The organism is Glutamicibacter sp. TV12E (assembly GCF_052441935.1).
Taxonomy (GTDB): domain Bacteria; phylum Actinomycetota; class Actinomycetes; order Actinomycetales; family Micrococcaceae; genus Glutamicibacter.
In genome coordinates, this window is sequence record NZ_JBQVVF010000001.1 from 1,829,973 (window position 1) to 1,887,643 (window position 57,671).

Consider the following 57,671-nt stretch of genomic DNA (forward strand, 5'->3'; position numbering starts at 1 on the left):
GAACGTCCCTGTGACCTTCGCGCTGTCCCTGCATGCACCGGATGACGAGCTGCGCGACGAGCTGATCCCGGTGAACTCGCGCTGGAAGGTCGACGAAGCGCTGGACGCCGCGTACGACTACTACGTTAAAACCGGTCGCCGAGTGTCCATCGAATACGCGCTGATCAAGGACATGAACGATCACGAGTGGCGTGCAGAAATGCTGGCCAAGAAGCTGAACGCCCGCGGCCGCGGCTGGGTACACGTGAACCCGATTCCGTTGAACCCGGTGCCGGGTTCCATCTGGACCCGCAGCGAGCCGGACATCACCTCGAAGTTCGTTCGCCGCCTCGATGAGCTCGGCGTGCCAACTACGTTGCGTGATACCCGTGGCAAGGAAATCGACGGCGCCTGCGGCCAGCTGGCAGCTGACGGCGACAAGTAGCATTCATCGCGGAGACCAGTTTTCTGGTCTCCGCTGTGCTTTGCCCGGGTAATCCGGAGTGGGGGGACGGGCCGCGCGGGGTAAGGTTTTCCCATGGCCGTTTCAGACCCGTTATTCCTTGATAAGACCAACCCAGAGCTGTGGAACTCGATTGGAAAGTTCTCCATCGAAGTGGCTAAGTCCTACCGCGCCGCTGGTATCAGCGACCGCACCGCAGAGCTGGTGAATCTGCGTGTTTCGCAGATCAATGGCTGCGCCTATTGCCTGGACCTTCATGCCCGCAAGGCATTGGCTGCTGGTGAGAGCCTGCAGCGCATCAACCTCTTGCGCACTTGGGATGAATGCGGCGGCCTGTTCAGCGAAGAGGAATGCGCGGCGCTGGCCATTGCCGAGGCCGCCACTTATCTGCCGAAGCCCGAAGAGCGCATTGCCGCGGTGGCCTCGGCCCGCCTGGTCCTGACCGACGAGCAGGTGGCAGCGATCCAGTGGATTGCTGTCGCCATGAACGCGTTCAACAGGATTTCAATTCTCTCGCGCCACCCGGTGAAGGAACGCGAGCTGTCCTGAGGCCGTGACCGGCGCTTCGGGATTCCACTGGCGTGCGGCTGCCAGTGCGGAGGCAGGCAATCCATTCGCCTTCAACCTTCGGGCACAGTCCGCAGCTGAGGGGCCCCGGCTCGGCCATTGGGACGGCTGCGCGCTCTTGTCGTGTCCTACAGTTTTTCCTGCGCATCGGTGCCACGAGCTGCTGCGGTATAGCGGCGCTCGAATTCTGCCGCGCTGACCAGTTCGCGCTCCACGCGAAAGGAAGACTCCGGGATGCCGAGGATCGCCGCGATGAGCGTGCGGGTGTAGCCGGCGACCTTGCGGGACTTTCTGGTGCAGGTGACCTGGTCCAATTCGGGGACCCAGATGTTCCACCAGCCGCCCTCTTTGCCAACGACGGCATGGAATACTTTTTGCTCGTTCAACGGTTCTCCTGCTTTCAGCCGATTGCTGCCCGGGCAGCATGGATTCTCTTGTTACAGTCTCCCCGGTCGCCTGGCGATTACCAAGCATGCCACGGGGGAACCTGTTCTGGGCTCCCCGGGCGATCCACAAGGCCAAGACCCCAGTTTTCCCGGCCATCGCCGAAATCATCGTTGGCCTGATGCTCCCGTTCGCGCCGAAGGCCAAGACCGTCTCGCGCGCGGTGCGCCACCAGCCGTTGACATCGCGGCTTGGCTGCGGAGGCAGCCGGGTAGCATGGGATGCTGGGACGCGGGATGGCGTGATCGAGTCGAATCGCGTCTCGCCCGGCAGTGCGGACCCGCCGCGCCAGTAACCAGTGAGGACAAATAGTGCAGGTATCCCAGCGCGCCAAGGTTGCACCATTTGAAGTGATGCAGATCGTTGAGCAGGTCGCGAAGATGCGCCAGGCCGGACACGATGTGATCTCCCTGTGCGTTGGCGAGCCAGGTGGCGGGGCACCTGCCGCGGTCAACGAGCTGGCAGCGCAATTGCACAGCAAGCATGCGGACTTCGGCTACACCTCCACGGCTGGGCTTGCCGAAATTCGCGAGGCCCTCGCCGGGCACTATCAACGCCGGTACGGCGTGCAGATCCCGGCGAAGAACTTCGTGATGACCACCGGATCCTCCGGCGCCTTCCAGCTCTCTTTCCTCGCCGCCTTCGACGCCGGCGACGTGGTGGCCTTGGCCCGCCCGGGCTATCCGGCTTATGCCAATATCATTGGCGCTTTGGGCCTGACGGTGGCAGATCTGCCGACCACCGCCGAACAACGCTTCCAGCCCACCATCAAGGATCTGGAACAAGCCAAGAAGGATCATGGCCGTCTCGACGGGCTGGTGGTGGCCTCACCGAATAATCCCACCGGCACGATGTTCAGCGCCGAGGAGCTGCGGGAGCTGGCCTTGTGGTGCGAGGCCAATGGCATCCGGCTGATCAGCGACGAGATCTATCACGGCATCGAATTCGACCCGCAGCGTCAGGGGCACACCTCATGGGAGTATTCGCGGACTTCCATCGTGGTGTCTTCCTTCTCCAAGTACTGGGGCATGACCGGCTGGCGCTTGGGCTGGATGATCGTTCCCGATGACCTGCTGGGGGCCGTGGACGCGCTGGCTTCCAACCTGGCCCTCTGCGCCCCCGCCCCGGCCCAGCGTGCCGCGGTCGCTGCCTTCAGCCAGCAGAGCCTGGAAGAAGCGAATGCGCGCGTTGACGAGTTCGCGCGCACCCGGGAACTGGTGCGCGGCAGCTTGGAGAAGTTGGGCATCGAGCAAGCAGCGCCTGCGGACGGCGCGTTCTACCTTTATGGCCGGTTAACCCCTGAAGTGCTGGATCATTTTGGGTCGGCCAGCGACTTCTGCCAAGAGGTTTTGAGGAATGCGCATGTTGCGCTGACGCCGGGCGGGGACTTTGACCCCTTCGAAGGCCACCTGTTCATCCGGCTGTCATTTGCCGCGGGATATGAGCGCGTGGCCGAAGCATTAGAGCGGGTGGACGCCTTTCTGCGCCGGAGCGTGCCCCTGGGCTAGATGTCCACAGTTCGTTTCCCAAAGCGCCGCAGGGAGAACCCGGCGTTGGACAGTAGTGGCGAGGACGGTGGAAAACCGGCCTCGCCACTACTGCGTCAAGGAGTTCTGATGTCCGAGTTGCCCAGGCCTGTGATTCATGAATGCCTGCCCTGCTACTTATATCGGGCGGCCTCAGATGCCGCCTGCGATGGAAGCCTGCGGATGCTCAGTTTTTATCGTGATGAATGCGCCCCGCGAGCTAGCGCGTTGGAGAAGAAAATGCGGCTACTCGGCGGTTATTGCGACTGCGAAGTCCTGCTGAATGTGGTGCGGCCGGCCACCACAGAAGCGATGCGCCTGATCGATGCGGGAGAGGATTTGGTCTGCAAAGGAGTACGCCGCGGCACAATTCAACCTTGCGAAAATTGGTTGATGCGCCACGGCGTACAGTGGGGTGGCGGCCGATTTGGCCGCCGAAGTGCCTAGGAACTAGTCTTCGATCTTCTTATTTGGCTTGCGGGCCTTGAGCAATTCAACGCCGATCGGAATGACCGAGAGGAGAACGATCAGAATGAAGATGATGTCGATGTTCTCTTCGATCCAGGTGAACTGTCCCAGCCAGTAGCCAAGCAGCGTGACGCCGATGCCCCAGAGGGCTGCACCGATCAGGTTGAAAATGACGAAGGTCCTGTGGTCCATCTTGGCCACGCCAGCGATGACCGGGACAAAAGTGCGGACGACGGGAACAAAACGCGCCAGGATCACTGCGCGGCCGCCGAACTTCTCGAAGAATTCGTGGGCGCGTTCAACATTCTTTTGGGAGAAGAAGCGCGACTCCGGCTTGTTGAAGACGGCCGGGCCGGACTTCCTGCCGATGATGTAGCCAGTTTGGTCACCGGCGAAAGCGCAGATGAAGATCGCCAGGGCAAAGAGCCACAGGGGTACGTGAATGGTGCCGGTGGCGATGAGCATGCCTACGGTGAAGAGCATCGAGTCGCCGGGCAGGAAGAATCCCACGAGCAATCCGGTTTCGGCGAAGACTATGACGCAAACCAGCAGGACAACCCATGGTCCGAGTTCTGGGTTGTTCAGGAAGACTGCCGGGTTCAGCCAGTCTGGCAGGAAGGCCGCTCCCACGGTCGGCGACGCATAGTCCGTCACGAAGGAAAGAAAAGAAGATTGATCTAGCACAGGAAAAATCCTACGGGAAGTCACTGTGAGTTTCCCATAGGGCTATCCAGAAGCTCCGATGCCGGATTGCCCAGCCACAAGGGAGAAAATCTCTAATTTGTTCGTTGGCCCAGATGGATCATGGGATTCCGCCAAATTGCCACGAGGAGCCATCGGGCATCTTGGCGCGGCACGTTGCCAAGCTCACAGAAGGTCGAGTGGCAATAAATTCCATGGTTGAATCAGGGCAACTATTTTCTGCCCATGACATCCGTCATGGGCAATGCATGACATTCTGCTCTTCTGCCCACCTGGCAAACGGGGAAGACTATCAAATATGGAAACGCTAATTAAATCCGATGCGGTTTCTCTCCGGGGCTTGAAAAAGACTTTCTCGACGCCGCGCAACAAGGTAGAAGCCGTCAAGGGCATTGACCTGAAGATCCAGGCCGGGCAGATCGTGGCCTTCCTGGGGCCGAATGGAGCCGGCAAGACAACTACTGTGGACATGATCCTGGGGCTGACCCAACCCACCGGGGGATCAGTGGAAATTCTTGGCCTGGATCCGCGCCAAGCGATCTTGGCTGGCCGGGTCTCGGCCGTTTTGCAGACCGGTGGGCTCCTGCGCGACATGACCGTCAAGGAGACGGTGTCCGTCATCGCCCACATGCATGAAAAGGCAGATCGCATTGGCCAGGTCATGGAACGCACCGGGCTGGACAAGATTGCCAAGCGGCGGGTGGGCAAATGCTCCGGTGGGGAGCAGCAACGCATCAAATTCGCCCTGGCTCTGCTGCCCGACCCGGATGTCTTGATCCTCGATGAGCCAACGGCGGGCATGGATGTGATGGCCCGCAGGGACTTCTGGGCCACGATGCGCGCCGAAGCCACCGATGGACGCACCATCATCTTCGCCACGCACTATCTGGAAGAAGCCCAGAACTTCGCCGAACGCACCATATTAATGAGCCAAGGGCGCATCGTCGCCGATGGTGCGACCGAAGAGCTGCGCAAGCTCATCTCCGGCCGCACGGTCAGCGCTTCCTTCCCCTCGCCGGAACATGCCGACCGGGCCGCGGCCTTTGGCGACTCGGTGCAGGTGGCCGAGCGCAACGGGTTGCGCGTTGCCTTCCACAGCGCGGATTCTGACCGTTTCGCAGCCGCGCTGCTCACCGAATACCAGGGCTACGACCTGGAAATATCCTCGCCGAGCCTGGAAGACGCCTTCATCCAGCTAACCAAGGACGCATCATGATGAGCACCTATATCCGCGTGGAATTCGCGCGGCACCTGCGCGACGGGTACAACCTGATCTTCGCCTTGTTGCTGCCCGCGGCAATGTACATCCTGTTCGGAAACATCCCCAGCTACACCGAATTCGAGCTGGGCGCCGGAAATGTGAAGTTCTACCTGATGATTTCCATGGCCGCCTACGGTGCGGCGGTGAGCACGGTGGCCATCGCCGGCACCGTGGCCACCGAAACCATGCAGGGATGGGGCCGGCAGATCGCCTTGACCAGAATGCCGCCGGCAATGTTCGTCGGCAGCAAGATGATCGTTGCCGCGACGGTCGCCGGCGCTTCGGCGGCCCTGGTATTCGCCCTGGGCGCCGCGACCGGAGCCGAAGTCCAAGAAGGCTGGATCTGGGGCGCGAGCTACCTGATCATCCTGCTCGGTGCCATGGTCTTTGCCTGCTACGGCATCGGGGTGGGCATGGTGTTCAAATCCGAATCAGCTTTGGGCCTGGCCTCGGGCTTGATGGTGTTCTTCGCGTTCTTCGGCAACGTCTTCATGCCCCTGGAAGGGGGCATGCTCGACGCGGCCCGCTTCACCCCGATGTACGGCTACGTAGCCCTGGCCCGCTACCCGTTGCTCAAGGACATGCCTGCGGGAGTGGACATGGCACCGGATGCATTATGGATCCCGACCGCTAACCTAGTGGCATGGGCACTCATTTTCGTTCTTTTCGCGGTTCTCGCCACCAGGAAGGCCAAGGCTCGCCAATGAGCCAGGCACTGCCCGGCGCGGGGGCAGCAGATGATCTGCCTTGCGGCTTCGACGATGACCAGAAATTCTGGGATCGCCGGGGCTGGCTGATTGCCGGCGTCTGGGTGATTTTCCTGGTCTTCCCGGTTCTGGACCTGCTTCTGGACGACTATGCGCTGCCCATCCGGATCATCGGCCTGGCACTGATCGCCCTGTTTGCCGCCGTCTACCTGCAGTCCTATGCGGCGTTCTCCTGGACGATCGGGCAGGGTGGAACCAGCGCTCGCCGGGCGCAGGCGAACTTCCTGGTCCTCTGCGCGATCGTCGCCCTGGGCATCCCGGTCATCGGGGTGACCGCCATGGGCCTCTTCCCCTTCATCACTTCCTTCGCGATCTTCCTGCTGAACAGGAAATGGGCCATCGCTTCCTATGCCGCGGTGCTGGTGCTCAGCTTTGCGCTGCCGATCATCTTCGGTCAGTTCATGGACGCGATCTTCCTGATCGGCCTGAACCTCGTGCTGATGGTGGTGTACGCCATTACCGTGGCCGCCATCCAGCGCTCGGCCACGGCGGAAAAGATCCGTAGCGACTACCTTCTGGTGGCCGAGCAGGAACGGGTGGCCAGGGACGTGCATGATGGCATCGGCCATTCGCTGACCGCTTTGAACTTGAAGGCGCAGCTGGCCCTGCGCCTGATGGACCAGGAGCAGTATGCCCAGGCCCGCGGCGAACTCGTGCAGCTCAGTGCCTTGGCCGTGGACGCGCTGGATTCGGTGCGCACCACGGTACAGGGGCTCAGCCGCCAGGATCTTGCCGCGGAACTGTCTGAGCTGCGGCAGGCCTGCAGCGACAACAACCTGGAATTCAGCGTGGCAGGAACCGCCGAGGAGGTGCCGGGAGCGCTGCGTTCGCATGTGGCATGGATCTTGCGCGAAGCAGTCACGAACGTGCTGCGCCACGCCCATGCCAGCACCATCGTGCTGCATTTGGAACCAGGAAAAGTCAGTGTCGACGACGACGGCGATGGCCTGCAGGCCAGCACGCCAGGCCATGGCATCCGGGGAATGCAAGAGCGCGCCAGGCAGTTTGGCGCCATTTGCACAGTAGGGGCATCGCGGCTGGGCGGAACCAGCGTGCAGGTCGCTTTTGGCACGAAAGGGAACGAAGCATGATCCGGATACTCATCGCCGATGACCAGCACCTTGTCCGAGGTGCGCTGGCTGCCTTGCTGAACCTCGAAGAAGATATCCAGGTCGTCGCGCAATGCGCCGACGGTGACGAAGTCGGCGCTGCCCTTGATGCGCACCCGGCGGATATCGCCTTGCTGGATGTGCAGATGCCGAGGCAAGATGGGCTGCGCACCGCGGCAGAACTCAAGGCCAGCCACGCGGGGGTGAAGGTATTGATCCTGACCACCTTTGACCGTCCCGGCTACTTCCGCCAGGCCTTCGAAGCCGGTGCCCACGGTTTTCTGGTCAAGGACTCGCCGCCGGAAGAGCTGGTTGCCGCCATCCGCAGGGTTTATTGCGGGGACAAGGTCGTGGATCCGCAACGTGCCATGCTCAGCGTGGGGGCCCGCAGCAACCCGCTGACCGGGCGAGAACGAGAGATCCTGTCGCTGGCGGCCTCGGGTTCACCGGTTTCGCACATTGCCTCCGCGGTACATCTGTCGGTCGGAACCGTGCGCAACCACCTGTCCAACGCGATCGGCAAAACCAGCACAGTCAATCGCATCGAGGCGGCGCGCTACGCCCGTGAGATGGGCTGGATCTAGCGGGTCGCGAAGTGCGCAATCAGGCCGATGACCCAGATGGAAGAGGCCAGCAGCACGCAGCCGAACTCCACCACGATGCCCAGGCCCATGGCCTTCAGCGCCGCCCACGAGGAGTTGAACGCACCGGAGATTTCCCGGCGTCGCACGCTTTCCCCGGCGAAGAGCCCGATTGCAAAACCGATAAACAGTCCAAGTACCGGGATGATGAACGCTCCTGCGATGGCCCCGACGACTGCAAAGAGGATGGATCCCTTGGGGACCTGATGTTCCTTGAGCTTTTTTCCTGTGAGCACCGCCGAAGCGGACCAGCCCAGCACCGCGATGGCCATGCCCAAGCCGGCGGCCCACCACGAGGCCGGCGAGCCGAGCAGCCAGCCCCAGGCCAGCAGGGTACCGATGGTCAGCAGGGAGCCGGGCAGGACCGGGAAGATCGTGCCCAGCGCCGAAATGACGAGCAATATTCCAGCAAGAATTGTGTAAATAATCTGTGTATCCACCCACCTAGTGTGGCACGGGAACGAATGCGTGGCCTTCAGCAAGTGCCCTCGGTTTTCCTGCGCGGCGAGCAGGCTGCGCAACTGCAGTCTGGGGGAGTGAGGCATACGGTGATACCAAAGCTGATCATCATGCAAGCTCATCCCGGAATGCTGCCCTGTAGCCATCAGCGCATCGAGCATGGTCGCATGGCAGATGGGCCAAGCTAAAGCGTTCTGTGGATGCCAGTACGCCCCTCATATCTTTGGGTTGGTCAATAGACTGCGTTGGCGTACTGCCACGATAGGCTCCCTTGACCCCGGGACATGACGAATCGAGCCTAGAACCTTGCCCAGCGTATTTATCGACCGAATAATTCCATTGGGTTTTTAACTTTTTCTCTAGATCTCCTAGTCGTTGGGCCTTGATTTCGGAGGCTCACGCATTTGGGGCAATTCCGTAACAAAAAAAGAAAATTCACCCAGGCTCTTCCAAGGTGAAATTGTTAGCGCTAACATTGTGATCACCGACACAGGCATCCCGCATTCGGAATCAATCACTCGACAGTCGGCGGGGACCCACGAGAAGGACATCTCAATGAAGCGAAAGACCTTTTTACGCGCAGGAATTGCTGCGTTTTCTGTTGCCGCAATGGCGGCTTTGAGCGCCTGCTCAGGCTCGGACTCTGGCGGAACCGCCGCATCTGGTGGCGGTTCGGAAACGATCTCCATCGGCTTTTCGCAGGTTGGCGCTGAATCGGGGTGGCGGGCGGCGAACACCAAGGACATCCAGGACACCCTCACCGAGGCCAACGGCTTCAAGCTCAGCTTCTCCGATGCCCAGCAGAAGCAGGAAAACCAGATTCAGGCGCTTCGCTCGTACATTGCCCAGGGCGTAGATGTCCTGGCCTTCTCACCCGTAGTGGAGACCGGTTGGGATGCAGTGCTTCAGGAAGCGAAAAATGCCAACATTCCAGTAGTCCTCACCGACCGTGCGGTCAACACCGCGGATGACTCGCTTTACGCCTCATTCATCGGTTCTGACTTCGTAGAAGAAGGCAAGCGCGCCGGCGATTGGGTAGCGGAAAACTTCAAGGATGAGGAACTCAACGTAGTAGAGCTGCAGGGCACGACAGGATCTGCCCCCGCCATCGACCGCAAGGAAGGGTTCGAAAAGGCGATCGCCGGCACTGACATCAAGATCATGGACTCCCAGACCGGCGATTTCACCCGCGCCGGTGGCAAGCAGGTCATGGAAGGGTTCCTGAACTCGCATGACGACATCGACCTCGTCTTCGCGCACAACGACGATATGGGCCTGGGCGCTATCGAGGCCATCGAGGCAGCGGGTAAGAAGCCGGGCGAGGACATCAAGATCGTCACCATTGACGCAGTCAAGGATGGAATGCAGGCCCTGGCCGACGGCAAAATCAACTACATCGTCGAATGCAATCCGCTCCTCGGACAGGACCTTGCCGAGATCGCAAAGAAGGTAGTCGCTGGCGAAACGGTGGAGAAGCGCATCGTCGTTGAAGACGCCGCTTTCACCCAGGACGAGGCTGCCAAGGCCTTGCCAGAGCGCAAGTACTAAGCGCCAAGTGCGCCATGATCCGGCGCATGGCACTCCTGTGCGCCGGATCATCAACTAGCAGCAGATCACGCACCCATAGAGGCATGTTAATGATTGCATCAGAACCTCAACAGCGGCCGAACGCGGCCGATATCCCTGAGCACCAACCAACTTTACCGGTAGTCCAGATGACCGGAATCACCGTGGAGTTCCCCGGCGTCAAAGCCCTGGACAACGTTGATTTCAGGCTCTTTCCTGGCGAAGTCCACGCCCTCATGGGAGAGAACGGCGCGGGAAAATCCACGCTGATCAAGGCGCTGACCGGAGTGAACTCGATTGCTGCTGGCAGCATCACGGTCAGCGGGGCCTCAGCGCGTTTCAACGGCCCGGCCGATGCGCGGGAGCATGGCATCTCCACGGTGTACCAGGAAGTCAACCTGTGCACTAACTTGACCGTCGCGGAAAACATCATGCTTGGCAGCGAACCGCGTCGTTTCGGCGGCCTGGACTGGCACAGCATGCGTCGCCAAGCCACAGTGTTCCTCAAGCGGATGGGGCTCAGCATCGACCCGGCCAGCTCCTTGGGATCCCATTCCTTGGCGGTCCAGCAGCTCGTGGCGATTAGCCGCGCCATGGTAGTCAACGCCAAGGTCCTGATCCTTGATGAGCCCACCTCATCGTTGGATACCGATGAAGTGGAACAGCTGTTCGACGTCATGCGCCAGCTGCGCCAAGATGGCGTGGCAATCCTGTTCGTCTCGCACTTCCTGGACCAGATCTACGCCATTTCGGACCGCATCACGGTTTTGCGCAACGGTGCATTGGTCCAAGAACGACTCACCAGCGAGCTGCCGCAACGGGAACTGGTCTCGCTGATGATCGCCGGCACCCCGGATGCGCAGGTAGGTCAAGCCAACGAGCGCAACTCCAGCGGTTCGCGTGCCGAAAATGCCAAGCCTTTGCTGCAGGCCGTAGGCCTGGGCCGCAAGGGTGCAGTGCAACCGTTCGACCTGGAACTTTATCCCGGCGAAGTCATCGGAATGGCAGGGCTGCTGGGTTCTGGGCGAACTGAACTGGCTCGACTGCTCTATGGCGCAGATAAGGCCGACGAGGGATCGATCAATCTGCAGGGGGCACCGGCAAAATTGCGTACCCCGCGCCAAGCTCTTGGGCACAAGATCGCCTACACTTCCGAGGACCGCAAGGGCGAAGGCGTGGTCGGCGACCTGACCGTGGCCGAGAACATCATCCTGGGACTGCAAGCCGCTCGTGGCTGGACCCGCCCAATGCCAGCGGCCAAGGCATCACAGGTCGTTGAAGCCTATATCAAGGCGCTCGGAATACGACCGGCCAACCCCCAAGCGCTGCTCAAGAACCTATCGGGCGGAAACCAGCAAAAAGTCTTGCTGGCACGATGGCTGGCTACTGCTCCGAAACTGCTGATTTTGGATGAACCCACGCGAGGCATAGATATCGGCGCGAAAACCGAGATTATGAACCTTGTTTCAGAACTGGCCGAGCAAGGCATGGCGGTGGTCTTCATTTCCGCTGAGCTGGAAGAAGTCCTGCGCCTCTCGGATCGCATTGTCGTGATGCGCGACCATGCGAAGGTTGCCGAAATACCCAGCAACCCAGACGTGGACGTGCCACGCCTCATTGAAATCATCGCTTCCGGGGAAGAAGACAAATGATCCGCATATTCAAACACCGGCTGTTCTGGCCGCTGGCCGCGCTGGCGGCACTATTGCTGGCTTGCAGCATCAGGCGCCCTGACATTCTAGGCATCACCGTCCTGGACGGGCATTTGTTCGGCGCCCCGATCGACATCCTGCGCAATAGCGCGCCGCTGCTGCTGGTGGCCCTGGGCATGACGCTGGTCATCGCAACCCGAGGCATCGACTTGTCAGTTGGGGCCACCGTTGCCATTGCCGGAGCCGTGGCCCTGACATTCATCGCCAGTTCGGAGCATCCGGGATCGCCGGGCACGGCGCTGGGCGCCATCGTGGTGGCCCTGGGATTATGCTTCGTGCTGGGATGCTTTAACGGCATGCTGGTGGCAAATTTCGGCATCCAGCCCATCATTGCCACGCTGATCCTGATGACAGCCGGCCGCGGCATCGCCATGCTGATCACCAATGGCCAGATCACTACGGTAGCCAGCGCGCCTTTTGGCACTTTGGCGTCCGGATTCTTGCTGGGGCTTCCGGTGGCCGCCATCATCGCCTACGGGGTCTATATCGTGGTAGCGCTCCTGGTGCGCCGCACCGCCCTGGGCATGCTGCTGGAATCCGTGGGCATCAACCCTGAAGCCAGCCGCCTTGCCGGGGTTAAATCCAAAACACTCGTATTCACCGTCTATGTCCTTTGCGGAATGCTCTCCGGTCTGGCCGGGCTGATCTTCGCTGCGAACACCATGGCCGCCGATGCAAACAACGCTGGCCTGTTCATCGAACTCGATGCGATCCTGGCTGTCGTGATTGGCGGCACGTCATTGGCCGGAGGCAAGTTCAATCTTTCGGGCACATTAATTGGCGTGCTCATCATTACGACACTGAGCCTGACGGTGACGGTGTTGGGGGTATCGCCGCTGGTGACCTCGCTCTTCAAGGCCATTGTCGTCATCGCGGTAACACTGATGATGTCCACGCGGTTGCGCGCCATGCTGGCCGGACTGCGTGAGCGCCGCCGTTTCCAGGAGGTCAACGCATGAGCACCGCAACTGCCACCACCACGCCCCGCGCTTCGCTGCGGCTCTCGCTGGACCGGCGCTACCTCCCGGTGCTGGGCACCATCATTGTTTTCCTCCTGATGCTGCTGGTCGGCGGCCTGCGCTACGAGAATTTCCTCTCGCCGGCGGTGATTTCCAACCTCTTCATCAATAATGCGCACCTCATTGTGCTTGCCACGGGCATGACCTTCGTTATCCTCACCGGAGGCATCGACCTCTCGGTCGGCGCGGTCCTGGCCTTGTCCTCGGTGATCACAGCAACCTTGCTGGAGGCCGGAGTCCCACTGGCCTTCGTGTTGCCGGCAGCCTTGCTGGCCGGCTCGCTCATCGGCCTGGGCATGGGAGTGATGATTCAATACTTCGACGTGCAACCGTTCGTGGCCACCCTGGCTGGGATGTTCCTGGCCCGCGGCCTGTGCTTCATCTTCGCGCCAGAATCGGTGCCAATCCGGCACGAGGGCTTCACCGCGTTGACCAACTGGGGCCTGGCGGCCGGGCGATGGCGGTTGACCGCGGCCGTGCTCATCGCGCTGCTCGTCGTTGCCGGGGCCTGGTGGACGCTGCACCGCACGCGCTTTGGTCGCACCGTGTATGCGGTCGGCGGTGGCGAGCATTCTGCCACCTTGATGGGGCTGCGAGTAGCCCGCACCAAGGTGATGGTTTATGTCATCTCCGGCACTTGCGCCTCGCTGGCCGGTATCCTGTTCGCGATGTTTTCCCGCTCAGGATATGCGCTCACCGGCGTGGGCATGGAACTCGACGCGATTGCGGCAGTGGTCATCGGCGGGACGCTGCTCGTGGGCGGCATGGGGTTTGTCGCGGGCTCAGTCGTGGGCGTCATGGTGCTTGGGCTGATCCAAACGATCATCACGTTCGAAGGAACGCTCAGTTCCTGGTGGACCAAGATCGTCATCGGTGTCTTGCTGCTGATCTTCGTGATCCTGCAGCGAATACTTTCCCTGCGGAGGACCTAGTGCCGTAGCGGAAAAGGTTCAGGGTTCGGCACGACCGTGCCGAACCCTGAACCATATCCAGCCGCCGCTCGGCGGCGAATATCCCTTTGCGAGAACGGTGTCTTTTGCCAGAACCCGTCCTCGTCATCACGACGTTAGCACGTCGAACTACCTCATGGAGGTTCAAGTAAGTGATGCATCCTCGTAAACGATGGGCGGTGCCATTGGCGCTGCTCGTGACACTGTCCATTCCCGCCTCGGCACTGGCCGCGGTTCCACAACTGGCTAGGCCGAGCTTGCCTTTTGCCACCTCAGATGCAGATGAATCAGCTGCTGATTATTCAGCCTACGTCTTCCCGTATTTCACCGGTGAAAGCACCGACGACGGAGAGAAAATCCACCTGGCTGTCTCGCAGGGCGATGATCCCAATAGCTGGTACACCCTCAATAATGGCGAACCCGTCTTGGAATCGACGCTGGGAACCAAGGGCCTGCGCGACCCCTTCTTGATCCGTTCCGAGGACGGCTCCAAGTACTATCTGCTGGCCACGGATTTGAAGATGTACGGCGGTGGCACCTTTGGCGACGCCCAGGAAACCGGAAGCCATTCGCTGATGATCTGGGAGTCGTCGGATCTGATCAACTGGTCGGAGCAGCGCGAAGTCAAGCTGGCTCCGGAGAACTCCGGCAATTTGTGGGCTCCGGAGGCACATTGGGACGAGGCTACCGGCCAGTACATCGTCTACTGGGCCTCAGCGCTCTATCCCGATGATGTTCCCGCCGACCAGCGCGATATCACGGACTCCTATCAGCGCATGATGTACTCGACCACCACTAATTTCGTCGACTTCTCCGAACCCAAGGTGTGGATCGACGAACGCCAAGGCTCGGGGCTCGGGATGATCGACTCCACTGTCGCCGAGGTGGGCGATACCTACTACCGCCTGACTAAGGACGAGGGCGACATGAGCGTGCGCATGGAGTCCTCCCCTGAGCTGCTGCGCACCCAAGGAGTGAGCGAAGGCGATGGATGGGACATGATCACGGAGCATATCGGCGTAGGCCAGCCGAACCCGTGGGGAGGAACATTCACTTCGGGCGAGGGGCCGACCATGTTCCCCTCGCTGACCGATGACAGCTGGTATCTGATGATCGACCAGCCTTCATACCATGGCGGCAATGGCTACATGGTGTTCGAAACCGATGACCTGGCCGGAGGTGACTGGACCAGTGTTCCCGATGCGAAGCTGCCCACCAGCCCGCGTCACGGAACGGTCCTGCCGATCACTGCCCAAGAGCAGCAGGCGCTGATCGCAGCCTACCCTCCCGGCGAGGAGCCAGACCCCCCGGGACCCGTGGTCCCGGGCCCGGACCCTGAACTTCCAGCGGGCACCTTCCGCGAGGAATTCGACGGGGCCGAACTTGATAAGAGATTCTCCATCATCAACGAGCAAGCAGGCGCATGGCAGCTGAAGGACTCGGCGCTGACCCTGACCTCCCAGCGAGGGGACACCTGGCAGGATTCGAATGACGCCAAGAACCTGTTCATGGTCGATGTCCCCGCGGGCGACTTCTCGGTGGCAACCCACCTCACCGCTCCGGTATCCAAGGATTTCCAAGGCGCGGGGCTCCTGGCTTGGAAAGACTTCGACAACTACGTGCGTGCGGGCCTGGCGCATGTCTCCAGCGCTCCGGGCGGGCCAGTTGTAATTGAAAGCGCCGCCGAATCGGCGGGAAGCTATGCTTCCCAGTTCACCGCGCGTCCCGAATCAACCACCGAGTGGTTGCGCTTAGACCGCAAGGGCAAGGAAATCACCGTTTCCTACGGCGATGCAGAAGGCAATTGGGCGAAGGCCGCAAGCTTCAGCGTGGATTGGAATGCCACCAAAGTCGGCTTGTACGCGCTCGCCGCCCAAGACGGCACCGGCCATTCGGCTTCCTTCGACAGCTTCTGGCTCAACGAATCAGGTCCAGCGGACCTGGTCCCGGATGGTCCGTTCACCCTGGAGCCCGCCAAGGAGCTGGGTTTCCTGGCGGCCGATAAGAAGCAACGGCTGGAGCTGAGCAAGACCAGGCCCAGCTCGGCACTGCGATTCACTGCGGCCGAGGCTGCAAGCTCCGGCCCTGATGGCCAGCATCCACTGGTCCTGTCAGCCCCGGCGGGCAACGTGGACGTGAAAAAGGGAAAACTGCAACTGACCAAGGATGCTGGCACTGCATGGCGGCTGGTTGATGCAAGTGGCGGAAAAAGCCAACTGCGCCTGGCTGATGCAACTGATGGCCAAGCAGCATGGGCAGTGCGACATAAAAATGGTTCCTTACGCCTGGGATCGAAGGCCGATGCCGTGAGCTTCACCCTCGGCTCCGGTCAGTTGGGGCAGCAACAGCTGTCCATCGATGGCGACGCCACCGCGCATGAGATCAGCGACACGATGTACGGCGCCTTTTACGAAGATATCAACTACGCCGCTGACGGCGGGCTCTACGCAGAAATGGTGCGCAACCGCTCCTTCGAGTTCAGCGCCGCCGACAACAAGGAATTCACTGCGCTGACCGGATGGGAAACGGTAGGCGAAGCTGGCATCCACGTCAGTTCCGAGCGCGAGCAGTGGCTCAACGACGCCAATCGCGCCTATCTTGAGCTGGAGGCCCAAGCGCCGGGCGATGGAATACGAAATCTCTCCTACAACGAGGGCCTTGCCCTGGAGAAGGGCGCAAAGTACGACTTCAGCGTCTTCGCACGCTCGCCAGAAGCCAAAGAACTCGATGTCAAGCTCACAGATGCCACTGGTTCCAAGATTTATGGCGTCGCCACCATCGCTGTGGACGGCAGCGACCAATGGAAGAAGTACACCGCCACGATCAAGGCCAAGGACACTGTAGCTGCCGGCCGGCTGGCACTGTCTGCTACTGCGGCTGGATCGGTGAAGCTGGATATGATTTCGCTGTTCCCCCAGGAGACCTGGGTGGGCCCGGTGAATGGAAAATCCGTGCTGCGCAAGGATCTGGCAGAAAAAGTGGCCGACCTGAATCCGAGCTTCCTGCGTTTCCCGGGCGGCTGCGTGACCAACGTCGGAACCTTCGACACGTACTTGGAATCAGATGGCCAGGACCGCCAGCGAACATTCCAGTGGAAGGAAACCATTGGCGCAGTGGAAGAACGTCCGGCCAACTGGAACTTCTGGGGCTACAACCAGTCCTATGGCATCGGCTACCTGGAATATCTGAAATGGGCCGAGGACCTGGGGGCCACCCCGCTGCCGGTAGTCTCCGTCGGAGCCAACGGATGCGGTTCCAAAATTCCTGAAATGACTGATCAGGAACGCATCGACCGCTGGGTGCAGGACACCTTGGACCTGATCGAATTCGCCAACGGAGGCACCGACACCACTTGGGGAGCCAAGCGCGCGGAACTGGGCCATAGCGAGCCATTCAACTTGGAGTACATCGGTTTGGGCAACGAGGAAGTCACCAAGACCTTTGAAGCGAACTTCCCGAAATTCCGCGACGCCATTGCCGCTGAATATCCCGACATCACGATCATTTCCAATAGCGGGCCGGATGATACTGGAACCCGATTTGACGAACTGTGGAAGTTCAACAAGGACCAGGGCGTGGATATGGTCGATGAGCACTACTACAACGACCCGTCGTGGTTCCTGGGCAACGACGAGCGCTACGACTCCTATGACCGCAACGGCCCGGAAGTGTTCCTTGGCGAGTATGCCTCACGGGGCAACACCTTCGCCAATGCGCTCTCGGAAGCCGCCTACATGACCGGCCTTGAACGCAACTCGGATGTGGTCAAGCTTGCCTCCTACGCACCGATGTTCGCCAACGAGGACTATGTCCAATGGGCCCCTGACATGATGTGGTTCGATAACGACCAGTCGTGGGGCTCAGCGAACTACTACAACCAGAAGCTGTGGATGAACAACGTGGGCGATCAGGTGGTGCCTTCCGAGCTCAGCGGCAAGAGTTCCACCGCGGCTGATCTCTCGGGAGGGGTTTTCCTGAGCAGCTGGCAGACGAAAACCGCATACGACAACGTGTTGGTCACCGACAATAGTTCCGGACAGGAGCTGTTCAGCGACGACTTCTCCGACGATTCCAACTGGGAAGCCCAACGAGGCAACTGGGAGATCCAGGACGGTCGCTATGTGCAGTCGGATACCGGGATCGAAGACGCCCGAACCCTGGTCAGTGGAGCCTATGACAAGGACTGGAAGAACTACACGGTTGAACTGACCGCTCGAAAGGACGCTGGCAAGGAAGGCTTCCTGATCGGCTTTGCCGCCGGGGCCGCGGACAAGTTCTACTGGTGGAACCTCGGAGGCTGGGGCAACACCCGATCGGTGCTTGAACGGGCCGATTCGGCACGCCAAGGCGAGGTGGCGGCAGGTCCCAATCTCAGCTTGGAAACCGGCAAGGACTACCAGGTGAAGATCGTGGTCGATGGGAATACCATCAAGCTCTATCTGGACGGAGAATTCCAATTCCAGTACACCGAGCCGGCCGCCAAGCCGCTCTACCAGGTGGTGACGCGGGATACGGCCACCGACGAGCTGATCGTCAAGCTGGTGAACCCGACCGCCATGGCATCGCAGACGAAGATCTCGGTGGACGGCGTCAAGATCGGTTCCACGGCAAGGGCCACTGAACTGGTAGCCGCCCCTGAAGCGCAGAACACCAAGGAGGATCCGACCAACGTGGTGCCAAGGGAGTTCAAGGTCAAGGCCGGCAGCGAGGGCCTTGACTACGAGGTTCCGGCCCACTCGGTCACTTTCCTGAGACTGGCAGTGAAGTAACAGTCCTGCAAAGTCCGTGCGCCTGCCCCGTACCAGCGATAGATTGCTGGTACGGGGCAGGCGCCTTTTCACCCTGTGCCGATAAAACTGCAGTTCTGGGCAGGGAGGCAATTATGACTCGCGAAGCGAAAGTCCTGGTGGGCATCGAGGACTCAACCGCCACCGTCCTGCTGGATAATCCCGGACAATATAACGCGCTGACCAAGGACATGTGCCTGCAGCTGGTCGGCGCCTTCGCCACCCTGGCGGCCGATCCCGCGGTGCGCACCATCGTCTTGCGCGGAGCGGATTCCAGCTTCTGCTCGGGCATCGCCATCGACCAGATGGACCGGGTGCTTTTCGACACCGACGAACAGGGGGCGCTGATCAACCACTTCGATCTGGTGGACCGCAGCATCCTGGCCTGCGGCAAAACCACCATCGCCGTGGTGGAAGGCAATTGCTATGGCGGAGGATGGCAACTGGCCTCGGCCTGCGACATCCAACTGGCCAGCGACCAGGTGCGCCTGGCGATCACCCCGGCCAAGATCGGGCTGCTCTTCCCGCGCCCGGGCATTGAGCGGCTGGTGCGCACCGTGGGGGAGCACCGCGCCAAGTACCTGCTGTTTTCCGGGGCCCGGCTGCCGGCCGAGGAGATTGGCAGCTGGAACCTGTTCACCCGGGTGGTGCCACAGGCCGAACTCGAAACCCAGCTGGCGCAGCTGCTGGAAGAAGTGCAGGCCAATTCGCCCTACTCGATCGAGCGCACCAAGGAAGCCATCGCGCTGGCGGTCGCTGGCGAGGGAAGCGATGGCTGGTGGGACTCCGTGTGGGAAGAGAATGCGCAGAACCGGGACCTGGCCGAGGGGCGGGCGGCCTTCGCGGCGCACCGCGCCCCCGACTTCCGGCCAGCTACCCGATCTTGAACTGCGCGATCAGTTCGCGCTTGAGGATCTTGCCCGAAGGCCCGAGCGGGAACTGGTCGACGATCTGGATATGCCGCGGGTACTTGTAGGCGGCCATCTGCTCCTGGGCCCATCCGCCCAGCTGCTCGGGGCTCAGCGAAGAACCAGCCTTGAGCGTCACCGCCGCGGCAATCTCCTGGCCATGTACCTCATGCGGCACCCCGTAGACCGCCGCATTGGAAACCTCCGGATGGCTGGTGAGCACCTCCTCGATTTCGCGCGGATACACGTTATAGCCATTGCGCAGGATCATGTCCTTGGTGCGATCAAGGATGCGCAGGTAGTCATCCTCGTCCTTGGTGCCCAGATCCCCGGTGCGGAACCATCCGTCCACCACGGCTTCGGCGGTGGCGTCGGGGCGGTTGAGGTAGCCGGAGAAGAGGTTGTGCCCGCGCACCACCAATTCGCCCAGTTCCCCGCGCGGCAGCAGGCGGATTTCATCGGGATAGGCCGGATCGGCGATCTCCACGTCCACGCCCCACACCGGGGTGCCGACGGTGCCGGGGCGAGGTTCGCGCCCCACATGGTTGAAGCAGGCCACCGGCGAGGTTTCGGTCAGCCCGTAGCCCTCATGGATCCGCGAGCCGAAGCGCTGCTCAAAGGCGTTGAGCACCGACAGCGGCAGCGAGGCGCCGCCGGAGATCGCATAGCGCAGCTTTTCCGGCTTGCCCTCGCGTCGGGCACCGGCTTCCAGCAGCGCCACGTACATGGTCGGGACCCCGAAGAACACGTCGATGCCCGCATCCAGCACCAGGTCCAAGGCCGCTTCGGCGGTGAACTTGGGCAGCAGCATCACCTCGGCGCCAATGCGCAGGCCGGTGTTCAGCACGCAGGTCTGGCCGAAGGTGTGGAACAGCGGCAGCCCGCCAAAGAGCCTGTCGCCCTGGCGGATCTCCATGGTGTTCAGCAGCGTTGAGTGGGTTTGCTCGATCAGCGCCAAATGCGTTCCCAGGGCGCCCTTCGGCTTGCCGGTGGTGCCCGAGGTATAGAGGATCGTGGCGATATCCTCGGCCCGGCGCGGCAGGTAGGTGGTGATCGGGGTGGCTTGGGCGGCAAGGTCTTCGAGCCGGTTGCCGGCGCTGGCATCCGGGTCCATGACGGTCAGCAGCCGGACCCCGGAATGCTGCGCGCCCTTGGCGCCTTCGCCCAGCAGGCCGGCGGCGCAGATCAGCAGCTTCGCATCGGCATCTTCGAGCACATAGGAGATTTCCCGGGCCTTGAGCAGCGCGTGGATCGGCACCACGGTGGCGCCCAGGGACAGGATGGCGTAGTAGGCCCGGGCGAAGTCCGTGACGTTCGGGATGAGCACGGCGACCCGGTCGCCCTCGCAGATGCCCTGCTCTTTCAGCGCCCCGGCATAGGCCCTGGTCTGATCCCAGAGATCGCGGTAGGTGGTGCTCTGCCCATTCATGGTGATGGCGATCAAGCCTGGATAGCGAGTGGCGCCCTCGGCGAGAATTGCAGCCACCGAGAGGGTGAGATTGGAAGTGCTCATTGACGTCTCCTCGATACCGCAGGGATAGGAGTGTGCCCTGCGTCACAAACAAGCGTAATGGAACCGCGGTTCAAATCAAGGCATCCGGTTTCGTAATAATCCCTATTTGTGCCTTGAATCCGTTGCTGATCTGCGGGGAACCGGAATAGACTCAGCCCATCGAGCAGGACTGAGCGCGGAATGGGGTAGCGATGCCAGGAGCCAGGGAACCGCGGGCCGAACCTTGCTGGGCGGATTTGCTCACCAGTGATCTTGATGGTGCCATCGAGTTCTATTCGAGGCTTTTCGGCTGGCAGTATGATGCCCAGTACAGATCCGATGGCTACCTGGTGGCGCTGCTCGACTGTGAGCCGGTCAGCGGCTTGGTGGCCAATGACCCCGAGTTCCAGGCGCCGGATGCCTGGACCACTTACCTGAATGTGGCCGATATCCATTCGGCGATGTTCGCCACCAAGCTGCATGGCGGCAAGAGCTACCTGAAGCCGGTGGCCATGCCCGGGCAGGGTACCGTGGCGTTGATCGGCGATCCAGCCGGTGCCGGGGTGGGGCTCTGGCAGGCTTTTGCAGCCGCCAGCTTCCCTGTGAATCGCAGCCACGGCCACCGCGTCTGGAATGAGCTGCACACCAAGCACTTCGAGGTCGCCGCCCGATTCTACCGCGAGGCGTTGGGCTGGGATCTAAACCCGGTCTCCGATTCCCCCGAATTCCGCTACTACACGCTGGGCCAGGGCTCAGATGCGGCCGCCGGCCTCTACGACATCGCCGGCCAGGACTCCACCGAGGGCTGGCGCAGCTACTTCGCGGTGGATGACGCCGATCGGGCCGCGGCCCTGGCCGAAGAGATGGGCGGGCGCGTTCTCAGCGCGCCGCAGGATTCCTTCTTCGGTCGCACCGCGATGCTGGCCGATCGCGGCGGTGCGGAGTTCGCGGTGATCGCCCCGGCCAAGAGCTAGGCGCGCTCCCAGAGGTACGGGGTGGTCGCAGAAACCTTCACCAGGCCCTGGGCTTCGAGGATGGGCCGCGAATATTCGGTGGAGTCGCTGTGCACGAAGCAGTATCCGCTCCCCGCCGCGCTGCGTGCCCGGGCATCGGTCAGCGCCCGATAGATGCCACGTCCCCGGTATCCGGGCAACACCCCGCCGCCCCAGAGCCCGGCGAATTCGGTGTTGGCCACCGGCTCCAGCCGTCCTGCGCCCACCATCTGCCCGTCAATGCTGGCCACCCATAATTCCATGCCGTCGTTCTTGGCCAACCGGGCGATCAGGGCCTGGGTGGTGGACGGATCGTAGGGTTCCCCGAAGGCTTGATCAGCCATGCGGCACATGGCCTCAACCTCGTGATCTGCGCTGATCTGTCGCAGCTGCACGCCGGAAGGCGCTGGCTGGTCGCTGAACAGCGAACTCATTTCGCCGATCATGATCGACTCGGGGTCTTGGGCGGTGAAGCCCAGGGCCCGCAGCTTCTGATCCAGCCCTGGGGCGTAGTCATGCCCGCGGGTCTTGAACTCCACCTTCGTGATCTGTGGCTGGCAGCTGAAGTAGTCCAGCGCTTCTTCGGCCAGATCGGCCAGCAACGGATCGTGCCCGGTGATCCGCGGGTAGGTGATGAACCCTCGCCCGTGGGCGAAGGTCACCAGGCGCAGCGGGCCCAGGCGCTGAACCTGCAGCGCGCTGGGGGTTTCGGCATCGGTGCGCAGCTGCCGGTCGTAGAGGTCCAGGAAGTGTTCGCGTGAAGCGGTCATTTGCCCAGTCTATGATCTCGGTGCCAGACTTCAGTCACGTGCAGTTGTAGTTCAGGAGTGGTTCATGGGCCGTAAGATCGTTCGCCGCCGGGTTATTCGCGCCACGCGAGAGGGCGGCTGGCGCCCGCGCGAGGAGAAACTGGCCGGCGAGGAACCGTTGGAAATCCGTTTCGGGCATACCTCGTACACCACCTCGATGCGCACCCCGGGCGACGATTTCGACATGGTCGCCGGATTCCTCGTGGGCGAGGGCATGATCCGCAGGCCCGAGCAGCTGCTTTCCCTGCGCTACTGCGCGGGCACCGATGAGGAAGGCAACCAGACCTTCAACGTCATCGAGGTGCAGCTGGGTCCCGGGGCCACGCCCCCGGATGCGGCGAAGGCGCGCAATGTGGTGACCAGTTCGGCCTGCGGGATCTGCGGCACCAATTCGATCGACGAGGTGCGCAAGAAGGCCGGGTTCGAGCTGGATGCCTCGGCCGGGATGATCGAGCTGGAAACCTTGCTGGATTTGCCCGACACCCTGCGCGAGTCGCAGAAGCTGTTCTCTTCCACCGGGGGAGTGCACGCGGCGGGGCTGTTTTCCACCGCCGGCGAATTGCTGATCCTGCGCGAGGACGTGGGGCGGCATAATGCGGTGGACAAGGTGATCGGCGCGGGGTTGCGAGCCGGGATGCTGCCGCTGAAGGATTCGGTGCTGCAGGTATCCGGCCGCGCCTCCTTCGAACTGGTGCAGAAGGCCGCGATGGCCGGAATCCCGCTGCTCACCGCGGTCAGCGCGCCTTCCTCCCTGGCCGTTGACCTGGCCGATGAGACGGGCCTGACGCTGGCGGCTTTTTCGCGCAAGCACAGCGTGAACATCTATACACATGCGCATCGGGTGAACAAGGCGTAGCCTAGTAATATGTGAGCTGGATATCAGCACCGGCCACGCGACCAACAGGAGGGTCTCATGCATCGTTCGGCACCCAAAAAAGACATCAACGAAGATGATCTGAAAGTCACCGAGCCAGCCCATGCCGCCGCGGGCCTCAAGGCGGTCATGGTCTCCATGGAGCGCGGCTTCAGCCAGGCTGGGCCGGTGCGAACCCTGCGCTCGATGCTGCGGGTGAACCAGCATGGCGGCTTCGACTGCCCGGGCTGCGCCTGGCCCGAATCCATCACCGAACGGCGCAAGCCCGCCGAATTCTGCGAAAACGGCGCCAAGGCCATCGCCGAGGAAGCCAGCGCCCGCACCGTCACCCCCGAATGGTTTGCCCAGCATTCCATTGAGGACCTGCGCGACAAGACCGAATACTGGCTGGGCTCCCAGGGCCGCATCACCACCCCGATGATCATCCACGAGGGCGAGAGCCACTACCAGGCGATCAGCTGGGCCGAGGCTTTTTCCACCATCGCGGAGCACGTGAACGCCACCACCGCCGATCGCTGCGTGTTCTACACCTCGGGGCGCACGGCCAACGAGACCGCATTCATGTACCAGCTGCTCGCCCGTTCGCTGGGCACCAATAACCTTCCGGACTGCTCGAACATGTGCCACGAATCCTCGGGCACCGCGCTGAACCCGACGATCGGCATCGGCAAGGGCACCGTCTCGCTGGAGGACTTCGAGCACACCGAGCTGATCTTTGTGGTTGGCCAGAACCCGGGCACCAACCACCCGCGCATGCTCTCCGCACTGGCCGACGCGCGCAAGCGCGGGGCCCGCGTGGTCGCGATCAACCCGCTGCCCGAAGCCGGCTTCTTCGGATTCAAGGATCCGCAGACCGTGGGCGGCATGCTGGGCAAGGCCGAGCCCGTGGCCAGCGACTTCCTGCAGATCAAGGTGGGCGGGGACCTGGCCCTGTTCCAGGCCTTCGGCCACCTGCTGCTCGAAGAGGAGAAGAAGAACCCGGGAACCGTGGTGGACCACGAGTTCATCGCCCAGGTGACCGACGGATTCGACGCCTACCGCGCAGCGCGCGCCACCCTGGACTGGGAGGCCACCGAAAAGGCCACGGGCCTGACCCGCGAGCAGATCACCGAGATCGCGCAGCTGCTGATCAAGTCCAAGGCCACCATCATCTGCTGGGCGCTGGGCCTGACCCAGCAGCCGCACTCGGTGCCGACGCTGAAGGAAATCATCAACCTGCTGTTGATGCAGGGCAACTTCGGCAAGCCCGGCGCCGGCGCCTGCCCGGTGCGCGGCCACTCCAACGTCCAGGGTGATCGCACCATGGGCATCTGGGAGAAGCCCACCGAGAAGCTGCTGGCCTCGATCGACGCCGAATTCGGCATCAGCTCCCCGCGTGCCCACGGCTACGACTCCACCGAAACCCTGCACGCCTTCGAAAAGGACGAGGTGGACGTGTTCGTCTCCATGGGCGGCAACTTCGCGCTGGCCAACTCGGACACCGAAGCGCTGGAAGCCGGGATGCAGCGGGCCAAGCTGACTGTGCACATCTCCACCAAGCCCAACCGCTCCCATGTGGTGCACGGCAAGACCTCGCTGATCCTGCCCACCCTGGGCCGCACCGACAAGGATGACAAGCACCCGGGCGGAGCGCAGTTCCTCTCGGTGGAGGACTCCATGTCGGTCATCAAGTCCACGCGCGGACGGCTCACTCCGGTCTCCGAGCACCTGCTGGCCGAACCGGTGATCGTCGCCCGCATGGCCCAGGCGATCCTGGGCGAGGACCACCCGGTCAACTGGCGCGCCATGGCCGAGGACTATGACGTGATCCGCGACCACATCGAAAAGGTGCTGCCCGGCTTCGAGAACTTCAACGCCCGGGTGCGGACCAAGAACGGCTTCGTGCTGCCCAACCCGCCGCGCGACACCCGCTCGTTCGCCACCGACATCGGCAAGGGCCGCTTCACCGTCTCGGACTTCGAAGCGCTTGAAGCTCCCGAGGGCCACCTGATCCTGCAGACCATGCGCAGCCACGACCAGTACAACACCACCTTCTACGGGCTCGATGACCGCTACCGCGGCATCAAGGACGGCCGCCGGGTCATCCTGGTCAACCCGGAGGACCTGGAGCAGACCGGGTTCAAGGACCGCGATCTGGTGGACGTGATCTCCACGTTCGCCGGCACCGAGCGCCGCGCCAACCGCTTCCGGCTGGTTTCCTACCCGACGGCCAAGGGCTGCGTGGCGGCCTACTACCCGGAAGCCAACGCGCTGGTGCACCGCGATCTGGTGGCCCGCGAGTCGAACACCCCGGGCTTCAAGGCCATGATGGTGCGCTTCGTGGAGCACACCCAGCAGCCCGGGCGCACGCTGGATAGCTGATCTATCGGGCTCATGCGGGAGAATTGAGGGCGGGGCGCATCCCGCCAACGCCGGATGCGCCAATTTGCAGTCCACCGCAGAGGATTTTCCCCATGAGCGCAAGACCCGAAGACGAACGCCTGAGCCCCGGCCGCACGGTGGCCTACGGCTTCCAGCACGTGCTGACCATGTACGGCGGAATCATCGCCCCGCCGCTGGTCATGGGCGGGGCGGCCGGCATGGACACCGCGCAGATGGGCGTGCTGGTGGCCTGCTGCCTGTTCATCGGCGGCCTGGCCACGATCCTGCAGACCCTGGGCATCCCGTTCTTCGGTGCCCAGCTGCCGCTGGTGCAGGGCACGTCCTTCTCCGGGGTGGCCACCATGATCGCCATCCTCAATGGCGGCGGAGGGATGCCCGCGGTTTTTGGCGCGGTGCTCGCCTCGGGTGCGATCGGCATCCTGATCGCCCCGTTCTTCGCCAAGCTGCTGCGCTTCTTCCCGCCGGTGGTCACCGGCGTGGTCATCACCATCATCGGCGTCTCGCTCTTCCCGGTCACCGCGGATTGGGCCATGGGCGGGTCGGCCGCCGGCGATAGCTACGGGTCGATGAAAAACATCGCCCTGGCCGCGATCACCCTGCTGATCCTGCTGGCCTTGTCCAAGTCCGGGGTGGCCGCCTTCTCGCGCCTCTCGATCCTGCTCTCCATCGCCCTGGGCACCCTGGTGGCTGTTTTCATGGGCATGGCCGACTTCTCGCAGGTGCTCGCCGGCGACATCTTCGCCGTGCCGGCGCCCTTCGCCTTTGGTGCCCCGATTTTCGAAATCAGCGCCATCATCTCGATGATGATCGTCATCCTGGTGACCTACACCGAGACCACCGCCGACATGCTCGCGGTCGCCGAAATCACCGGCTCCAAGGTGGATTCGCGCCGCATCGCCAACGGCCTGCGCGCCGACATGCTCTCCTCGGCGGTCGGCCCGATCTTCAATACCTTCACCCAGTCGGCCTTCGCGCAGAATGTCGGACTGGTCGCGATCACCGGGGTCAAAAGCCGCTTTGTGGTCGCCGCCGGTGGCGGCATCCTCGTGGTCCTGGGCCTGCTGCCGGTGCTCGGCCGCGTCATCGCCTCGATCCCGCAGCCGGTGCTCGGCGGCGCCGGCGTGGTGCTCTTCGGTTCGGTCGCCGCTGCCGGCATCCGCACCCTGGCCAAGGCCAAGGAGGACAATATGAACATGCTGATCATCGCGACCTCGCTGGCCTTTGGCTGCATCCCGATGGTCAAGCCCGACTTCTACGCCGCCTTCCCTGCCTGGGTGGGCACGATTTTCCAGTCGAGCATTTCCTCGGCGACGATCATGGCGGTGCTGCTGAACATCATCTTCAACGAGCTGAACTGGGGCAAGAAGGAAACCTCGCAGCGTTCCATCTACAAGCTCCAGCTTGACGGCCTGGTCGACGGCGATCACCTCGTGGACGGCAAGCTCTACGACCAGCAGGGTTTGGAAGTGCAAATCATCGCCGAGCAGCCCGGCCAGGCCGGCGATCGGCCGATGCCGCCAGGCTAGATTCGTGTTGCACGCGTTCGAACACCACGACCTCGTGCGCGCCTATTCCGCTCGGGCCCTTCCGCCCTGAATCCGAAATTACCATCGCTGACTGGTGGCTTTACTGTGTTCTAAAAGTTATCCATCCGCAACCAAATCATCGAAGACATGTTCGATCAACCCGCGTAGAATAAGAACATGTCCGAAACCAGGATCCCCCGCACGGGCACCCCCAGCCCAGAGCACGACGGCCCCTTCGCCGCCGTGGTCAAGACACTGGAATCCACCCTGGCCCTGATCGAGGACCACGGAACCGCCGAAGAATCCCTCACCGGCATCGCCCGCCTGGAAAACGTCATCTCCTCCCTGCGCTACCACCAGGCAGCCCTCGCCCACCAGGCAGAAATCAACGTCGTACGTGCCAACGCCCAACGCGGCAACTTCAAGCAGCTGAACCGCGGCACCGCCGCCACCATAGCCCTCGCCCGCAAAGCAGACCCCCACGGCTACCGCGAATACCTCGAAAACTGCCGCATCCTCTTCAACGACACCCCGCACCTGGCCGCCGCCTACAGCCGCGGCGAATTCACCGAAGCCCAAATGCGTGCCATCCTCACCCCGCTGCGCATCGTCAAGGCCGAACGCCGCACCGAATTCGACAACCTCTACGCCAAGAACCCGCAGATGTTCGCCTGCCAGGGCACCAGGAAAATCAGCGAGACCGTCCAGGACTTCACCCTCGCCTACGCCTCGGACGACCAGTGCAAAGAGCAGAAAAGCGCCGAAGAGCAACGCCGCATCAAATTCACCCCGCACCCCGCCACCGGCATGATGAGCATCCACGCCGAACTGCCCATCATCGCCGGCCTGGCCCTGAAAAACGACATCAAGGCAAAATCCACAAGCCTCAAAGCCCACGGCGACGAACGCACCCGCGCGCAAATCGAAGCCGACTACCTCGCCAGCTTCTGCACCAGCCCGGACGCGACAGTGCCCATCAACCTGAGCGTCGGGCTGATCATGACCGACAAGACCCTCTTCCTCGGCGACCGGCAGCCGGCCTACCTGGACGGCTACGGGGTCATCGCCCCGCAATACGCGCGCGAACTGCTCGCCGGGCAGGAAATCCTGAACAACATGACCCTGGCGGAAATGGCCGCCGCCCGGCCCCCGGCCTTCATCCACGCACTGGAAACCACGGTGGAGCTGATCCGCCTCTATACCGCTCCCGGGGACCGGGAGCTGATCGCGATGGACTCCACGGCGCGGATCTTCCCGGAGAAAATGAAGAAGTTCATCAGAACCCGGGACCGGCGCTGCCGCACCCCGTTCTGCGACGGGATGATCGAGGAAATCGACCACGTCACCCAGGCCTGCCTCGGAGGGCCTACCTGCGTGGCCAACGCCGATGGGCGGTGCAAGTTCTGCAACCAGGCGAAGGAAACCCCCGGCTGGCAGGAAATCGTCATCTGCCGCGGGCCGCACCGGATGAAAATCTGCACCAGCATGGGACCGACGTATCATTCCACCGCGCCGCCGGCGACAGGTTTCGCGCATCAGCCCTACCCGCAGTGCATGAGTGAAGCCGACTGGGTGCGCTCCTTCGAGGACTGGCTGAACCAGCCGCCTGATACCGGGAGTGGTCCGCCGGATATCGGGGATATCCCTGCCTGAAGGCGGGCAGCTGCCCGTGCGGGGAGTAGAACGTGGGCTGGTGACAGCAATCGCCCCAGTCCAAATGAACTGGGGCGATTTGTGCCTGGCGGTAAAGCTACTTGTTGTTCTTGTCGCCAGTCATGGTAATTGGCTGAACTCCAGAATTTGGGAAACATCCAATGGGACTCTGGTTTGATTCCGCCACAATGTCCAAGCACTTAGACGTCAACGTTTCCGGCGTCAGGGAACGTTCCAGGATCTTGTTGGCCTCGGCTTCAGCGGTACTCGTCTGCTTGCGCTGTTCAGCAACGCGAGTTTTGGCTGCTTCTGCCTGAAGCTCGTTAATGCGGTTCTGCGTCGGTTCATCAAAATTGATGATTGGCAGCGTGACAGAACGGATTTCGATCTGGGTTTTCACCTTGCCCTGCATCTTTTCCTGCACTGCCTTGGCCAGCCCTTCCAGATCCTGGCCGCCCTTCGAAGGCTCGGTGTAGGCCAAAGGGTCATAAGTAGCCATGACTTCATTCAACGTGGCACGGAAATTTCGATCCACCAGGTTCGACTGGATGCCCTCGAAGGTTCGGTAGTCCAGGAATACGTCCATGGCATCATCGGTCTTCAGCTGCCACTGGATCGAAGCGTCAACATTGGCACGGCCGTTGTTTCCCAAGCGAACCGGAATGCCGCTGTCGCCGGAATAGACGTCGTTCTGCACGGAGCCATCCAGTTTCTCGACCTTTTCCCATGGCCACTTCAGGTGGAAGCCGTTGCTCACCACGGATGTCGGCTTTCCCAGCGCGACTTTCACGCCAACGGTGCGGGGCTGGACGATGGTGGTGGACATGATGCCAAGAACGACCAGCGAGACGGCAAAAACGCCAATGCCGGTGGCACGCGTTGCGGAACGGTTCTTGTTCTCAGGTTTCATCGTTTTGCCGGCCAGCATGATGACCAGGCCGATGAGCGCGCAGAACAGCGCAAAAATGGTGGGAAACATGATCTCCTCGATGTTGTGATGACAGTGAATATTCTATCGAATGGATCATAAGGGATTTGGTTGAAACGCCGATTGGGCAGAAACGTCTCGTCTTCCATGCGTGAAATGGAGGTGACGCACTACACTCGAAACCATGCAACAACGAGAACTTGGACGTACGCAACGCAATGTTTCTGTCATCGGTTTGGGAACCTGGCAACTTGGCGCGGACTGGGGGTCGGTAGAAGAGTCCGATGCCTTGGCCGTGCTCGATGCAGCCTATGAATCGGGCGTGAACTTCTTCGATACCGCCGACGTGTATGGAGATGGCCGCAGCGAACAACTGATCGGCACATGGCTGAAGAATAATCCTGATGCCAACATCACCGTAGCCACCAAGATGGGGCGCCGCGTTGACCAGCTGCCGGAAAATTACAATCTCGACGCATTCCGCGCATGGAATGACCGGTCGCGCGCCAATCTCGGGGTGGATACGCTGGATCTGGTTCAACTGCATTGCCCGCCAATCCCGGTGTACACCACCGAGGCCACCTACGATGCGCTGGATGCCATGGTGGACGAAGGGCGCATGGCAAATTACGGCGTCTCGGTGGAAACCGCAGAGGAAGCATTGGCCGCCATTGCCCGGCCAAATATTGCCACCGTGCAGATCATCATCAATGCCTTCCGGCACAAGCCGCTGGAACTCGTTCTTCCAGCAGCGCGCAAGGCGGGCGTCGGAATCATCGCGCGCGTCCCGCTGGCCAGCGGCCTGCTGGCCAACCGCTACACCCTGCAAACCGAGTTCGCGAAGGACGATCACCGCAATTACAACCGCGACGGCTCAGCGTTCGACGTGGGGGAGACCTTCTCCGGTGTCGACTATGCAATCGGAGTCCAGGCCGCCGGGCAGTTTGCGCAATTGGCCTCCGCAGAAGCTCCCGGTGCCACCAGCGCGCAGGTAGCGCTGGCTTGGCTTGCCGCGCAAGAGGGAATCAGCACCATCATTCCTGGCGCGCGCAACCCGGAACAGGCGCGAGCCAACGCGGCGGCCGGGTCACTGGAAATCAGCGAGGGCTTCAAGAGGTCAGTGCGCGATCTCTACGACGCGAAGCTGCGCGCACAAGTCCACCCGCGCTGGTAGTAGCGCGGGTGGATCAGGCCGACTAGTGCTGCGGCGCTCCGACCGGGATTCTGGCACCTAGTGCCACCGGCTCGGCGGGGCGTCGCTGGCCGCGTTCGGACACATACTCCAGGGCAGTATCCGGTTCGGCAGTGTTCACGAAGGAGCGGAAGCGCTTGAGCTTGACCGGGTCGGCCAAGGTGGCAGCCCATTCATCCTCGTAGTTGGCCACGTGGGATTCCATGGCTGCTTCCAGCGCTTCGGCCAGGCCCAGCGAATCCTCCACGACCACCTGCTTGGCATGATCCAGGCCGCCCTCCAGACCCTGCAGCCAGTGCGCGGTGCGCTGCAGCTTGTCCGCGGTGCGGATGTAGTACATCAGGTAGCGGTCGATGTACTTGAACAGCGTCTCATCATCCAGTCCGCCAGCCAGCAGCTGGGCATGGGCCGGGTTGGCGCCGCCGTTGCCGCCGACATAGAGGTTCCAGCCTTCGGAGGTGGCGATCACGCCAATGTCCTTGGCGCGGGCCTCGGCGCATTCTCGGGCACACCCCGAAACACCCATCTTCAGCTTGTGCGGTGCACGCAGGCCGCGGTAGCGCAGCTCCATCTCGATGCCCAGGGCGGTGGAATCGAGCATGCCGTAACGGCACCACGAGGAACCGACGCAGGTTTTCACATTGCGCAGCGACTTGCCGTAGGCCTGGCCCGATTCGAAGCCGGCGTCCACCAGTTCACGCCAGATATCCGGCAGCTGCTCCAGCCGGGCGCCGAACATGTCGATGCGCAGGCCACCGGTGAGCTTGGTGTACAGGCCGTACTTCTGGGCCACAGCGGCGATCACGCCGAGCTTCTCCGGGGTGATTTCGCCACCTGGAATACGCGGAACCACCGAGTAGGTGCCGTCCTTCTGCATATTGGCCAGCACGCGGTCGTTGGTGTCCTGGGCTCCGGCCAGTCCGGCATCCATCGGGTGGACCGCGGTCTGCGAGGAGAGGATGTTGGCGATCACCGGCTTGCAGATATCGCAGCCCGATCCGGTGCCATAACGCTCCATGACCTCGCTGTAGGTGTGCAGGTCGGCCACTTGGATGGCTTCGTAGAGCTCGGGGCGGGAGAAGGAGATGTGCTCGCACAGGGCGGTGGAAACTTCGGCCCCGTCCTTTTTCATCTGGGATTCCATCAGCTTCTTGAGCATCGGCACGCAGGAACCGCACTGGGTTCCGGCGCGGGTGCAGCCCTTGAGGCCCGAAACCGTGGTGACCGGGTCCTTGCCCTCGCAGCTGCCGCAACCCGAGACGGCATCGCGGATGGCCCCGGCGGAGACATTGTTGCACGAGCACAGCACCGCGTCATCGGGCAATTCGCTCTCTGGCGCTTCGCCGCCCAGTGCGCTGAGGTAGGCGCCGGGTTCGCCGGGAAGCTCGCGTCCGAGCATCGGGCGCAGCGACTGATACGGGGTGGCGTCGCCGACAAAGATGCCGCCGAGCAGGGTCTTCGCGTCGGCGGAGACCACCAGCTTCTGGTACAGGCCGCGGGGCGCATCGGCGTAGACCACTTCCAGGGCGCCGTCGGTGCGGGCAAAGGCATCACCGAAGCTGGCCACGTCCACGCCGGAGAGCTTGAGCTTGGTGGCGGTATCGAAACCGGCGAATTCAGCCTCTCCGCCGGCGAGCTGTTCGGCGACGATCTCGGCCATGGAATTCGCCGGGGCGACCAGGCCAATGCACAGGCCCTCGAAGTTCGCGACCTCGCCGACGGCCCAGATGTGCTCGATGTCGGTGGCGCACTTCGCGTTGATGACCACGCCGCCGCGCGGGCCCATGGAGAAGCGGGCAGCCTCGTTGCCCGAGTCTTCCAGGGCCTGGTTGTAGTTGCGGATCAGCTCATCGCGGGGGCGCACGCCGATGGAAACCACGACCATGTCGGCCTCGATCACCCGGTCGTCGGCCATCAGCACGCCGGTGACGGTTGAGCCCTCGGCGAGGACTTCCTTGGGGAAAACTCCGCCGTGCACGGTGAAGCCGGTCTGCTCGATCAACCGGCCCATGGCCTGGCCAGCTCCCTCGTCCAGCTGGGTGCCCATCAGCCATTTTCCGCCGTCGATCACCACTGCCTGCGCGCCCAGCGCCTGGGCGCCGGCGGCGGCTTCCAGGCCGAGCAGGCCGCCACCGATGGTGGCAACTACCGGGGTGCGGCCCAGGGTGATCTTCAGTTCCTCGACCTTCTCGGCGATGGACCAGACATCTTCCAGGGTGCGGTAGACGAAGGTGTGCTCGTTGCCCGGGATGGGCAGCGTGGCGGCGTTGGAGCCGGTGGCGAGGACCAGTTCGTCGTAGCCGAAGCTGCGTCCATCGGCGGTAGTGACGATGCGCTGTTCGCTGTTGATGCCTACGGCCTGGGCGCCGGTTTCCAGGGTGACGTGCTCGGCTTCCCAGAGCGTTGCATCGCCCAGGGTCAGGTCCACGTCGCGATCAGTCAATGCCTTGGACAGGGCCACGCGATCGTAGGGCAGGTGGGCTTCTTCGGTCAGTACCGTGATGTGAAGGTTCTGCGGTGCGCGGCTGGCCAGCGATTCGGTGAATCGGTGTGCTGCGGGACCGCCGCCAATGACCAGGACGCGGCGTTCGGTGTGTGTAGTACCCATGATCAGAATCGACTTTCGCTGGGAAACGGGGAGTTTCAGGCTGTTGACACCACTGTAGGAAGCCGTTTTTGCCGTGCAATTTCCCTTGTGTTTCGGCCGATGTAAATCTCTTCCCCAGCCTTGCGGCGGGCGGTTAGAGCCACGAAACATGGTGGACTTATTGCCCGCGGGAAGCTGGTTCCCGCGCCGCTGCGGGGGCGGAAAATTGCCGGAAATTCCGGTGCATATGCGGCCTCACGCTCCCTGGATTTGCTGTTAGCCAGGGTTTACCGTCTAGCAATCGCCCACGGCCCTGGGCGAAACACGCGGATCCTAAGCTCGGTATATCAGCGAACACCAACCACCAAAGGAACCTGTTCATGAGCACGCAATTCGCCGTAGAGGCCCTCGAAGACACCCTGAGTTTTGCGCCGGTATGCCGTAGCGAAGAACTTGAGCCGGGCTGGGGCGAAGCCCTGCTGCTCGAAGGCGCCCAGCGGGCGCTGTTCCGCACCGACGCCGACACCTTTTATGCCACCTCGCACCACTGCCCAACCAGCAGCGCCAAGGTGATGGCCCGCGGCATCCTGGGCGACACCGTGGTGGAAGGCCAAGCGGTGGCCACCGTGGCCTGCCCGCTGCACAAGGAGGTCTACCGGCTGGATACCGGTGCCTGCCTGAACGCCGATTCGCCGGCGTTGCCAGTGCACAAGATGATGGAAGTTGAAGGCCAGCTGTGGATGGAGCAGATTAAATGAGCAGCGCAGAAAGCAGCGCAGAATACGACGTCAAGGTAGAACACAGCGCCTGGCAGGGCTGGTTCGAAGTCCACGATCAGGGCGGGATGCTTGCAGCCTGAGACCAACACCAAGCAACTGCACCACATACAACTGAATCACATGCAACAACGCAGGGACGAGATATCTCGTCCCTGCGTTGTCTAGTGCCTAGGCCAGTGCGGGAGCCTTGTTCAGCAGTTCCTCGATCTTGGACTTGCAGCCACCGCAGCCGGTGCCGGCGCGGCAGGATTCGCCGACCTGCGCCACGGTGGTGCAGCCTTCGGCCACCGAATGCGCGACCTGGCCGTAGGTGGCGCCGGAGCAGCGGCACAGCTGGTCGTCATCGCTCGGAATCGCCGAGCTGGGATCCACGGCCGGATCGTCCAGGCGCAAGAGCGTGGAACGATCCTGCGGCAACGCGCTGCCGCGTTCGTAGGCGAGGACCAGCTCCGCGCTGGTTTGCGGCAGGCCGATGGACAGGAAACCGGTGACCGCGCCATCGAAGGTGACCAGTTTCAGGTAGCGGCCGGCGGTGGGGTCGGCAAAAACGGTGGCCTGCAGTTCCGGGTTGTCCCAGAAGCCGGCGCTGATATCGCCGGCGGCGGCCACCTCGATCCCCTGACCCTTGAGCATCAGCACATCGGAGGCGGAAAAATCGGGGGCCGGGATTTCGGTCTCGGAGGTCAAGTGCTGGGCCAGCCAGCTGGCCTGGGCCCAGCCCGGGGCGAGCAGGCCGACCGGTGGTGCTCCGTCCACTTCGGCGCAATCGCCCAGGGCGTAGATGCGCTGTTCGGTATCTGCGCACAGGTAGCTATTGGTTTGGATGCCGCGGCCCACGGACAGCCCGCAGCCCTCGGCCAGTTCGGTGCGGGCGCGCACGCCGGTGGATATCAGCAGTGCGCCTCCGGGAATTTCGCCGTGGGTGGAGGTGGCCAGGGCGGTGAAGCCGTGCTCGTCCTTGACGACGCCGGTGGCCTTGGCCTCGGAGATCACCTCAACACCGGCCTGGAGAAGGCAGCGGGTGAGCAGCGCGCCGCCGTCGGAATCCACCACGCGGCCCAGCGGAGCAGGGCCGTGGTGCACGAGCGTGGGGTGGCCGCCAGTAGCGGCAATGGCCAGGGCCGCTTCAATGCCCAGGATGCCGCCACCGAGGATCAGGATCCGCCGGCCAGCGGCCAGCGACTGCTGCAATTGCTGCGCATCATCCACCGTGCGCAGGGCAAAAACGCGCTCGGGCAGCTCGGTGTCCGCGTGCGGATCGAAGTTCAGGCCGTTCAGGCTCGGGATCATGGCGCGGGCCCCGGTGGCAAAAACCAGCCGGTCGTAGGGCACCGCTTCCTTGCCGCGAATCAGCACCCGGCGCCGGGCGCGGTCCAAGCCGGTGGCCTGCGCGCCAAGCACGAGCCTGACCCCGGCGTCGGCGAGCCGCTGTTCGTCGACCATGAGCAGGTGCTCGAACTGCGCGGCGCCAACGGCCAGCTCGGCCAGCAGCACGCGGTTGTAGGCCAGGTGCTCCTCGGCGCTGATCACGGTCAGCTGGCAGCGGCCGGCGGCCACCGCGGGCAGCAGGCCCTCGACCAGCGAGGCGGCTACCGGGCCGAATCCGATGATGGCAATCTGTTCGGGATGCTTCAATTTTCCCCCTTGATCGGGTTCAGGCTCACCTGGGCATGCTTGAATTCGGGCATCGAGCTGACCGGATCCACCCGCGGGTCGGTCAGCAGGTTGGCGGTGCCGGTGCCCGGGAAATGGAAGGGCAGGAAGACGGTGTCCAGGCGCATATCGCTGCTCAGCTTGGCGCGGGCGATCGTGGTGCCGCGCTGGTTGGAAACCTCGACCCGCTGGCCGTCGCTGATCTGGTGGGCCAGCGCGGTGCTCGGGTGGATTTCCAGTGCCGCTTCCGGGGCCGTGGCGGCCAGCTCATCCACCCGGCGGGTCTGCGCGCCGGACTGGTAGTGCTCCAGCAACCGGCCGGTGACCAGCGAAATCTGCTGGGCCGGCAGGGTGGCCGGTGCGTGGACGGCAACGATTTTCGCCCTGCCATCTGGGTGGGCGAAGTTTTCGAGGAAGAGCCGCGGGGTGCCATTGCGGGTCCCGGGCTCGGTGCTGATCACGCTGCCTTCGGGGCATGGCCAATAGATGGCGGCGCCCTGGTCAACGTCCTGCCAGTTCACCCCGGAGTAGTCGGCGATCCCGCCGGCCGAGGCGCGCTTGAGCTCCTCGAAGACCTCTGCGGCTCGGGGGGAGAAGGTGCCCGGGGCATCGAGCCGATCGGCCAGCTGGGAGAGGATCCACAATTCGCTTTTGGCCTGGCCGGGTGCTGCCACCGCGGCGCGCCGGCGCAGGATCCGGCCCTCCAGATTGGTCATGGTCCCTTCCTCCTCGGCCCACTGCAAGACCGGTAGAACCAGATCCGCTTCAGCGGCGGTTTCGGAGAGGAAAAAATCGCAGACCACCAGGAAGTCCAGGCGGCGCAGCGCGCTGAAAATCTGGGTGGCATCCGGCGCGGAAATTACCGGATTGGCGCCGTGGACCATGAGCATGCGCGGCCCGCCCTCGGTGCCCAGGGCGTTGAGCAATTCCGTGGCGGGGATGCCGGGGCCGGGAATGATGCCAGGGTCCACGCCCCAGACTTTGGCGACGTGCGCGCGGTGTGCGGGGTCGGCGATCTTGCGGTAGCCGGGCAGCTGGTCGCATTTTTGGCCGTGTTCGCGCCCGCCCTGGCCATTGCCCTGGCCGGTGATGGTGCCATAGCCGCCGGCCAGGGTGCCGGGCAGTCCCAAAAGCAGGGCGAGGTTGATGGCGGCGGTGACGGTATCGGTGCCGTTGGCGTGCTGCTCGATGCCGCGCCCGGTGAGGATGTAGACCGGGTGGCCGCCGTTTTTCGCCGCCTGGGCCGCGGCGGCCAGCGCGCGGGCGGTGCGGCGGATGGCCTCGGCGGGCACGCCGGTGACTTTGGCGGTGCGCTCTGGCCACCAGGCGGCTACCGAAGAACGCAGCGCCTCAAGGCCGGTGGTGCGCGCCTGGAGATAGCCGGTATCGGCCAAGGATTCGGCGAGCACCACATGGGCCAGTCCCAGCAGCAGCTGCAGATCGGTGGCCGGGGTGGGCTGCAGGTGCCAGCCGGCCCCCTCGGCGCTGAGCTTGGCGGTGGCCGAGCGGCGCGGGTCGACCACGATCAGCCCGCCGCGTTCCCGCACGGTTTCCAGGTGCCGGACAAAGGGCGGCATGGTGTCGGCGACGTTGGAGCCGAGCATCAGGATCATTGAGGCGGTATCCAGGTCGGCCAGCGGGAAGGGCAGGCCGCGATCCAGCCCGAAGGCCCTGTTGCTGCCGGCCGCTGCCGAGGACATGCAAAAACGCCCGTTGTAGTCGATCCGCGAGGTGCCCAGGGCCAGCCGGGCGAACTTGCCCAGCTGGTAGGCCTTTTCGTTGGTCAGCGAGCCGGAGCCGAACATCGCGACTGCATCGGCGCCGGACTCGGCACGGATGCTGCGGGCCTTCTCGGCCACCAGATCCAGTGCGGCATCCCAGCTGACCGGCGCAAAACCTCCGTCGGCTTGGCGCAGCATCGGGGAGGCCAGGCGCTGCGGGTGCTCGAGGAGCTTGGCGGCGCTGAAGCCCTTGCGGCATAGGGCCCCGCCGTTGGTTTCGAAGTCCCGGCCGCTCAGGGTGGTTCCCGAGCTGGCCGGTTGAAGGGTGATGCCGCACTGCAGTGCGCAGTAGGGGCAGTGGGTTGCGGTCATTCTAGACTCCATGCTGGGCGAACCGGGTCCCGGAGCGTGCGTAGTTGTACCAGGTCATCATCATCAGTGCGAGGTAGGCGCCGATGAACACGATGAAGGCCGGGGTGTAGGATCCCGCGCCGGACATGGACAAGCCCAAAGCCTGCGGGATCAGGAAGCCGCCGTAGGCGCCGATCGCGGAAATCAGCCCCAGCGCCGCGGCGGACTTGCGTGATGCTTCGGCCCCCTGGGAGCCCACACCCAGGGCGAAGACCGCCGGGATCATGCGATAGGTGGATCCATTGCCGATACCGGTGGCCGCGAACAGCAGCAGGAACAGCAGCAGGAAGAGCCAGAAGTTGGCCAGCGGCAGGGTCAGGACCACCAGCGCGGTGATCAGCGCCATGGTGGCCAGGGCGAGCACGGTGATTCTTGCGCCGCCGTGGCGATCGGCCATCTTGCCGCCGTACGGCCGGGACAGCGAGCCAACCAGGGGACCGAGGAAGGCCAGCGTGATGGTGGCGGTGCCCAGCGGCAGGTGGGAGAAGGAAGGGAAAGTGTCAACGATCAGCTTGGGGAAGACCGCGGCGAACCCGATGAAGGAGCCGAAGGTACCCACGTACAGGCAGGCGATGATCCACAGGTGCTTTTCGCGCAGGCAGGCGATCGCCCCGCGGACATCGGACTTGGCCGAGGACAGGTTGTGCATGTAGCGCCATGCGCCCCAGGCTGAAACCAGGATCAATGGAATCCAGATGATCCCTGCCAGCGGCAGCTGCAGGGCGTCGGCGGCGAAGACCGTGATGGCGATCGGAACCAGCAACTGGGCCACCGCGGCGCCGAGGTTTCCGCCGGCGGCGTTCAGCCCCAGGGCCCATCCCTTGCGGGAGGCCGGGTAGAAGTGGGTGATGTTGGCCATCGAGGAGGCGAAGTTGCCGCCGCCAAATCCGGTCAAGGCCGCGAGCAGCAGCATCACGCCGAAGGGGGTGCTGGTGCTGGACAGCGCCAGCGAGAGGCCGGCGGCCGGGATGAGCAGCAGCAGGGCCGAGGCGATGGTCCAGTTGCGTCCGCCGAAGCGGGCGACCATGAAGGTGTAGGGGATGCGCAGGGTGGCGCCGACCAGGCTTGGCATGGAGATCAGCCAGAAGAGCTGGGAGGTGCTGTAGCTGAAGCCAGCAGCCGGGAGGTAGATAACCACGATGGCAAAAAGTTGCCAGACGCTGAAGCCGAGGAATTCGGCGAAGATCGACCATTTGAGGTTGCGTCCAGCGGTGGCTTGCCCGACGCTGTTCCAGAACTTCGGGTCCTCGGGGGTCCAGTTGTTGATCCAGCGTCCGGGGCTGATATCCAGGGAGGATGCGGTGTCGGTGCGCAGTTGCGCTGCTGGGTCTACTTGTGAGCTCACGGCATTTGTTCCCTTCGCAGATGACTGATGCTTAGAGCATGGCAAAGCGGTATTTCGCGAAGGTGCAGTGGTTGTTGCACCGAAGGGAATTTAAACTCACGGGTGCCGTTTTGGGGCCGATAGAGGTTTGTAATCCGTTGGAAACCGGGAAAAGACCGCATATTCATCATGCGAAAACACAATCTCAAAAAGTTATTGCGTGGTCTTGATCACGCTGATAATCTCATACGTGTCTATGGCGGGCACCCATCAAAGGGTCGCTATCTACCGGGCGTGCAACTGATCAATTCAGCAGCCGAGTACGGCCGGGTCATGGCGGGCAACCGGATGATGCGCCGTGCTTGTCTAAAGCATGAGGAGACACGCGATGAGCGTTAATACCACTGGCCAAGACTATCTTTCGATGGCCATCGAGATTGCCACCCAGAATGTCCACAACGCCGGAGGCCCCTTTGGCGCCATCGTCGTCACCCCGGATGGGCAGATCTTCGAGGGGGTCAACCGGGTCACCGCAAGCAACGACCCCTCGGCCCACGCCGAAGTCGTCGCCATCCGCACCGCCGCAGCGGCCTTGGAAAACTTCGATCTGTCCGGCTGCGTGCTCTACACCAGCTGCGAACCGTGCCCCATGTGCCTGGCCACCTCGCTCTGGGCCCGCATCTCCAAGGTCTGCTACGCCGCCGACCGCCACGATGCGGCCAAGGCAGGATTCGATGACGCGGTGTTCTACGAATACTTCGCTGCAGGCTCGGACCGCGCGCTGATGCCGGTGCAGCACTTCCACAACGACGCGGTCGAACACCTCAAGCCCTTTGAGGCCTGGGACGCCCTGGAAACCCGTACCGACTACTAGGCGCCGGCCATGACAACGCTCAGCGAACAGCACGACGTTGCCAACTCCGCGCCATCACCGGGCGGAGCAAGGAAACTGCTGGACTCCCTGTTCAGCATCAGCCAGCGCGGGTCCACCCTGGGCCGCGAGGTGCGCGGCGGACTGGTCACCTTCTTCACGATGGCATATATCGTCATCTTGAATCCGCTGATCATCGGCGGCTTCGGCGCCGGCGCGGCACCGGTTGACGTGGCCGGCAACTGGTTGCCCGCCGCCCAGGTCGGGGCGATGACCTCGCTGACCGCGGCGGTGATGACCATCCTCTTCGGCCTCATCGCCAACCTTCCCTTTGCCCTGGCCGCAGGACTGGGAATGAACTCCTTCCTGGCCGTCTCGGTGGTCCAGGAAGTCACCTGGCCCGAGGCCATGGGCCTGGTGGTGATCAACGGCGTGCTGATCGTGCTCTTTGGCATGAGCGGCATCCGCACCGCCATCTTCCGCGCCATCCCGAAGGACCTGAAGGCCGCCATCACGGTGGGCATCGGCCTGTTCATCACCTTCATCGGCTTTGTGGATTCGGGCTTTGTGACCCGCACCCCGGCCGGCCCGCCGGTGCAGTTGGGGGACGGAGGATCGATCGTATCGATACCGACCATGATCTTCGTGCTGGGCTTGCTGATCATGGGCGCGCTGGTGGCCCGCGGGGTCCAAGGCGGGATCCTGATCGGCATTGTGGTCTCCACGGTGCTGGCGGTGATCGCCGAGCAGGTGTTCAAGATCGGGCCGGGCAGCGAGTCGAACCCGCACGGCTGGCACCTGAACATGCCGGTGCTGCAGGGACAGATCGTGTCGCTGCCGGATTTGTCGCTGGCCGGGGATTTTGACCTGTTCGGCTCGTTCAGCAGGATCGGGGTGCTGGCGGCCACCATGCTGGTCTTCACCCTGGTCTTCACGAACTTCTTCGATGCCATGGGCACCATGACCGGGCTGGCCAAAAATGCCGGGCTGGCCAGCAAGGACGGAACCTTCCCGCGGCTCAAGGCGGCCTTTGTGATCGAGGGCCTGGGGGCGGTGGCCGGCGGTGCCGGATCCAGTTCCTCCAACACCGTCTACGTGGATTCGGCGGCGGGCATCGGAGAAGGCGCGCGCACCGGGCTCGCCTCGATCATCACCGGCCTGCTGTTCCTGGGCTCGATGTTCTTCACGCCGCTGACCTCGGTGGTGCCGATGGAAGTGGCCGCAGCGGCGCTGGTCCTGGTGGGCACCATGATGTGCTCGCAGATCCGCGAGATCAATTTCAAGCGGTTCTCCTCGGCCATGCCCGCTTTCCTCACCCTGATCACCATGCCGTTGACCTATTCGATCGCCAACGGCATCGGCGCGGGCTTCATCGCCTGGGTTGTGGTCAATACCGCGGCCGGACGCCATAAGAAGGTGCATCCGCTGATGTGGATCGTCGCCCTGGGCTTCCTGGTCTACTTCGCCAGGGGACCGCTGACGCTCCTGCTGGGTTGATGTGATCGGGGTTATATTTGAGTTCCACACGGGTTTGAAGGAGAAACTTCCCATGGCTGAAAGCATCGCCTGGTCCAGGGGCCAGATCGCGCACGGTCACTAGGCGCGGCTTGTCCCGCACAGTATCCCAATCAATCATGGTGCACCCGGAAATCAGGGTGCAGGAGGTGTCAACGGCATGAGTGCCGAAAATTCCCTGAAAACCGGTTGCCGAATCACCGTCAACGGCAACGAGCTGGACTTTGCCGGTCCGCCGCATTCCAACGCGCTGGACTTTCTGCGCAACCAGGGCCTGGTGGGCAGCAAGGAAGGCTGCGCCGAAGGCGAGTGCGGTGCCTGCGCAATTCTGCTGGCGCGCACCGATGCCCAGGGCAGCCGCTGGACCTCGGTCAACGCCTGCCTAGTTCCCGCCGCTGCGCTCGATGGGCAGGAGGTGATCACTGCCGAAGGGCTGGGCACGGTGGACCAGCTGCATCCGGTCCAGCAGGAAATGGCCGATCGCGGTGGCTCACAATGCGGGTACTGCACCCCCGGCTTCATCTGCTCCATGGCGGCCGAGTACTACCGGCCGGAGCGGTCGGCCCAGGTGGCGACCGGGGATGCGGCGGAGCACGAGTGCGGGCCGAACGGTTTTGACCTGCACGCGTTGTCCGGCAACCTGTGCCGCTGCACCGGCTATCGCCCGATTCGCGATGCCGCCTACGCGCTGGGAGAGCCCGAAGCCGGCGATCCGCTGGCCGCACGGCAGGAAGGCAGCGCCCCGGCGCCGGTGGCCACCGACCTTTTTGCCGCCGATACTCCCAGCGGGCAGCTCGGTCGCTTCCGCCGGCCGGCAACACTGGCCGAAACCCTGCAGATCCTGGCCGATGAGCCGACGGCTACCGTGGTGGCTGGCAGCACCGACTGGGGCGTCGAGGTCAATATCAAAGGCGCTCGCGCTCGCAGTGTCCTGGCCATCGACCGGCTTGCGGAACTGCGCCAGATCCGCTGGGAGAAGGACTACCTGGAGCTCGGCGCGGGCTTGACCCTGAGCGAGCTGGAACGGAACCTCGCCGGCGAGGTGCCGCTGCTGGGCCAGCTTTTCGGGCAGTTTGCCTCACGGCTGATCCGGAACTCCGCCACCCTGGGCGGAAACCTTGGCACCGGTTCGCCGATCGGCGATACCCCGCCGGCGTTGCTGGCCCTGGACGCACAATTGGTCCTGGCCAGCGCCCAAGGCCAACGCGTGGTGGACTTGTCGCAGTATTTCACCGGGTACCGGCAGACCATCCGGGCTGCCGGGGAGCTGATTACCGCGGTGCGCCTTCCCTTGCCGCTGGCTGCCCTGACCAGCTTCCAGAAGATTTCCAAGCGGCGCTTTGATGATATTTCCTCGGTGGCCGTGGGCTATGCAGTGGATGTGGAGGACGGCGTGATCAGCACGGCGCGCATCGGCCTGGGCGGAGTGGCTGCAACGCCGCTGCGTGCACGGGCCACCGAGGCCATGCTGGAAGGCAAGCCGTGGACTATCGAGACCATTCGCGAGGCGGCGGCAGTGATGGCCAGCGAGGGCACCCCCATGGATGACCACCGCGCCAGCGCAAAGTACCGCACCGCCATGCTTGCTTCCTCGCTTGAGCGCTTCTATGCGCAGCAACTAGCGGTGCCAGCTCAAAGCAAGGAGATGCGGCCATGAGCCAGCTGTCCCAACGTCCCGAAGCAGCCATTGCCGGCCAGCGCCACCGCCACGAATCGGCGGCCGCGCATGTCACCGGCACCGCGCTATACACCGAAGATCTGGCCCACCGGCTGGCCGGAGTGCTGCACGCCTATCCGGTTCAATCCACCATCGCCCACGCAAGAATCCTGGGCCTCGATGCCAGTGGGGCGCTAGCCATTCCTGGCGTGGTGCAGGTGATCACCGCAGCCGATATTCCCGGGGTGAACGACCAGGGCGCCAAGCATGACGAGCCGCTGCTTCCGGTGGAGGAGGTCATGTTCTATGGCCAGGCGGTGGCGTGGGTGCTCGGCGAAGATCTTGAGGCAGCCAAGGCTGGTGCCAAGGCTGTTTCGGTGGACTATGAGCCGTTGGAATCCTTGATCACGGTGCAGGATGCCATCAAGGCAAGCAGCTTCCACGGCATCCAGCCGGTCATCCAGAAAGGCGACTGGGAAGCAGGTTTTGAACAGGCAGCCCACGTCTTCGAGGGCGACTTCGACTTTGCCGGGCAGGAGCACTTCTACCTGGAAACACAGAACTCGCTGGCGCTGATCGATGAGAACGGGCAGCTTCTGATCCACTGCTCCACACAGCATCCCACCGAAACACAGGACATCGTTTCGCATGTGCTTGGCGTGCCGGCCCATGAAATCTCGGTGCAGGTTTTGCGCATGGGCGGTGGTTTTGGCGGCAAGGAAATGCAGCCCCACGGCTATGCTGCCATAGCGGCCCTGGGTGCCAAGCTGACTGGGCGTCCGGTGCGCGTTCGCCTGGACCGCACCCTGGACATGACGATGACCGGCAAGCGCCACGGCTTTTATGCCACCTGGAAGATCGGCTTCGACGCGCAGGGCCGGATCCTTGCCCTGGACGCCCAGCTGACCGCCGATGGCGGTTGGAGCCTGGATTTGTCCGAGCCGGTGCTCACCCGGGCCATGTGCCATATCGATAATTCCTACTGGATTCCCAACATCCGGGTGGCGGGCCGCGTGGCCAAATGCCATAAGACCTCGCAGACCGCGTTCCGCGGATTTGGCGGGCCACAGGGCATGCTGGTGATCGAAGATATCCTCGGTCGGGTTGCCCCGCAGCTGGGCATCGAGGCCAGGGAATTGCGCCGGCTCAACTTCTACACCGAAGGCCAGGACACCCCGTATTACCAGCCGGTGCGCCATCCGGAACGGATCGAAGCCGCCTGGCAGCAGGTGCTCGACGGGGCCGACGTGGCCCGGCGCGAAGCCGAGATTGCCACGTTCAACGCCAATAGCCGCTACAGCAAGCGGGCGCTGGCGATCACTCCGGTGAAGTTCGGCATCTCCTTCAACCTCACCGCCTTCAACCAGGGCGGCGCACTGGTGCTGGTGTACAAGGACGGCTCAGTACTGGTCAACCACGGTGGCACCGAAATGGGCCAGGGCCTGCACACCAAGATGCTGCAGGTGGCCGCGACCAGCCTGGGCGTCCCGCTCTCGAGTGTGCGCATTGCCCCCACGCGAACCGACAAGGTGCCCAATACGTCGGCGACGGCTGCAAGTTCGGGCAGCGATCTGAACGGGGGCGCCATCAAGGATGCGTGCGAGCAGATCCAAGCTCGGTTGGCCCAGGTAGCCGCCGGAAAGCTGGGGGTCCCGGCCGCGGATATTCGCTTTTCCCACGGAAAGATCACCGCTCTGGGCAAGGACGGAGAGCTGGAGTGGAGCGAGATCGTGCGCGATGCCTACATGCAGCGTATCCAGCTCTCGGCCGCCGGGTACTACCGGACCGAGGGGCTGCATTGGGATTTGTCGCGCATGACCGGCAGCCCGTTCAAGTACTTTGCCTATGGGGTGGCCGCCAGCGAGGTGGAAGTCAGCAGTTTTGACGGCTCCTATGTGCTGCGCCGGGTGGACATCGTCCATGATGTGGGCGACTCGCTCTCGCCGCTGATTGACCTGGGACAGATCGAAGGCGGTTTTGTCCAGGGCACCGGCTGGCTGACCTTGGAGGACCTGCGGTGGGACAGCTCCGATGGTCCGGGGCGTGGACGCGTGGCCACCCAGGCGGCCAGCACCTATAAGATCCCGAGCTTTTCCGAGATGCCCGAAGTCTTCAACGTGGCCTTGCTGGACAAGGCCCATGAAGAGGGCGCGGTGTACGGATCCAAGGCGGTGGGCGAGCCGCCGTTGATGCTGGCGTTCTCAGTCCGCGAGGCCTTGCGCCAGGCAGTGGCCGCCTTTGGTCCGGAAGGATCTTCAGTTCAGCTGGCATCGCCGGCAACTCCTGAAGCGGTGTTCTGGGCTATCGACTCGGTGCGTGGGTAATCATGGAATCGTGGATTGACGCGGTCAGCACCTTGCGCAGCCAGCGGCGGGCTGCGGTGCTGCTGACGGTCATCGCGGTGCGCGGACATGCTCCACGTGAAGCCGGTGCCAAGATGGTGATTTCCGCGGATGAAACCTTTGGAACGGTGGGTGGTGGCAACTTGGAAATGGCTGCCATCACCCGTGCCCGCGAGTTGATCAGCCAGGGCACAACAAGTCCGGAAACCATGGAGCTGCGGCTTAATGACAAGGCACCGGCCACCTATGGCCGGCAGTGCTGTGGCGGGGAAGTCAAGCTCTTGCTTGAACCGTTGCCGGTCCCGGAAACGGTGGCAATTTTTGGGTTGGGGCATGTGGGCATGGAATTGGCCCGCATCCTCTCCCGCCACCCAATCGACTTGTGTCTCACGGATTCGCGCCCCGAAGCCATTGAGGCCGCGGCGCTCTTGCAACCCAGCGTCGCGGCGATCCAAGCCCAGGTCTCGGTCATGGGCGAGCAGGTGCTCAGCACCCTTCCCGAAGGCAGCCACGTACTGATCATGACCCATGACCATGCCGAGGACTTCCACCTCAGCGATGCCGCCTTGCGCCATCCTTCTCTGGGATCCATCGGGTTGATCGGGTCCAAGGCCAAGTGGGCCCGCTTCCGGAAGAACCTGGCCGACAGCGGACATACTGAACAGCAGATCTCACGGATACAGTGTCCCATCGGGATTCCGCAGGTGACCGGTAAGCAGCCGGCGGTGATCGCAGTGAGCGTGGCAGCCCAGCTCATGGGGGTGATGGCGGAACCTGCGGTGAACAGAGACCGCCAGGTCCTTGAGCTGCGAGCCTAGCTGTCGGCCGAGAACTGGACGAGGCGTTGTGTACGTGGTTTCCGTGGGGAAGTGCTGGCGGCCACCACGTACACAACTAACCCGACCAGGGTCATGCCTGCCGCTGCCAGATTCACCGCGGTGAAGCTGCCGGAGGAATCCAGAATGAGCCCGCCCAGCAGCGAACCGAGCATGATCCCCGCGCCCAGCGCCGCGGTATTGGCGGTCCCCACCAGGGGCGAGCCCGGCCCGGCGAAACGCAGAATGAAGGTCTGCAACGGTGTGAGCAATCCAAAGCCGCACGCACCGAGCAGGAACAATGCTGGAATGACCACTGCCTTGTAGCTGGCTCCGAAAGCCACCACGGCCAGGACGACTGCCAGCAAGAGCAAGAGGAGTACCGTGGTGCGAACCAGCGCGCGGTCTGCGGCTTTGCCCGAGAGCGTATTGCCGACCACCAATCCGGCACCATAAATTCCCAAAAGCCAAATCACTTGGCCACTGCTGAACCCGGAAACCTGTGTGAGCATTGGCTCGATAAAGGTAAAGGAGGCGAACAACCCGCCGAAACCGATGGACGTAGCGCTCAGGGCCACCCAAAGGAGTGGATTCCTGAACGGGAGCAGGCTCTGCCGGTAACTGGCTGGTTCGAGCTTCCGGTCGGCAGGCAACAAGAGCACCAGGCCCGCCACACTGATCAGGCTAATGATGGTGACCACGAGGAAGGATGCCCGCCAACCGGCGGCCTGGCCGATCAACGTCCCCAATGGCATGCCTAGCAGCATCGAGAGGGTCAACCCGGTGAAGACCAGGGCAATCGCGCTGGCCTGCTTTTTGGCGGGAACCAGACCGGACGCGGCGACAGAGGCCACACCGAAAAATGCCGTGTGCGACCATGCCGTGACAAAGCGGCTGCCCAGCAAGAAGCCGAAGCTCGGGCTTATCGAGGCCAGGAAATTGCCCACGGTGAAGATTGCCATGAGGATGAGCAAGGTGCGTTTTGTCGGCAGGCGAAGCAAGGACAATGCCAGCACCGGCCCGCACATCTGTCCCAGTGCATAAGCGGTGGTGACCATGCCCGCTTGGGCAAGGGGGACGTCGAATTCGCCCGAGAGCGAGGAGAGCAATCCATTGGTCAAAAATTCGGTGCTTCCGATGGCGAAAGCGCCAAGGGCCAAAGCGAGCAAAGCCAGGGGCATGGGAGTGCGGGATCCTTAGCTGGTAGTTCTGTTTCCCATCCATGCTCGCTGGTATTTTGCCTGGCAAACAGGCACCTGTTCTTGGTACTACTAGCAGGGTTACCTTCGCCTTCGCCATGCGGCCCGGTGGAGGACTAGACTATCCGCGTGATGCAAAGCAATGACCTGGGCAGCTTCCTCAAACACCGTCGCGCCACGGTTTCTCCGGCAGATCATGGCATCTCCGTGCGTGACGGTCGCCGAGTCGCGGGTTTGCGACGCGAAGAAGTCGCACATCTGGCGGGGTTGAGCGTTGCCTATTACACGCGCTTGGAGCAGGGGACCAGTACCAATGCGTCGGACCAGGTCATCCAGGCGTTGGCCGCGGTGCTGTTGCTCGATGACGACGAACGCGCCCACCTGAAGGATTTGAATGGTGTCCGCGCGACCGTCAAGTTGCGACGGCCCAAGGCGGAAAGCGCGCCGGGACCCATGCTTGATTTATTGGCAGCGATGCCGCAGGTTCCAGCGCTTCTGCTGGGACGGCGCAATGACATCCTCGCGTGGAATCATCTCGGCCACCAGCTGCTTGGCAGCCACCTGGATTTCCAAGCACCGCAGAACCCGCAGACGCGGCCATCCACCACGCGGATGCTGTTCCTCGATCCGCAGATCCGTGCACAGGAAGGGCAATGGGAGCACTATGCCGGAACCCATGTCGCCTTTTTGCGGATGCTCAGCGGACGATATCCGGAGGACCGGGACCTCGCCGAGCTCATTGGCGAGCTGACGATGCACAGCAGGGAGTTCGCGGAATTCTGGGCAAGCAGCAAGGTCCGCGAATGCACCTATGGACAGCGCATAGTGCATCATCCTCAGGTAGGGACCATTGAACTGACTTATCACGTGCTGAGCCAGCCGGCTCTGCCCGAGTACCGGATCGAGTTCTATACCACCGAAGCTGACAGCCCGAGCCGGGCGGCGGTTGAAAAGCTCGCCGGACTCTAGCCGCGCTGGGCTGCCTCGCGCACCCGGGTGATCTGCTCCGGGCCGACCTGGCAGCAACCGCCGATCAGTCGAGCGCCGGCGGCGATCAGTTCGGGAACCGCAGAAGGCAGGTCGTTGCCTTCGGCTCCCGGTACCCACACGCGGGCCTCGTGATCCCAGATTTCGCCGCTGTTCGGGTAGGCCGAGAGCGGCAGCCCGGTTTCTTCGCCAAGAATTTCCAGTGCGGCGACTGCTTGCGGCACCGGGCAGCAGTTTACGCCCACGCCGGCCCAGGCGCGAGATTCGGCAACAAGCTTGGCGGCAACCCGGAGATCCGTGCCATCACCCAAGACGATCCGCCCATGCTCATCGGCGCGAACATTCATGCTGAGGATGGCGGGCAGTTCAAGCTCCTTGGCCAGGGAAGTGAGGGCTTCGACCTCGGCAAGGCTTGGCACGGTTTCAAAGATGACAACGTCGGCTCCGGCAGCAGCAAGAATGGCCAGGCGTTCGCGGTGCCACTCGGCCAGTTCGCCCGCGTTCAGGCCATAAGCACCATCGTATTCAGTGCCGGCACCCGGTCCCGCACCGTAGGGCCCCACGGAGGCAGCGACCCAACGGGATGGGGCATCGGCATCTGCAGTGGCGGCTTCCCGGGCCAGGCGCACACTGGTGCGCAGCATCGTTTCGAACTGATCGGAAGAGCCCGCGTGGGCCAGGCCGTCACGGCTGACCTGGTAGGAGCAGGTGGTGGCCACCTGGGCACCGGCTGCAAAAAAGTCCTGGTGCGCCGCACGGACCTCGTCTGGACGGTCCATGAGGATCTGCGCGGACCATAGTTCCCCGGTGACGTCATTGCCTCGATCGGCAAGATGAGTGCCGAGGCCGCCATCGAGAATGATCGCTGGGGTTCCCTGGTCGTTCAGGGCGTCACGGAAATTACTGGGGCGTTTTGCGGTAGGCACGTCATCGAGGGTACACGGAGAAGGCCTGAATGACCGATCTTGACGCTGTGTGACCACACATGACACGCCCGGCCGAAACGGCTGTCCAATCTCGATATCCTGAAGCGCATTCATTTCACAAGGAGCCCCATGATTCAGAGCACCACCAGCACCCGCGAGACTCCAGAATCAGAGTCCGGCCTGCGAAGAACCATGACCTCGCGCCATCTGGTGATGATCGCCTTGGGCGGCGTCATCGGATCGGGCCTGTTTGTGTCCTCGGGCTACACCATTTCCCAGGCAGGACCGCTCGGCGCGGTGCTCGCCTACGCGGTGGGTGCCCTGGTGGCCTACATGGTGATGAGCGGATTGGGCGAGCTCTCGGCACGGCATCCGGTGGCTGGCGGTTTCCATGCCCACGCCACCCGTGATCTCGGCCCGGCATGGGGCTTTGCCACGGCCTGGCTCTACTGGCTGTGCTGGGTGGTAGCCCTGGCTAGTGAATTCACGGCGGCCGGCTTGCTGATGCAGCGTTGGTTCCCCTCGGTGTCCGTGTGGGTCTTCTCGCTGATTTTCGCGGCCCTGCTGTTTGCCTTGAACGCTATTTCCTCGAAGGTCTTCGGCGAAACGGAGTTCTGGTTTGCGCTGATCAAGGTGGCCGCGGTGCTGCTGGTCATTGTTGTTGGCGCCGCGACGATCATAGGCATCAATCCGGCCAGCGATGCCGGAGCGATCGGCTTCTCGAACTTCCAGACCGAGGATGGCTTGTTCCCGACCGGGATCACCGGAGTGCTGGTGACCATCCTGTCGGTGTTCTACGCCTTCAGCGGCACCGAGCTGATCGGTGTAGCCGCCGGCGAAGCGAAGAATCCCCAGCTGAGCATTCCAAGGGCCATCCGAACCGCCGTAGTGCGTCTGACGGTGTTCTTCATCGGCGCCATTGTGGTCATTGCCGCGATCATCCCATATGCCGAAGCCGGGGCGGACGAAAGTCCCTTCGTGACCGTGCTGGATGTGGCCGGCCTGCCAGCCGGCGCCGACATCATGAACTTCGTGATCATCACCGCATTGCTCTCGGCAGGCAATTCGGGACTCTATTCCTGCGCCCGCATGCTGCATTCCATGGGTGCGGCAGGCCAGGCGCCCAAGGTCCTGTCGCAGACCAATCGCCGTGGCATCCCGATGCTGGCCCTGGGCCTGTCGATGCTCGGGGGACTAGTATCGCTGTTCTCCAGCTTTGTTGCCGCGCAGTCGCTTTTCCTCGCGCTGGTTTCCATTGCGGGCTTCGCAGTAGTGGCCGTGTGGATCGTGATTTGCGCATCGCACCTGTCCTTCCGCCGCCACTACGTAGCCGTGCACGGATCCACCGATTCCTTGCCGTACCGGGCGCCGCTGTTCCCGATTCTTCCGATCATTGCCCTGGCGCTGCTTGGCGCGTCACTCATCGGCGTGGCCTTTGATCCGGCGCAGCGGCCAGCCTTGTACTTCGGTGTTCCGTTCACCCTCGCCTGCCTGGCCTATTACCGCTGGCGCCACGGTTCTGGGGTGTTCAGCCCGCAGCGCGAAGCAGAAATGGTGGGAACTAAGTCCACGGCCTAGGAGTTTAAAAGGGCAGACGCGGTCGCAGAGCGTTCCGCCGACCCCTCAACAAGGAGTGATAGTCGTGTCCATGTTCAACAAGTTGATCCGCAAGGGCAAGCAGATGGCCGGCGAGTATGTGCGCGAGCAGCTCAGCGAGCGCAGCTCGCAGGGCCCGCAGAAATCGCGAGGTACTGCTCCCTCGTATTCCCAGCAGCAGCGTCCAACCTATGGAAACCAGGGATATTCCAACCAGCGTCCTGCTGCCGCAGGGGTTTCGCGTGAAGACCAAGCAGCGATCGAGAAATACAGGTACATGCTGCGTACCGCTCCGCCGCAGGAAATGGAGCGCGCGCACGCCGAGGCTTTCTCGCGCTTGACTCCGCAGCAACGCGCGCTGTTGCAGGCAGAGCTGTCCGAGCAGCTGCCGGAAGCCGAGCGCCCGTCCAGCGATCAGCCCCAGGACCTGGCACGGGCCGCAACACGCGCCGAAGTGTCGCGCCCTGGATTCATGGAGAAGATCCTCGGTTCCGGGTCGGGACGCTCGCGCATGGCCGGCGGACTGGCGGCCGGTGCCGGGGGACTGGGCATGGGCCTGCTCGGTGGTGTGGCCGGTGCATTTATCGGCACCGCGATTGCCGGTCCTTTGCTGGAAGGCTTTTCCGGAATCGGCGAGGAATTCGGGTCCATGGCCGAAGGCTTGGGTGACACCGTCTCAGGCGCCGGGGAGCAGATCTCATCGGCCTCAGAAGGCGCATTCGGCGACTTCCTCGGTGGTGCCGGCGGAGACTTCGGCGACTTCGAATTCTAGCCGGGGTGCTTCCTGCCTTATGGAATGACCCGGCAGCCGGTACCAGGCGCCGGCTCCAGCCAACTTGAAATGAGCCAGGTTGGAGCACGGCGTCCTAGGCCAATCTCAGGAGGCGTCCATCAAGCCGCGGCTATGAGCCAGCGCGGCCGCTTCGGCGCGGGAGTGGACATCCAACTTCTTGAACAAGTTCCGGATATGGAACTTCACCGTATTTTCACTGATTCGCAGTTCTGCTGCGATGGCGCGGTTGCCCTGCCCGGAAGCCAGAAGCTTCAACACCTCGAATTCACGGGTGGCCAATTTCCAGTGGGCAACATCAACCGCGGAGCTTCGCGGCGCATCTAGCGGGAGCGCTACCGCAACTTCGGTACCCCACCCCGCGATGGCCGACAGATTCAGCGTCCCCTTCAGCGCCTGCACTTGGCGCTGGAGCCTTTGGACGACCGGTGCTTGGTGATCCAGCGTGCCAAAGCCGTCATCGCGGACATTAATCAACAGGTTTTTCCCGTCGCAATCCCACTGCGTGCGAATCCTTTGAATTTGCGGCTGCTCCATCATGACCATGGCCAGCCCGCGGATGATCGAGCGCGCCGCGTGGGCAACCTCGCCCGGCAAAGCCCGCCCATCGGCAGGCGGCTCGATGAACTGCAATTCCACCTCCCCTGCCTCGCTCAGGGGGCGCAAATCATCGCGCAGGCGGTTGAATGCGGTGCCTACCGGTTCTTCAACCAGTCCACTGGTTCGGTCATCGAGCGTGCGCATGCCCACGAGGGTTTGCGCTGCCCACTCGGTGGCCTTCTGGCGCGCGGGGGCATCGGCGATTTGCCCGCTGCGCAGGGTAGCCAGCAGTGCGTCCAGGCTCGCAGAGAATTGATCCACCAGCTCGGTGGTGACCCGCGTGCGCTCGGCAGATACCGCTCTGGATTCGCGCAGGTAGGACGGCGGCGCATCAGCAACTTTTTCCCGGATTCGAGCGGCCGTCAGGTCCCACAAGTAGTCAAGCAGATCCCGAGAATCGGCATGGTTGACGGGTACTTCACCGAATGCCGGATCCACCAGAACCAGAAGCGCATTGCTTGGCAGGTAGCGGAGAACGAGTATTTCACGCTGCGAGCCAGCGATCAGATCCGTGGCGCGCCAGCGCACCTGTTCGGGATGGGAACGCCTTATGCGCTCCAATTCCTCAACGCTCGCTTTTGACGTGATCGACTCATCCCCGGCCTTCTTTTGCGGCCTGCCCGTGCAATCCTCGGTGAAAATCAGCAGGGCTGAACAACGGATGGCCGGCAATAACGCTGACTGCAGCCGCGGCGCAATTTCGAGCAGCGGGGACGTGGCCAGCAACGAAACTTTCTCCAGCAGATCCCATGGTGCGAGCCGATCGCCTAGCCCGGCAGAAGTGGTGGTGTGCGTCATTGCCATGGGGAGATTCTAATCCAGGTACCGGCCATCAGCCCACCCTTTCGGGTAGGAAAAACTGCTAGAAGACGGTGTATTGCCTACCCGGAGGATTCGCGAGGATTGAAGGTATTCACCCGGGCGAGCTCAGCGAGCCCGCAGCAACCAGCGAAGGGAAAAGCATGAGCGCAGAGCCGGCCGTATCAGCGACAAGAGTGGCGGACGAGTCCGTGCTTTCCGCCAGGGAGATTATTCTCGCTGAACTTGCCGCTAGCGCGCGGACCGTGGAAGCATCCCAGGCTGCCCAGGCAGCGCGCATGATCGGCGGGGCACCGCGGGTTTTCCTCACCGGAGCTGGCCGCAGCGGACTTGTGCTGCGCATGGCTGCCATGCGCTTGATGCATCTGGGGCTGGGAGTGCATGTGGTGGGTGAGACCACCACCCCGGCGATCGGCGCGGATGACCTCCTGGTAGTTGCCTCGGGTTCAGGAACCACCTCCGGCGTGGTGAAGAACGCCGAAAAGGCAGCAAGCATCGGCGCCCAGATCCTGGCTGTGACCACCGACGGAACATCGCCACTGGCGAATCTGGCTACGGAGACCGTGCTGGTTCCGGCCGTGCGGAAAACAGATCACGGGTCTTCGCTGTCCCAGCAGTATTCGGGCAGCTTGTTCGAGCAGTCGCTATTTGTCCTCACCGAAACCATCTTCCACATCCTCTGGAAGAACTCGGATTTTGCGGCGGAAGAACTCTGGACGAGACACGCCAATTTGGAATAAGCCGCCCAGGCCAATTGGGGCGGGAATCTAAAAAGAAAGAAGAGAGCTATGAAAATTCAAGTTGCCATCGATTTGCTGACCACGCAGGACGCCTTGGAGCTGGCTGCCAAGGTTGCACCCTACGTCGATATCATCGAGCTGGGGACGCCGCTGATCAAGGCCGAGGGCCTCTCGGCGATCGCCGCGATCAAAAGCGCCCACCCGGACAAGATCGTCTTTGCCGATATGAAGACCATGGACGCCGGTGAGCTGGAAGCGGACATTGCCTTCGCTGCTGGAGCCGACTTGGTCTCCGTGCTGGGCAGTGCCGATGACTCCACCGTGGCAGGTGCGGTGAAAGCGGCGAAGGAACGCAACAAGGGAATTGTTGTCGACCTGATCGGCATCCCGGACAAGGCCAAGCGGGCCAAGGAAGTCATTGCCCTGGGGGCGCAATTCGTGGAGTTCCACGCTGGACTCGATGAGCAGGCGCAACCTGGCTACGACCTTAACGGGCTGCTCAACGCCGGAATCGTTGCCGAAGTCCCATTCTCTGTGGCTGGCGGAGTCAGCATCAAGACGATTGGCGACGTCCAGAAGGCCGGGGCTCAAGTGGCGGTAGCTGGCGGAGCCATTTACAGTGCCGCGGATCCTGCTTTCGCGGCGCGCGAACTGCGCGAAGCCTTGGTCCAAGCCGGATAAGGGGCCTTTGCCAAAAGAAAGGTGGATTCGCATGGTTGCGAATCCACCTTTCTTTGCGCCCAGGCCGCTGGCCTACTGCTCCACGAGCGGCAGATGGACCAGCGTCCGCTGGCCGTTCTGGACCATGAAGCCTCGGCCTGGCGGGAATTCGTGGCGCTTGACCCGCGGGAAGGGCACCTTGAACAGCGAGTCCCCGTCGTAGGCGTCGGGCTTGAGCGCGATGCCGTGCCGGCTGGACTTCAGTTCGCCGAGCAAGCCGAAGCTGGAGGAGAACTGGTTGATGTCGCCGTCGGCCACCAGGAAATGGTCGGAGCGGTTGATGGCCTTGAGCAGCTCCTTGAGCGGACGCTCGGCATCCGAGTCGCCGAACTCGCTGAAGTTCTCGACCACAAAGACCATCTTGCCGGGCATGGACTCATCGGCGACCATATCCACCATGTCCTTGGCGAACTGGCGGGCTTCCGCCGGGCCCGAAGCGGTGCCGTTCCACATCCGCCAGGTGCGCAGCTCGGCGCGCCGACCGCCGATGTGGAAGAACTGGGTGGCCGGGTTGGCCCGTTCCAGGGCGGTGACCATGGCGCGCAGCGCGGTGGTCTTGCCGCTCTGCGGAGGGCCGGCGATGACGAAGGATCCGATCGGCTCGAAACCGCAAGGGCCCAGTGTCGCATCCGAGAGGCCGATGACCGGTTGCCCCTGGAACGAGTCCGGAAGCAGTTCGGCGGAGAACTCCTGGGGCAGGGCTTCGACGCTGGCGGCCTGCGGGGCCCCGGAAGCACGCAGCTCCTGGGCCCAGCTGGTGGTCAACGCCGTTTGCTCGGCCACGTTGGCGGTGCCGCCGAGCACCGCGATCTGCGCCTCGTGGCCCTTGATGATGGCGCGTCCCGGGACGCTGCGTTCGCTGAGCACATCCTTGGCCACCCCTAGCACGTTGTAGGCCTGCTCATCGGCCATGCGCAGCACCACGCGCTGGGTGATGTTCGCGCTGATCGCGGTGGGCACCGCGCCGAAGCGGTCGGCGGTGGTGACTACGTGCACGCCCAGCGGGCGGCCTTCGCCCACGATCCGCATGAACACCTGGTAGAACTCGCCGCGGCCGTGGCCCAGTTCCCAGTCGCTGCGGAACTGGCCGAAGCCGTCGATCAGCAGGAAGATGCGCGGCTCGGAAATGTTGCCGGTGACCTGGCGGTATTCGCTCAAGTTCGCGGCGTTCGCAGCCGCATAGCGGGCCGAGCGCTCATCGAGGTGCTCGGAGAGGATGCGGAAGACGCGCTGGATGCGCTCCACGTCATCGCCGCCGATCACCGCGCCGACCTGTGGCAGCGGATCCAGCGAGCGCAGCGAGCTGGTGCCGAATTCCAGGGCGTACACCGCGGCGGTGCCGGCCGAAGGGTTGGCGCCGGCCGCGAGCGCGATGCTGCGCAGGGCCGCGGACTTGCCGGCGCCGGAGGTGCCGTAGATCAGCAGGTGGCCGTCGGTATCCGGTTCGAACCAGGCGGTTTGCTGGGCCTGGTGCTCGGGGATGTCGGCCAGGGCCAGCGGGATCTTGCTGTCCGAGTCCGGGGCCAGCTCGCGCAGGTCCACGGTGGCCGCCAGGTCATCGAGCCAAGGCCGGCGCGGGGCCGGGATGCCGGCGCCATGGGAGGCGGCGATGAAGCTGGAGACCAGGCGCTTCTGGTCGTTCGGCCCGCTGTTCTCCTCGATATGCTCGCTGGCGGATTCGGGCTGCTCCCAGACGCGGGCGCCACCGAAGCGCAGGTCTTCCACGCGCACCTCGGCCGCCTCGGGCTCATCTGTGGTCCAGCCGCCGGCATAGCCGGACTGGAAGGGCACCAGCCGGCCGGGTCCGGTCTTGGCGATGCCGCGCCCGGGCAGCGAGGGGTCGAAGCCCGCGGCAATCGGGTCCTCCACCACGTCGTTGGAGTCCGCGGCATCGGCCATGCGCAGGGCCACGCGCAGGTTGGTATTGGCGCGCAGGTTGTCCTTGATGACGCCGGCCGGGCGCTGGGTGGCCAGGATCAGGTGGATGCCCAGGGAACGGCCGCGCTGGGCGATGTCCACCACGCCGTCCACGAACTCGGGCACCTCGCCGGCCAGGGCGGCGAACTCGTCCACCACCAGCACCAGGGCCGGCGGGGTTTCCGGGTCCTGGCGCTTTTCCAGCTCCAGCAGGTCCTTGGCCTTCTTGCGGTGGAAGAGCTTCTCGCGGTGGTGCAGCTCGGCGCGCAGGCTCATCAGCGCGCGGCGGACCAGGTGCGGGGAGAGGTCGGTGACCAGCCCGACGCAGTGCGGCAGCTCCACGCAGTCGGCGAAGGCCGAACCGCCCTTGTAGTCCACGAACAGGAAGGTGACCCGGTCCGGGCTGTACTCGGCGGCCATGGCCAGCACCCAGGCCTGCAGGAATTCGGATTTGCCCGAGCCGGTGGTTCCGCCTACCAGCGCGTGCGGCCCCTGGGTGCGCAGGTCCAGGCTCATCGCATCCGGG

The 57,671-nt window shown here is 63.2% G+C and carries 46 protein-coding genes (2 of these 46 cut by a window edge); 32 read left to right on the plus strand and 14 right to left on the minus strand.

Annotated features, from left to right (window positions below):
- A protein-coding gene (gene rlmN, locus ACT7DV_RS08580; RefSeq protein WP_444661804.1) for a 23S rRNA (adenine(2503)-C(2))-methyltransferase RlmN crosses the window boundary here: on the plus strand, positions 1-424 show its 3' portion. Its footprint begins 875 nt before the window's first position; 424 of the gene's 1,299 nt are visible here — the last part of the coding sequence; its start codon lies off the left edge, out of view; it ends in the stop codon at positions 422-424.
- Positions 425-517: 93 nt separating this feature from the next.
- On the plus strand, positions 518-991 hold the full coding sequence (locus ACT7DV_RS08585) for a carboxymuconolactone decarboxylase family protein (protein ID WP_444661805.1): 474 nt from the start codon (positions 518-520) through the stop codon (positions 989-991).
- A 146-nt stretch (positions 992-1,137) separates the two neighbouring features.
- Here ACT7DV_RS08585 and ACT7DV_RS08590 read toward each other — a convergent pair whose 3' ends face one another.
- Positions 1,138-1,395, minus strand: a complete 258-nt coding sequence (locus ACT7DV_RS08590; protein ID WP_444661806.1) for a hypothetical protein — start codon at positions 1,393-1,395, stop codon at positions 1,138-1,140.
- Positions 1,396-1,481: 86 nt separating this feature from the next.
- Between ACT7DV_RS08590 and ACT7DV_RS08595 the strand changes: the two genes are divergently transcribed.
- The 3 genes from ACT7DV_RS08595 to ACT7DV_RS08605 all read left to right on the plus strand — a co-directional run bounded on the left by ACT7DV_RS08595 (position 1,482) and on the right by ACT7DV_RS08605 (position 3,426).
- A complete protein-coding gene (locus ACT7DV_RS08595; RefSeq protein WP_444661807.1) occupies positions 1,482-1,748 on the plus strand; it encodes a hypothetical protein in 267 nt (88 codons plus the stop codon).
- Positions 1,749-1,764: 16 nt separating this feature from the next.
- Positions 1,765-2,961 carry a pyridoxal phosphate-dependent aminotransferase gene (locus ACT7DV_RS08600; protein WP_444661808.1) on the plus strand — a complete coding sequence of 399 codons (1,197 nt, stop codon included), beginning with the start codon at positions 1,765-1,767 and terminating at the stop codon, positions 2,959-2,961.
- 108 nt (positions 2,962-3,069) lie between these two features.
- Positions 3,070-3,426 carry a DUF2695 domain-containing protein gene (locus tag ACT7DV_RS08605; RefSeq protein ID WP_444661809.1) on the plus strand — a complete coding sequence of 119 codons (357 nt, stop codon included), beginning with the start codon at positions 3,070-3,072 and terminating at the stop codon, positions 3,424-3,426.
- Positions 3,427-3,429: 3 nt separating this feature from the next.
- On the opposite strand, the gene ACT7DV_RS08610 is transcribed toward ACT7DV_RS08605, so the two are convergent.
- A complete protein-coding gene (locus tag ACT7DV_RS08610) occupies positions 3,430-4,101 on the minus strand; it encodes a DedA family protein (protein WP_444661810.1) in 672 nt (223 codons plus the stop codon).
- Between the two features lie 346 nt (positions 4,102-4,447).
- Between ACT7DV_RS08610 and ACT7DV_RS08615 the strand changes: the two genes are divergently transcribed.
- From ACT7DV_RS08615 to ACT7DV_RS08630, 4 genes are read left to right on the plus strand one after another with little or no spacing between them, the layout of a single operon-like run.
- Positions 4,448-5,365 carry an ABC transporter ATP-binding protein gene (locus tag ACT7DV_RS08615; protein WP_444661811.1) on the plus strand — a complete coding sequence of 306 codons (918 nt, stop codon included), beginning with the start codon at positions 4,448-4,450 and terminating at the stop codon, positions 5,363-5,365.
- The gene (locus ACT7DV_RS08620) at positions 5,362-6,117 is read left to right on the plus strand and encodes an ABC transporter permease (protein ID WP_444661812.1); all 756 of its coding nucleotides are present in this window, start codon (positions 5,362-5,364) and stop codon (positions 6,115-6,117) included. Before ACT7DV_RS08615 ends, ACT7DV_RS08620 begins: the two co-directional genes overlap by 4 nt.
- Entirely contained in the window at positions 6,114-7,268 is a 1,155-nt protein-coding gene (locus ACT7DV_RS08625) for a sensor histidine kinase (protein WP_444661814.1), read from the plus strand. The genes ACT7DV_RS08620 and ACT7DV_RS08625 overlap by 4 nt, the downstream gene beginning before the upstream one ends.
- Positions 7,265-7,870: a response regulator gene (locus ACT7DV_RS08630; protein WP_444661816.1), complete on the plus strand. Its 606-nt coding sequence runs from the start codon at positions 7,265-7,267 to the stop codon at positions 7,868-7,870. Before ACT7DV_RS08625 ends, ACT7DV_RS08630 begins: the two co-directional genes overlap by 4 nt.
- Here the strand turns inward: ACT7DV_RS08630 and ACT7DV_RS08635 are convergent.
- Positions 7,867-8,367, minus strand: a complete 501-nt coding sequence (locus ACT7DV_RS08635; RefSeq protein ID WP_444661818.1) for a DUF456 domain-containing protein — start codon at positions 8,365-8,367, stop codon at positions 7,867-7,869. The genes ACT7DV_RS08630 and ACT7DV_RS08635 overlap by 4 nt on opposite strands.
- Positions 8,368-8,941: 574 nt before the next feature.
- On the opposite strand from ACT7DV_RS08635, the gene ACT7DV_RS08640 reads away from it, so the two are divergent.
- The 6 genes from ACT7DV_RS08640 (at position 8,942) to ACT7DV_RS08665 (ending at position 19,307) form a co-directional block, all read left to right on the plus strand.
- Complete coding sequence (locus ACT7DV_RS08640; RefSeq protein ID WP_444661820.1) at positions 8,942-9,934, plus strand: ABC transporter substrate-binding protein; 993 nt, start codon at positions 8,942-8,944, stop codon at positions 9,932-9,934.
- Between the two features lie 83 nt (positions 9,935-10,017).
- On the plus strand, positions 10,018-11,604 hold the full coding sequence (locus tag ACT7DV_RS08645; RefSeq protein ID WP_444661822.1) for a sugar ABC transporter ATP-binding protein: 1,587 nt from the start codon (positions 10,018-10,020) through the stop codon (positions 11,602-11,604).
- Positions 11,601-12,623: an ABC transporter permease gene (locus ACT7DV_RS08650; RefSeq protein ID WP_444661824.1), complete on the plus strand. Its 1,023-nt coding sequence runs from the start codon at positions 11,601-11,603 to the stop codon at positions 12,621-12,623. Before ACT7DV_RS08645 ends, ACT7DV_RS08650 begins: the two co-directional genes overlap by 4 nt.
- Positions 12,620-13,615, plus strand: a complete 996-nt coding sequence (yjfF, locus tag ACT7DV_RS08655) for a galactofuranose ABC transporter, permease protein YjfF (RefSeq protein ID WP_444661826.1) — start codon at positions 12,620-12,622, stop codon at positions 13,613-13,615. The genes ACT7DV_RS08650 and yjfF overlap by 4 nt, the downstream gene beginning before the upstream one ends.
- Positions 13,616-13,788: 173 nt before the next feature.
- Positions 13,789-18,402, plus strand: coding sequence for an alpha-L-arabinofuranosidase C-terminal domain-containing protein (locus tag ACT7DV_RS08660; protein ID WP_444664811.1), 4,614 nt, complete (start codon positions 13,789-13,791; stop codon positions 18,400-18,402).
- A 113-nt stretch (positions 18,403-18,515) separates the two neighbouring features.
- On the plus strand, positions 18,516-19,307 hold the full coding sequence (locus ACT7DV_RS08665; protein WP_444661828.1) for an enoyl-CoA hydratase/isomerase family protein: 792 nt from the start codon (positions 18,516-18,518) through the stop codon (positions 19,305-19,307).
- Here ACT7DV_RS08665 and ACT7DV_RS08670 read toward each other — a convergent pair.
- Complete coding sequence (locus tag ACT7DV_RS08670) at positions 19,294-20,841, minus strand: long-chain-fatty-acid--CoA ligase (RefSeq protein ID WP_444661830.1); 1,548 nt, start codon at positions 20,839-20,841, stop codon at positions 19,294-19,296. The genes ACT7DV_RS08665 and ACT7DV_RS08670 overlap by 14 nt on opposite strands.
- A gap of 191 nt (positions 20,842-21,032) precedes the next feature.
- Between ACT7DV_RS08670 and ACT7DV_RS08675 the strand changes: the two genes are divergently transcribed.
- On the plus strand, positions 21,033-21,794 hold the full coding sequence (locus ACT7DV_RS08675) for a VOC family protein (protein ID WP_444661832.1): 762 nt from the start codon (positions 21,033-21,035) through the stop codon (positions 21,792-21,794).
- Here the strand turns inward: ACT7DV_RS08675 and ACT7DV_RS08680 are convergent.
- Positions 21,791-22,582: a GNAT family N-acetyltransferase gene (locus tag ACT7DV_RS08680; RefSeq protein ID WP_444661834.1), complete on the minus strand. Its 792-nt coding sequence runs from the start codon at positions 22,580-22,582 to the stop codon at positions 21,791-21,793. The two genes, ACT7DV_RS08675 and ACT7DV_RS08680, sit on opposite strands and share 4 nt — an antisense overlap.
- Positions 22,583-22,646: 64 nt before the next feature.
- On the opposite strand from ACT7DV_RS08680, the gene fdhD reads away from it, so the two are divergent.
- The 4 genes from fdhD to ACT7DV_RS08700 all read left to right on the plus strand — a co-directional run bounded on the left by fdhD (position 22,647) and on the right by ACT7DV_RS08700 (position 29,056).
- Positions 22,647-23,477, plus strand: a complete 831-nt coding sequence (gene fdhD / locus ACT7DV_RS08685; RefSeq protein WP_444661836.1) for a formate dehydrogenase accessory sulfurtransferase FdhD — start codon at positions 22,647-22,649, stop codon at positions 23,475-23,477.
- 57 nt (positions 23,478-23,534) lie between these two features.
- On the plus strand, positions 23,535-25,856 hold the full coding sequence (locus tag ACT7DV_RS08690; RefSeq protein WP_444661838.1) for an FdhF/YdeP family oxidoreductase: 2,322 nt from the start codon (positions 23,535-23,537) through the stop codon (positions 25,854-25,856).
- Positions 25,857-25,948: 92 nt separating this feature from the next.
- Entirely contained in the window at positions 25,949-27,403 is a 1,455-nt protein-coding gene (locus ACT7DV_RS08695; RefSeq protein ID WP_444661840.1) for a nucleobase:cation symporter-2 family protein, read from the plus strand.
- A gap of 177 nt (positions 27,404-27,580) precedes the next feature.
- Positions 27,581-29,056, plus strand: coding sequence for an HNH endonuclease (locus tag ACT7DV_RS08700; RefSeq protein ID WP_444661842.1), 1,476 nt, complete (start codon positions 27,581-27,583; stop codon positions 29,054-29,056).
- A gap of 97 nt (positions 29,057-29,153) precedes the next feature.
- Here the strand turns inward: ACT7DV_RS08700 and ACT7DV_RS08705 are convergent, their stop codons facing one another.
- Complete coding sequence (locus tag ACT7DV_RS08705) at positions 29,154-30,035, minus strand: SPFH domain-containing protein (protein WP_444661844.1); 882 nt, start codon at positions 30,033-30,035, stop codon at positions 29,154-29,156.
- A 133-nt stretch (positions 30,036-30,168) separates the two neighbouring features.
- Between ACT7DV_RS08705 and ACT7DV_RS08710 the strand changes: the two genes are divergently transcribed.
- Positions 30,169-31,158, plus strand: a complete 990-nt coding sequence (locus ACT7DV_RS08710) for an aldo/keto reductase (protein WP_444661846.1) — start codon at positions 30,169-30,171, stop codon at positions 31,156-31,158.
- A gap of 22 nt (positions 31,159-31,180) precedes the next feature.
- On the opposite strand, the gene nirB is transcribed toward ACT7DV_RS08710, so the two are convergent.
- Complete coding sequence (nirB, locus tag ACT7DV_RS08715) at positions 31,181-33,784, minus strand: nitrite reductase large subunit NirB (RefSeq protein ID WP_444661848.1); 2,604 nt, start codon at positions 33,782-33,784, stop codon at positions 31,181-31,183.
- A 359-nt stretch (positions 33,785-34,143) separates the two neighbouring features.
- Between nirB and nirD the strand changes: the two genes are divergently transcribed.
- Positions 34,144-34,521 (plus strand): nitrite reductase small subunit NirD, encoded by a 378-nt coding sequence (nirD, locus tag ACT7DV_RS08720; protein WP_444661850.1) that lies wholly within the window; start codon positions 34,144-34,146, stop codon positions 34,519-34,521.
- Between the two features lie 189 nt (positions 34,522-34,710).
- Here the strand turns inward: nirD and ACT7DV_RS08725 are convergent, their stop codons facing one another.
- Genes ACT7DV_RS08725 through ACT7DV_RS08735 form a run of 3 tightly spaced genes read right to left on the minus strand, consistent with a single transcriptional unit; the run spans position 34,711 to position 39,672 of the window.
- On the minus strand, positions 34,711-36,177 hold the full coding sequence (locus ACT7DV_RS08725; protein ID WP_444661851.1) for an FAD-dependent oxidoreductase: 1,467 nt from the start codon (positions 36,175-36,177) through the stop codon (positions 34,711-34,713).
- Positions 36,174-38,288 (minus strand): molybdopterin oxidoreductase family protein, encoded by a 2,115-nt coding sequence (locus ACT7DV_RS08730; protein WP_444661853.1) that lies wholly within the window; start codon positions 38,286-38,288, stop codon positions 36,174-36,176. The genes ACT7DV_RS08725 and ACT7DV_RS08730 overlap by 4 nt, the downstream gene beginning before the upstream one ends.
- A 1-nt stretch (position 38,289) precedes the next feature.
- Complete coding sequence (locus ACT7DV_RS08735) at positions 38,290-39,672, minus strand: MFS transporter (RefSeq protein ID WP_444661854.1); 1,383 nt, start codon at positions 39,670-39,672, stop codon at positions 38,290-38,292.
- Between the two features lie 367 nt (positions 39,673-40,039).
- Here ACT7DV_RS08735 and ACT7DV_RS08740 point away from each other — a divergent pair, with 367 nt between their 5' ends.
- The 5 genes from ACT7DV_RS08740 (at position 40,040) to xdhC (ending at position 46,854) form a co-directional block, all read left to right on the plus strand.
- Positions 40,040-40,525 (plus strand): nucleoside deaminase, encoded by a 486-nt coding sequence (locus tag ACT7DV_RS08740; RefSeq protein ID WP_444661856.1) that lies wholly within the window; start codon positions 40,040-40,042, stop codon positions 40,523-40,525.
- A 9-nt stretch (positions 40,526-40,534) separates the two neighbouring features.
- A complete protein-coding gene (locus ACT7DV_RS08745) occupies positions 40,535-42,019 on the plus strand; it encodes an NCS2 family permease (protein ID WP_444661858.1) in 1,485 nt (494 codons plus the stop codon).
- A gap of 178 nt (positions 42,020-42,197) precedes the next feature.
- Entirely contained in the window at positions 42,198-43,694 is a 1,497-nt protein-coding gene (locus ACT7DV_RS08750) for a xanthine dehydrogenase small subunit (RefSeq protein WP_444661859.1), read from the plus strand.
- Positions 43,691-46,018, plus strand: a complete 2,328-nt coding sequence (xdhB, locus tag ACT7DV_RS08755) for a xanthine dehydrogenase molybdopterin binding subunit (protein ID WP_444661860.1) — start codon at positions 43,691-43,693, stop codon at positions 46,016-46,018. The genes ACT7DV_RS08750 and xdhB overlap by 4 nt, the downstream gene beginning before the upstream one ends.
- Before the next feature lie 2 nt (positions 46,019-46,020).
- Complete coding sequence (xdhC, locus tag ACT7DV_RS08760; RefSeq protein ID WP_444661862.1) at positions 46,021-46,854, plus strand: xanthine dehydrogenase accessory protein XdhC; 834 nt, start codon at positions 46,021-46,023, stop codon at positions 46,852-46,854.
- Here the strand turns inward: xdhC and ACT7DV_RS08765 are convergent.
- A complete protein-coding gene (locus tag ACT7DV_RS08765) occupies positions 46,851-48,032 on the minus strand; it encodes an MFS transporter (RefSeq protein ID WP_444661864.1) in 1,182 nt (393 codons plus the stop codon). The genes xdhC and ACT7DV_RS08765 overlap by 4 nt on opposite strands.
- A 150-nt stretch (positions 48,033-48,182) precedes the next feature.
- Between ACT7DV_RS08765 and ACT7DV_RS08770 the strand changes: the two genes are divergently transcribed.
- On the plus strand, positions 48,183-49,019 hold the full coding sequence (locus ACT7DV_RS08770; RefSeq protein ID WP_444664813.1) for a helix-turn-helix transcriptional regulator: 837 nt from the start codon (positions 48,183-48,185) through the stop codon (positions 49,017-49,019).
- On the opposite strand, the gene mmuM is transcribed toward ACT7DV_RS08770, so the two are convergent.
- Positions 49,016-49,963 (minus strand): homocysteine S-methyltransferase, encoded by a 948-nt coding sequence (gene mmuM / locus ACT7DV_RS08775; RefSeq protein ID WP_444661866.1) that lies wholly within the window; start codon positions 49,961-49,963, stop codon positions 49,016-49,018. The genes ACT7DV_RS08770 and mmuM overlap by 4 nt on opposite strands.
- Before the next feature lie 129 nt (positions 49,964-50,092).
- Between mmuM and ACT7DV_RS08780 the strand changes: the two genes are divergently transcribed.
- Positions 50,093-51,541 carry an amino acid permease gene (locus ACT7DV_RS08780; RefSeq protein ID WP_444661867.1) on the plus strand — a complete coding sequence of 483 codons (1,449 nt, stop codon included), beginning with the start codon at positions 50,093-50,095 and terminating at the stop codon, positions 51,539-51,541.
- A 70-nt stretch (positions 51,542-51,611) separates the two neighbouring features.
- Complete coding sequence (locus ACT7DV_RS08785; RefSeq protein WP_444664815.1) at positions 51,612-52,331, plus strand: hypothetical protein; 720 nt, start codon at positions 51,612-51,614, stop codon at positions 52,329-52,331.
- Between the two features lie 105 nt (positions 52,332-52,436).
- Here ACT7DV_RS08785 and ACT7DV_RS08790 read toward each other — a convergent pair whose 3' ends face one another.
- Entirely contained in the window at positions 52,437-53,753 is a 1,317-nt protein-coding gene (locus ACT7DV_RS08790; protein WP_444661869.1) for a LuxR C-terminal-related transcriptional regulator, read from the minus strand.
- A 158-nt stretch (positions 53,754-53,911) separates the two neighbouring features.
- Here ACT7DV_RS08790 and hxlB point away from each other — a divergent pair, with 158 nt between their 5' ends.
- Both hxlB and hxlA read left to right on the plus strand, forming a co-directional pair.
- The gene (gene hxlB, locus ACT7DV_RS08795; RefSeq protein WP_444661870.1) at positions 53,912-54,508 is read left to right on the plus strand and encodes a 6-phospho-3-hexuloisomerase; all 597 of its coding nucleotides are present in this window, start codon (positions 53,912-53,914) and stop codon (positions 54,506-54,508) included.
- A 48-nt stretch (positions 54,509-54,556) separates the two neighbouring features.
- Complete coding sequence (hxlA, locus tag ACT7DV_RS08800) at positions 54,557-55,189, plus strand: 3-hexulose-6-phosphate synthase (RefSeq protein ID WP_444661872.1); 633 nt, start codon at positions 54,557-54,559, stop codon at positions 55,187-55,189.
- Positions 55,190-55,261: 72 nt separating this feature from the next.
- Here the strand turns inward: hxlA and ACT7DV_RS08805 are convergent, their stop codons facing one another.
- Positions 55,262-57,671: the 3' portion of an FtsK/SpoIIIE domain-containing protein gene (locus ACT7DV_RS08805; RefSeq protein ID WP_444661873.1), read on the minus strand. The gene runs 2,045 nt beyond the window's last position; 2,410 of the gene's 4,455 nt are visible here — the last part of the coding sequence; its start codon lies beyond the right edge, outside the window — the gene reads right to left on this strand; it ends in the stop codon at positions 55,262-55,264.

Excerpts from the sequence above, each read along its gene's own strand:
- ACT7DV_RS08790 (WP_444661869.1), bottom strand. The coding sequence starts at position 53,753 with ATGGCAATGACGCACACCACCACTTCTGCCGGGCTAGGCGATCGGCTC.
- xdhC (WP_444661862.1), top strand. The coding sequence starts at position 46,021 with ATGGAATCGTGGATTGACGCGGTCAGCACCTTGCGCAGCCAGCGGCGG.
- hxlA (WP_444661872.1), top strand. The coding sequence starts at position 54,557 with ATGAAAATTCAAGTTGCCATCGATTTGCTGACCACGCAGGACGCCTTG.
- ACT7DV_RS08595 (WP_444661807.1), top strand. The coding sequence starts at position 1,482 with ATGCCACGGGGGAACCTGTTCTGGGCTCCCCGGGCGATCCACAAGGCC.
- ACT7DV_RS08615 (WP_444661811.1), top strand. The coding sequence starts at position 4,448 with ATGGAAACGCTAATTAAATCCGATGCGGTTTCTCTCCGGGGCTTGAAA.
- ACT7DV_RS08680 (WP_444661834.1), bottom strand. The coding sequence starts at position 22,582 with ATGACCGCTTCACGCGAACACTTCCTGGACCTCTACGACCGGCAGCTG.
- ACT7DV_RS08740 (WP_444661856.1), top strand. The coding sequence starts at position 40,040 with ATGAGCGTTAATACCACTGGCCAAGACTATCTTTCGATGGCCATCGAG.
- ACT7DV_RS08630 (WP_444661816.1), top strand. The coding sequence starts at position 7,265 with ATGATCCGGATACTCATCGCCGATGACCAGCACCTTGTCCGAGGTGCG.
- ACT7DV_RS08695 (WP_444661840.1), top strand. The coding sequence starts at position 25,949 with ATGAGCGCAAGACCCGAAGACGAACGCCTGAGCCCCGGCCGCACGGTG.
- ACT7DV_RS08620 (WP_444661812.1), top strand. The coding sequence starts at position 5,362 with ATGATGAGCACCTATATCCGCGTGGAATTCGCGCGGCACCTGCGCGAC.
- ACT7DV_RS08780 (WP_444661867.1), top strand. The coding sequence starts at position 50,093 with ATGATTCAGAGCACCACCAGCACCCGCGAGACTCCAGAATCAGAGTCC.
- ACT7DV_RS08745 (WP_444661858.1), top strand. The coding sequence starts at position 40,535 with ATGACAACGCTCAGCGAACAGCACGACGTTGCCAACTCCGCGCCATCA.
- ACT7DV_RS08640 (WP_444661820.1), top strand. The coding sequence starts at position 8,942 with ATGAAGCGAAAGACCTTTTTACGCGCAGGAATTGCTGCGTTTTCTGTT.
- ACT7DV_RS08665 (WP_444661828.1), top strand. The coding sequence starts at position 18,516 with ATGACTCGCGAAGCGAAAGTCCTGGTGGGCATCGAGGACTCAACCGCC.
- ACT7DV_RS08710 (WP_444661846.1), top strand. The coding sequence starts at position 30,169 with ATGCAACAACGAGAACTTGGACGTACGCAACGCAATGTTTCTGTCATC.
- ACT7DV_RS08625 (WP_444661814.1), top strand. The coding sequence starts at position 6,114 with ATGAGCCAGGCACTGCCCGGCGCGGGGGCAGCAGATGATCTGCCTTGC.
- ACT7DV_RS08750 (WP_444661859.1), top strand. The coding sequence starts at position 42,198 with ATGAGTGCCGAAAATTCCCTGAAAACCGGTTGCCGAATCACCGTCAAC.
- ACT7DV_RS08585 (WP_444661805.1), top strand. The coding sequence starts at position 518 with ATGGCCGTTTCAGACCCGTTATTCCTTGATAAGACCAACCCAGAGCTG.
- yjfF (WP_444661826.1), top strand. The coding sequence starts at position 12,620 with ATGAGCACCGCAACTGCCACCACCACGCCCCGCGCTTCGCTGCGGCTC.
- hxlB (WP_444661870.1), top strand. The coding sequence starts at position 53,912 with ATGAGCGCAGAGCCGGCCGTATCAGCGACAAGAGTGGCGGACGAGTCC.
- ACT7DV_RS08645 (WP_444661822.1), top strand. The coding sequence starts at position 10,018 with ATGTTAATGATTGCATCAGAACCTCAACAGCGGCCGAACGCGGCCGAT.
- ACT7DV_RS08690 (WP_444661838.1), top strand. The coding sequence starts at position 23,535 with ATGCATCGTTCGGCACCCAAAAAAGACATCAACGAAGATGATCTGAAA.
- ACT7DV_RS08650 (WP_444661824.1), top strand. The coding sequence starts at position 11,601 with ATGATCCGCATATTCAAACACCGGCTGTTCTGGCCGCTGGCCGCGCTG.
- ACT7DV_RS08770 (WP_444664813.1), top strand. The coding sequence starts at position 48,183 with ATGCAAAGCAATGACCTGGGCAGCTTCCTCAAACACCGTCGCGCCACG.
- ACT7DV_RS08670 (WP_444661830.1), bottom strand. The coding sequence starts at position 20,841 with ATGAGCACTTCCAATCTCACCCTCTCGGTGGCTGCAATTCTCGCCGAG.
- ACT7DV_RS08605 (WP_444661809.1), top strand. The coding sequence starts at position 3,070 with ATGTCCGAGTTGCCCAGGCCTGTGATTCATGAATGCCTGCCCTGCTAC.
- ACT7DV_RS08765 (WP_444661864.1), bottom strand. The coding sequence starts at position 48,032 with ATGCCCCTGGCTTTGCTCGCTTTGGCCCTTGGCGCTTTCGCCATCGGA.
- ACT7DV_RS08705 (WP_444661844.1), bottom strand. The coding sequence starts at position 30,035 with ATGTTTCCCACCATTTTTGCGCTGTTCTGCGCGCTCATCGGCCTGGTC.
- ACT7DV_RS08660 (WP_444664811.1), top strand. The coding sequence starts at position 13,789 with ATGCATCCTCGTAAACGATGGGCGGTGCCATTGGCGCTGCTCGTGACA.
- nirB (WP_444661848.1), bottom strand. The coding sequence starts at position 33,784 with ATGGGTACTACACACACCGAACGCCGCGTCCTGGTCATTGGCGGCGGT.
- ACT7DV_RS08675 (WP_444661832.1), top strand. The coding sequence starts at position 21,033 with ATGCCAGGAGCCAGGGAACCGCGGGCCGAACCTTGCTGGGCGGATTTG.
- nirD (WP_444661850.1), top strand. The coding sequence starts at position 34,144 with ATGAGCACGCAATTCGCCGTAGAGGCCCTCGAAGACACCCTGAGTTTT.
- ACT7DV_RS08730 (WP_444661853.1), bottom strand. The coding sequence starts at position 38,288 with ATGACCGCAACCCACTGCCCCTACTGCGCACTGCAGTGCGGCATCACC.
- fdhD (WP_444661836.1), top strand. The coding sequence starts at position 22,647 with ATGGGCCGTAAGATCGTTCGCCGCCGGGTTATTCGCGCCACGCGAGAG.
- xdhB (WP_444661860.1), top strand. The coding sequence starts at position 43,691 with ATGAGCCAGCTGTCCCAACGTCCCGAAGCAGCCATTGCCGGCCAGCGC.
- ACT7DV_RS08700 (WP_444661842.1), top strand. The coding sequence starts at position 27,581 with ATGTCCGAAACCAGGATCCCCCGCACGGGCACCCCCAGCCCAGAGCAC.
- ACT7DV_RS08785 (WP_444664815.1), top strand. The coding sequence starts at position 51,612 with ATGTTCAACAAGTTGATCCGCAAGGGCAAGCAGATGGCCGGCGAGTAT.